A 56,813-nucleotide genomic window follows, 5' to 3' on the forward strand; every position below is an offset into this window, starting at 1 on the left:
TGCAGGAAGGCGCCCACCAGATCCTGCGCGTCCTCAAATTGCTGCAAGGCCAGATGAATCAGCAGTTTCAACTCCAGAACGGTGAGCTGGCCCCAGACCGTGTTCTCGTCAAACTCGATGCCGATCAAGGTGGCGATGTCGGTGTAATCCTCTTGCTCACCGTCGTCCAGACGCGCCAGCAGGGCTTCCAGGCTGGCATCATCCAGACGATGCAGATTCAGAATATCGGCACGGAACGACAGCGCTTTGTTGGTGTTATCCCAGACCAGATCTTCTATCGGATAAATTTCCGAATAACCCGGCACCAGAATACGGCAGGCTGTGGCGCCTAAATGCTCATACACGGCTACGTACGCCTCTTTGCCCATGTCTTCGAGAATGCCGAACAACGTCGCGGCTTCCTCGGTATTGGAGTTTTCACCCTGGCCGGAGAAATCCCACTCTACAAACGTGTAGTCCGCTTTGGCGCTGAAAAAGCGCCATGACACAATGCCGCTGGAATCAACGAAGTGTTCAACAAAGTTATTCGGCTCAGTGACGGCGTGGCTTTCAAAGGTGGGCCGAGGTAAATCGTTCAGCCCTTCAAAACTGCGCCCCTGCAGCAATTCCGTCAGGCTGCGTTCCAGCGCCACCTCAAAGCTTGGGTGCGCGCCGAACGAGGCAAACACACCGCCGGTACGCGGGTTCATCAAGGTGACGCACATCAGCGGATACACCCCGCCCAGCGACGCATCCTTCACCAGCACCGGAAAGCCCTGCTCTTCCAAACCCTGAATACCGGCCAGAATACGGGGGTATTTCGCCAGCACTTCATGCGGCACATCCGGCAAAGCAATTTCGCCTTCCAGAATTTCGCGTTTTACCGCCCGCTCGAAGATCTCCGACAGGCATTGCACCTGCGCTTCGGCCAGCGTATTACCGGCGCTCATGCCATTGCTGACGAATAGGTTTTCGACCAGGTTGGACGGGAAATACACCACCTCGCCATCCGATTGGCGCACAAACGGCAGCGAACAGATGCCGCGCTCCACATTGCCGGAATTGGTGTCATACAGATGCGAGGCAAATAACTCGTCATCGGGGTTATAAATGGGCAGGCAGTATTCATCGAGAATTTCAGCCGGCAACGCATCTTTGGGGCCGGGCTTGAACCAGCGCTCGTTCGGGTAATGGACAAACGGCGCGTTGGCGATGTCTTCGCCCCAAAAACTGCCGGCGTAGAAGTGGTTGTTATTGATTCGCTCGATATACTCGCCCAGCGCCGATGCCAACGCGCTTTCTTTGGTCGATCCCTTGCCATTGGTAAAACACATTGGCGAGTGCGCATCGCGGATATGCAGCGACCACACATTGGGAACGATATTGCGCCACGAAGCGATTTCAATCTTGATGCCCAAGTTCGCCAAAACGCCCGACATATTGGCGATGGTTTGCTCCAGCGGTAGATCCTTGCCCGGGATATAGGTGCTCGCTTCAGAGGCCGGATTCAGCATCAGCAATGCCTGGGCGTCGGCATCCAGATTTTCTACTTCTTCAATCACAAACTCGGGGCCGGCTTGCACCACTTTTTTCACGGTGCAGCGGTCGATTGAACGCAAAATCCCCTGGCGATCTTTGGCGGAGATATCTGCCGGCAGCTCGACCTGAATCTTGAAAATCTGCTGGTAGCGGTTTTCCGGATCAACAATGTTGTTCTGCGACAGGCGGATATTCTCGGTAGGAATATTGCGGGTATTGCAGTACAACTTCACGAAGTAAGCAGCGCATAAGGCTGATGAGGCCAGGAAGTAATCGAACGGACCAGGCGCGGAGCCATCGCCTTTATAGCGAATAGGCTGGTCGGAGATCACAGTGAAATCGTCGAACTTGGCTTCAAGACGAAGCTTGTCGAGAAAATTGACCTTAATTTCCATGAAAGAATTCCAGATAGTGCTCAAAATGATTTGGCCACTATTATCCGGGTTTTTTCAGCCGCCCCCTGTGCTTCTCCGTTCGCCGGTAACGATTTTGTATCCCCCAAACAGCGCCAGCCCTCCACCGAGCAAACCGAGAAGCAGCGCGTTTTTCCCGGCAACGTCCTCGATGACCAGCGTGCGGGTCACAAAGAGCAGCAACAAACCGGTCACCAAGAGCGAGGCCCCCTCAAGGTACCGCATACGACGCACTCGCAAGCGGGCGTACTCCATGATCTGATCTGCGTAATCAGGCGTGCAACCAGCCTGCAGCAACTGCTGGCGTATCTTTGATTCCGTTTGGCGCTTCTGGAACGCTTCGATAGCCTGCCGTTTCCATGCACTGGCCGCCGCCGGGGAGCGCGGCATATCGGGGTCGGCCAAGCCTGCCTTGGTCGTTTTTGCCGCACGCGGTGTGTCGACCGGCACGAGCGCCGGGCGCGCAAACTGGCTTGGCGCTTCGAGTGGTGTACCGTCAACAATGGCCGCCGTGATCGCCTCCTCGTCGAATCCATGCGTCCGCAAACGATCGCGTACAGCACTCATCATGGGGTCGAGGCAGGCATCGAAGTTCACCGGTGTGGCCCAGGCACCGAGCGGCGCGGCCAGCAGCGGGTGGGTAACGTCAGGATTGGCCAGCCCCCGCATCACCCGCAGCTTGAATAGCAGGACGATGGCAATCGGCAGGCCACGGAACGGGCCGTCGGGTGCTTCCTCGGTATGTTCGATGCAAGCAGCCTCGACCACGGGCGCCAGCGCGCGGACGTCCGGGTGGAGCCAGCAGTCGTCGGCGATCAGGACCTCCAGTGCCGGCAAGGGCTTGAAGGGGGTTAGCGCCGGAATCGGGATATCGAGTTGGCGCGAAAAGAGAATAAAGATCGCGCGCACTTCGGGACGGATAAAGCTGGAATAGAGGTTCGGATAGCGCAAAGCCGTGCACAGCAATCGCGCCGCTTGCAGCGCAGGCTGTTCGCAGCCGGCAACGAGGCCAAGGGCGGCCCATTGGATTTCATCGCGATCAACATTGCTGCCCCCCGAGCGGCACTTGCGCTGCCCGGCAAGAAGGCCGGTGTGCAATTTGATCATCTGCGCGGTATGGCGCATTGCGAACGCCAAACGGGCGAGCCTGATGTCGAGTGGGCCGCCGCGGGCGCGCTGGCGCTCTACGTCTCGTGTCGTGTGCTCGGCAAGACTAGCCAGGGTGGAGCCCAATCCCCATTCCCACTCTCGTGGCGCCGGTTCCGTGTCGGGCGTGAAGTCACCGTGATAGGAGTCCCGCCGGGAGCCGTCTGCGTTGACCACAGACATCCACGGGGACACCTCCTTGTCGCTGACCCCGTTCGATGCGTAGTTTTGGATGGCATCCTGCGCCTTCTTCCGCCAGCCGCCCTCGTCTTCCTCCCCGGAGTCCGCGAGCGCCGTCCAAGCCTGTTGCCATGCCTCACGCGCCCGCGCCTTGGCGATATCGGACCACATCTCCAACAAGGGCTGCGGCCACCAGCGACATGGCAGCACCATCACCGAACCGGGACGGTGGTCGAGAATCAACAGCGGAAAACACGGCAGCAGCAAGGTTTCGGAGGGAAGGTGTCGGCGCACGAAATAGGTCGATGACACGAGCAGCTCGCCGTGCCCGTCTCCTGCAGGCACGGGTAGGGCGCGTGCGCGGGTGAACTCGTCTGCCAGATGCTCGGCAATACGCAGGCGCTCGGGTTGCGGCGGGACAGCAGCGCGTAGCGCTTCGACTTCACCACGCGATGCAAACAGTTGACGTGCGATGGGTGCCAGATCGGTCGGGGTGAGCACACCCGCGGGATCGTACAGAACATCGCCGGGCAGACCATCCTCGAAGCCTGTTGCGAACAGCCTGTTATTGGCCTGCACGACTTGCCCCCACACCACGCGCCCCTCGCGCAACAGCACCGGCATATCGTGGAACAGTTCGGCGAGCGGATCATCCTCTGCCCATGCTGGCATCGCGACGTCGGCGTAATCCGTCTGGTCGGCTGGCAGGGACGCGATGCCAGCACCAACGTCAATGGCGTCGAAGCGGGTGCCGGCAAATGGATCGGGCTCGACTGGATAAGCAGCGGCCTCCTGCTCGGCAAAACGGGTGGCGAGGTTGTCCGGGTCGTTCTCATCGAGGTGACGGGTGACCCACAGGCCGGGCGGGTTGACGGATTCGATCCCGGCGAAGAAGGCCGCTTCGAGCACCGGCAGATAACCTTCGGGCAGCGATGATTCCAGCACACGCGGCGCAAAGAGTACGAATCCACCCGGTTTATCCGCATGACGGTAGGGCAAGGCAATCGTCGCGCGCACGTCGGGAGCATGCCAGCGTGCTTCGATGACCATTGCATCGGTACGGAAACGGGGCAAGTTGATGTGCCCGTCATAGACAAATGCAGTGCCGACGACGTTGGCGCCGGGGCTATCGAGACGCTGATTGCCCGTTGTAAAGGCCTCGTCGGGTGCCATGAAGAGGAAGCTGGTGATCTGTCGCTGGCTATCGGCGTATTCCTCGGCGAGCTGCGGCGCAAGCGGGGCGCCATCCTCCAGTGCCGTACGGCATGCCCAAGCTGCTTGCGCACCGGCCAGCAAGCCCAGACGATGCAGCGTTTCGCCAATGCCGCCCGGCTGATCGGAGGTGAAGCCTGTTGCAGCAAAACCGGCAGGCGGCGTGTACAACACCGGAACGGAAACGGCGCGACGCAGGTAATCCTCGGCATAGGCGGCAACGCTGCATGACAAGTCGCCAGTGAACAGGATGTCGTGAATGGGCTCGAGGGGAAGAAAGATATTGGTCGGCTCGCCATCCCGAAGAAAGGCGCAGCTAATCGATGACTGGAATCGTTGCTGTTCAAGTAGGCCGACCGGTAAGCCTTCGATCGCTTCCTCAGGGCCGTACCATTCGATTTTTTGCAAGGTGAAGCGTGCGATGAGCGTGCCGATGTAATAGCCGAGCAGGAGCAGGAAGTTATGGTTGGCAGGAATGCCAACGAAAGTGTCGAACTGCGGCTTCAGTTGGGTGTGCATCTGCCGCAGCAGGCGGTCGATGCGATTGAGGCTGTCTGGCGTGTAATCGAGCTTGGCTTGGTCGAGTGCTTTGCGGAAAGCGATTTCGTTCGGCAACACGCCGGCATGGTAAGCGTGCAGCAGCGCCTGCGCACTTTGCGTCAATAGCATTCGAAGGGTTCTCCCGGCTCACGATGATCGAGCGCCGGCAGGGCCACCAGGCTCGGTGGCATGATGCTATCAGCATCTTTTTCATGCATGAAAGATGTTTCAACCAACATCAATCTGACTTTGCGACTTCGCCCGATGCGCAAAATAAAAGCCTCGCAGATGCGAGGCTTTTGCTTGATGTAGGTATACCGAACTGAGTCCCGCCAATGATGCTGAGCCAGGGCATCGATTCAGAGAAAAGAACAACGGGAGATAGCGCAAGACCAGAATCTTGTGCGACCTCCCGTATTTTTATGGCGCCATATGATCATGTATGGCTATCAAACCAATCACGCGCAATTATTCAACTTTATATGTATATGTAATAGACGTTTTTATGTTGGACGCAAATTGTAGTGTAACTTCCTGATCACCTGTTTGATTGGTTGGAAGGTCAACATATAGATGATCCTCACCAATCAAGGCATCTGGATGATTGATCTCAATGCCACGCTGATCATATAAAACGTCACCTTCTGTTTGAGCCTGCACAAAGATCACTGGCAGCTTTACCTGTAGTACTGAATCTGCAGCCACAACACCCAAATCAACTTTACCCAGCGCTTGATTAATTGCATTCACAACTACGCTCGGGGAAATCCTATTCAATACGGTAAGGTCTTCAAATGCGTTTGTCTGAATTGGAAGGCCTTGAAGTGCGGTTAGCTGAACCAAGGATTCCGGCAGTTTTCCAGTTAGTCCAAGATTATTATGCAGGGCGAGATGCTCTAATTTTGTCAATCTCCCAATGGACTCTGGCACTTCGCCGCTCAGACCTGGAATCGACTCGCTATCAGGAGTCTGGCTATCAAGATGAAGCCGGGTCAACTGCGTCAAATTACCGATCCACGACGGAATCGACTTTATACGATTGGAAGTCAATACCAATATACTCAAATTCGTCAAAGTCCCCAATTCTTCGGGAAGCGCTTCAATCAAATGAGATTCCAACATTAGCTTCTCTAGATTTCTGAAATACCCCACGCCCCCAAGACTTACAGCCTTCTCATCTGTAGGTGTAAACACCAAAAATTCTTTTACTTGATCAAGCTCATCTTGAACGACCTCATCTTCAACGGTGACTTCTCTATCCAGAACGTCGGATATTTTGGCAGCCGCCAATTGCGCAAATACGGAATCTGGAAATATATCTTTTACAGGCGTCGGGTTTTCAATCAGCAGAAATTCAACAGGCTTCATTTCAATCTCTCCGTTTTACAAGCGTTATCTGACAAGTAAAAAGATGTAATGAATTTGATAAAAGCGCTCGAACATAATGAAATATCAAATCCATCGTGCTGCATGACTTAGGGCCATTTGGCCCTGCCAATACTTCCAAATTTCAACATCGTCAATTGGCAAACGTACAATGCCAGAAACACCAACACCTTTCAATCATAAAAATATTACAGAAAGACAATTGTTATAAATATACATATAATCTTTCAGTATATTGATGAACATTGGATGCACCTCGGCGGTCATCCACACTGCTTTCTGGCCGAAAGCAGACCCCGGCAATGCCGAACTGAGCATCACCAATCGTGCTGAGCCAGGGCATTGAAGGAATTCACAGAGAAAGAAACGAAAGACCGGCAGTAGACGGGGTAGGTAAAGGGGGGCCAGCACCGGCAAAGGCGCTGGCTTTTTTTGGTTTAGAGATGGAGCAGCTATTGCGGACCAACCAACACCTACGCCAGCACCGCGCCCTTATCCAGCAACAAGGCCCGCAGCACCGAACGATGGCAATGCGCTTCGTCTTCGCAGTAGCAGCCGACTGAGAAATTGGTCTGGTGGGATAGCACCGCCAGCAGCTCGATGGTGCGGGCGTTCTCCGGCGTCGCCATTTCGGCGCGGTATTTCCTGGTGAAGGCAGCCCAGTCGGCGGAGGTCGCGGCGGCTTGGCCGAGCTTGAGGGTTTCGGCGCAGGGGGCCAGATTGGGATACCAGACGTCGTACCAGTTCTGGGTGGCGAATTCCGCCTTGGGTATGCCTCTGGGTGGTCGGCGCACGGTGCCGATGCGGGTGCCTTCATCGGCGCTTCTGGCGCTTCCCAGTCGGACAATTCGAATGGCCATTCACTCTCCCTCTCGGCATTCAACGTTTGCGGTATCTGGCGTGGCATCCAGATTCATGCACACCGATCTAATTGGTCTCCGGCCGTAACTGTTCCTCCGCGAGCGGATCGCAGACCTGCGCGAGCATCACCCTATCCCGGCCGGCATGTTTGGCGCAGTACAACGCGCCGTCCGCCCGCTTCAGCCAGGCAGCGGCGTCGTTATCGTTCAACTGCAGTTCAGCCACGCCAATGCTCACGCTGAAGCAAATCGGCCCATCGGCCCCTTCCACGCCGTTCGCGGCGATGTGTTCGCGCATGCGTTCGGCCAGCTGGCACGCGCCGGGGGCATCGGTGCCGGGCAGGATCACCACGAACTCTTCGCCGCCGTAGCGCCCGACCACATCGATGATGCGCACCACGCTACGCAACACGTTGGCGAGCTGGGTGATGACGGCATCGCCGACGGCGTGACCGTAGCTATCGTTGATGTGTTTGAAGTGGTCGATGTCGAGCATCATCACGCAGGCGTTTTCGTCCAGGCGGCTGGCGCGTTGCCATGCTTCTTGCAGCAGCCGATCGGTCGCTGCGCGGTTGTATAGGCCGGTGAGGCCATCGGTGCGGCTGAGCACTTCCAGTTCGAGATTGGCTTGTTCCAGCCGCGACACCAGCAGGGTGTTTTCATCGAGCCAGTGGGTGAAGAGCTGGTAACCGAAGAAGCCGACAAAGGCGACGATCAGTGCGAATACCCAAAAGAAGGTCCAGGTGGTGGACATCATGATGCCCACCGCCGCGGGCAGCATGCTCACCTCCCCTGCCAGCAAGGCGCTGCTGACCTTGCCGGAGCCCAGCTGGATGGTGAGAAATCCGTAGCCGAGCACACCGCTCACCACCGCCAGCATCAGCCGCAACACCAGCCGGCGCGAATCGGTGACATCGGCGAGTTGCAGTTCCGGCCGTTGCAACCGCCAGCGCTCGATCGCCGGCCAGAACAGGAACAGCAGCGGCGCGACCACCAAGACATCCTGCACGAAGCCGCCGAGCCACCAGCCTTGCCAGATCGGCAATTGGCCGAGGGAATCGATGCGGTTGGTGTAGCTCCAGATCAAGGCGCTGGCGGAGCTGAATACGCTGGCGACGAAGCACAGCTGCACATAAAACAGGCCGGCGCTGAGGGAGCGCAAATCGCGGGAGATATTCAGGGCGCGGTAGCCCAGCGTGAGCACGGCAAAGCCGAGCGGGTTGGCGCAGGCAAACAGCAAGGCCCAGCCGATGGGCATGCCCGCGTAGACCGAGAGCGAAAACGCGGCCAGATAGGCCGGTATTGCGCCCCACCACCAACCGAAACACAGCGCCCAGAACTGGCAGATGACCAACGGTGGATAGAGCGAGATGAAGACCTGCACGCCGCCGAAATCGATCGGCAGGCCAGACCAGTTGAGGATGACCGTGGCCAGCCCGAACACGATGCTCGCAATGATGGAGCCTAGCCAGCTGCCAAAGATCAGGCAGCGTTCACGCGGGGTGCCGAATAGCCATACGCGGCGCATGGCAACGGCGCCGAGCCGATTCAGTTGATCGGCCGGGCAGTCCTTGGCGGGCGGGCTAGGGGTACGGGCCATTTGATGGTTGCAGTCATTCATCGGGCGGAAAACCTATCCAGCGATATGGCTTACCAGCAGCGGTCAACCACCCCATCATAGTGCGCACTGACAATCACTGCCCATCCCCCGACAGCCATTTCCTGACGGCCTTGCATTGCGTGCCACTGTCCGTCTGGCAGGCATTCATCTGATTGCCACGATGCGGCCCTAGCATGGCCCGCGTCAGTCTGCCCTTGGGAGCGATTACGCATGAATTCAAATAACGAAGAATTGGTCCGGCGGATTCATCGTGATCTGGCGGATCACTACGACGAAGAATTAGAGCTTGAGATGGAAGACAGCGCCCTGGAGGCGTTGTTTGGCGAGGAGCCCACCGCCGATGTGGACGATGAAAAAACCCGCCGTCGCCGTTATTTCCGCGAGCTGTTTCGCCTGCAGGGCGAGCTGGTCAAGTTGCAAAGCTGGGTGGTGCAGACCGGCCACAAGGTGGTGATCATCTTTGAAGGCCGCGATGCAGCGGGCAAGGGCGGCGTGATCAAGCGCATTACCCAGCGGCTGAATCCGCGTGTATGCCGTGTGGCCGCGCTGCCGGCCCCGAATGATCGCGAGCGGACGCAATGGTACTTCCAGCGTTACGTCTCCCACCTGCCAGCCGCGGGCGAGATCGTGCTGTTCGACCGCAGCTGGTACAACCGCGCCGGCGTCGAGCGGGTGATGGGGTTCTGTAGCGACGGTCAATACGAAGAGTTTTTCCGCACCGTGCCGGAATTCGAAAAGATGCTGGTGCGTTCCGGCATCCAGGTGATCAAGTACTGGTTCTCGATTTCGGATGAAGAACAGCATCTGCGCTTTCTGGGCCGCATCCACGATCCGCTCAAGCAGTGGAAGCTGAGCCCGATGGATCTGGAATCCCGCCGGCGGTGGGAGGAATACACCAAGGCCAAGGAGATCATGCTGGAGCGCACGCACATCACCGAAGCACCGTGGTGGGTGGTGCAGGCCGATGACAAGAAAAAAGCGCGGCTGAACTGCATTCACCACTTGCTGAACCAGATGCCCTACGAAGAATCCGAAACGCCGACCATCGTGCTGCCGGAGCGGATTCGACACGACGATTACGTGCGCCAGCCGGTGCCGAACGACATTCTTGTCCCCGAGGTGTATTGAGGCGCATCAGGCCACACACCACGTTCGCAGCATTGTCTGCAAAGCCGGTGGCCCACAGTGGCTACCGGCTTTTTTCTTTGGCGCCTGTTCAAAGGCTCGCAAACTTCCAGCTTGAAGCGCTTCAGAGTTTTACTTCCCCCTTCTCGAAGGGGGATGGAGGGGGATTTCGACGCCAGTGCAAATTGAGATGTCGCAGAAATCCCCCTAGCCCCCTTCCGCGAAGGGGGGACAACAGCGTTTGCTGCAATTTGCAAAGATCGTAAATAAGCGCTTAGCAACAAGCCGCTAGGGAACCTGTAACACAGCAGATTGATGATGACGGCATCAATCCGCTGGAGTTGTTATCCATGACTTCTACCTCGCAAGCGGCCGTGTTGCCGGCCGATTCGTTGTCTATCGAACCAGCGGCCAAGCCGCATTTTGATCAAAAGCCCGGCATGCTGACCGGGCTGATTTTTGCGGGTCTATTGGGCACCGGGCTGCTGTTCACGGCGTATAGCCTGGTCAGCGATATGAACGATGCCGGCGCGCCGATGACCACGTGGCTGCCGTTCCTGCTGCTGGGTGTGGCCTTGTTGATCGCGCTGGGCTTCGAGTTCGTCAACGGTTTTCACGATACGGCCAACGCGGTCGCCACCGTGATCTATACCCACTCGCTGCCGCCCAATGTGGCGGTGGTGATGTCGGGTTGTTTCAACTTCCTTGGGGTGTTGCTGTCCAGTGGGGCGGTGGCGTTCGGGATCATCTCCTTGCTGCCGGTCGAGCTGATTCTGCAAGTCGGCTCAGGGTCGGGCTTTGCGATGGTGTTTGCGCTGCTGATTGCGGCCATCCTGTGGAACTTGGGCACGTGGTGGCTGGGTCTGCCGGCTTCGTCGTCGCATACGCTGATCGGTTCGGTAATTGGTGTCGGTGTTGCCAACGCACTGATGCATGGCCGGGATGGCACCAGCGGCGTGGATTGGGCTCAGGCGATCAAGATCGGTTATTCCTTGCTGCTGTCGCCGCTGGTGGGCTTCGGTTTTGCCGCGCTGCTCTTGCTGCTGCTGCGTGCGCTGGTGAAGAACAAGAAGCTCTACGCCGAGCCGAAGGGCAAGGCCCCGCCGCCGTGGTGGATTCGCGGCCTGCTGATCCTGACCTGCAGCGGCGTGTCGTTCGCGCACGGCTCCAACGATGGTCAGAAGGGCATGGGCCTGATCATGCTGATCCTGGTCGGCACGCTACCGATGGCGTATGCACTCAATCGCGCCATGCCGGTCGACAAGACCGCGCAGTTTGTCGCGGTGGCCCAAGTCACCCGCCAGGCACTGGAAAAAGCCGCCCCGGCCCCAGCACCGGCCGATTCGCGCAAAACACTGTCTGATTACGTGCGTACCAAGGAAGCCACGCCGGCCTTGCTGCCGGCGCTGGCAGCGGTGACGGACAGCATCGCCCAACAAGTAAAGACCAATGGTTCGCTGGCCCACATGCCGGCCGCGGCGGTTGGCAATGTCCGCAATGATATGTACCTCGCGTCCGAAGCAATCCGCCTGATCGATAAGGGCAACGTGGGCAAGTTGGATGCGGATACCAAGGTCAACCTGAAGGAATTCAAGAAGCAGATCGACGATGCGACCAAGTTCATCCCGCTGTGGGTGAAGGTGGCGGTCGCCATCGCGCTGGGCCTGGGCACCATGGTGGGCTGGAAGCGCATCGTGGTGACGGTGGGCGAGAAGATCGGCAAGACCCATCTGACCTATGCGCAGGGTGCCTCGGCCGAGGTGGTGGCGATGCTGACCATCGGCGCGGCGGATATGTTTGGCCTGCCGGTATCGACCACGCATGTGCTGTCGTCCGGCGTGGCCGGGACGATGGCGGCGAGCAAGTCCGGGCTGCAGTTCGCCACCATTCAACGCATGCTCATGGCGTGGGTGCTGACCTTGCCGGCGGCGGTGTTGCTGTCTGGTTCGCTGTATTGGTTGTTCTCGCAGCTGGTCTGATCGCGGGTCTGATCGACGCCTCTGCTGGGTTCATCTGATTGCCAATACGTCGTCTGGTCGGGTTAGCCCGGCGGAGACAACAAGGGCCAACCTGAACGGTTGGCCCTTGTTGTTTTTGAAGCGGCTGGCTTAGCAGAAGCCACTCAGCAGGCACCACCAAATAATCTGCGGTAATCAGCAGGCAGCAAAAAGCCCTGTTTGCACAGGGCTTTGATCAGGGAGTTAGCCATCCCGCAAACCAAGTACGCTAACGCCATGACATGTATTCAGTGGTGGACCGAAGGAGGATCGAACTCCCGACCTCCGCATTGCGAACGCGGCGCTCTCCCAGCTGAGCTATCGGCCCATCCCAACAAATTTAGCGGGGTGGGTTGCGGGCGTCAATGCAGGCGGCATAGAAAACAAAAAGCCCGGCAATGCCGGGCTTTTTGTTGGGTGCAGAAGCTTCAAATCAGACCGCAAATCAAGCCAGCTTGCCGTGGCAAACCTTGAACTTCTTGCCCGAGCCGCATGGGCAAGGATCGTTACGGCCAACGCCGGAGAACTTGATCTGAGCACCGCCAGCCTGATTGCTGATGGCAGACAGGGCTTCCTTGATCTTCTCTTCGTCGCCGGTCGCGAGCAGCGCTTGCAGGTCGTCATGATGGAATTGCATCGCGTCTTCCGACACCGCTTGTGGCGCAACAGCGTCGACATCGGCTTGGCTGCGTACTTGAATCGTCATCACGATCTGCACCACATCGCGCTTGATCGCGGTGAGCAGGCTTTCGAACAGCTCGAAGGCTTCGCGCTTGAATTCCTGCTTCGGGTTCTTCTGTGCGTAACCGCGCAGATGGATACCTTGGCGCAAATGATCGAGCGCGGACAGATGTTCACGCCAGTGTTGATCCAGATGCTGCAGCAACACGGAGCGTTCGAACTGGCGGAACATTTCCGGGCTGGCTTCGGCCACCTTGGCGTCGTAAAGGGATTGCGCAGCCTGCTGGATACGCGTCTTGATACCTTCTTCCGACAGGGTGGTATCGGCCTTGAGCCATTCTGCCACCGGCGCTTCGATGCCATATTCGGCCAGTGCTTTTTCCAGGCCGGGCAGATCCCACTGTTCTTCCATGGCGTGCGGCGGCACGTATTGGTCGAACAGGTCGTTGAAGAAGCTATCGCGCATCGCAGCGATGGTTTCGGACACATCTTCAGATTCGAGCAATTCGTTGCGCTGGCCGTAGATCGCCTTGCGCTGCTCGTTGGAGACATCATCGTATTCCAGCAGCTGTTTACGCATATCGAAGTTGCGGCCTTCGACCTTGCGCTGGGCGGATTCGATGGCACGGCTGACGATACCGGCTTCGATCGGCTCGCCTTCCGGCATCTTGAGCTTGTCCATCACGAAAGCGACGCGCTCACCTGCGAAGATACGCAACAACGGGTCTTCCAGGCTCAGGAAGAAGCGGCTGGAACCCGGGTCACCCTGACGACCGGAACGGCCGCGCAGCTGGTTATCGATCCGGCGTGATTCGTGGCGCTCGGTGCCGACAATGTGCAGGCCGCCCGCAGCAATGACTTGCTCGTGCACTTTCGACCATTCGGTCTTGAGGGCGGCAATCTTGCTTTGCTTGGTGGCAGCATCGAGTTCTTCATCGGCTTCGATGGCTTTGATTTCGCGTTCAACGTTACCGCCGAGCACGATGTCAGTACCACGACCGGCCATGTTGGTGGCGATGGTGATCTGGGCCGGGCTGCCAGCTTGGGCAACGATGTCCGCTTCGCGGGCGTGTTGCTTGGCGTTGAGGACGTTGTGCTCGATGCCATCCTGCTTGAGCATGCCGGACAGCACTTCGGATTGTTCGATCGAGGTGGTGCCGACCAGCACCGGCTGGCCGCGTTGGATGCAATCTTTGATGTCGGTGATGATGGCGTTGTATTTCTCGCCTTCGGTCTTGAAGACCTGATCCTGGCGATCCTGGCGGACCATCGGGCGATTGGTCGGGATGATGACCGTCTCAAGACCGTAGATTTGCTGGAATTCGTAGGCTTCGGTATCGGCCGTACCGGTCATGCCGGAGAGCTTGCCGTACATGCGGAAGTAGTTCTGCAGCGTGATAGTGGCGAGCGTCTGGTTTTCCTGCATGATCTCGACGCCTTCCTTGGCCTCGATCGCCTGGTGCAGGCCTTCGGACCAACGACGGCCGGCCATGAGGCGGCCGGTGAATTCGTCGACGATGACGACTTCGCCATCGAGCACCACGTAATGCTGGTCGCGCAGGAACAGCGAGAACGCACGCAGTGCGGCATACAGGTGATGCATCAGGCTGATGTTGGTGGCGTTGTAGAGGCTGTCGCCTTCCGGCAGCAGGCCCATTTCGCCCAGGATTGCTTCGACTTTTTCGTGGCCGGATTCGGACAGCAGCACGCTGTTCGCTTTCTCGTCGACCCAGTAATCGCCTTCGCCTTCTTCGGTTTCTTGCCGAATGAGCTTGGGCGGCACGGTGTTCATGGCCATGTAGAGATCGGTGCTGTCATCGGCCGGGCCGGAGATGATCAGCGGGGTACGTGCTTCGTCGATAAGGATCGAGTCGACTTCATCGACGATGGCGAACGACAGGCCGCGCTGTACGCATTCACCCTTCGAGAACACCATGTTGTCGCGCAGGTAGTCGAAGCCGAATTCGTTGTTGGTGCCGTAGGTGATGTCGCAAGCGTAGGCTTGTTGCTTGTCGTCATGCGACATCTGGCCAAGGTTCACACCGCAGGACATGCCCAGGAAATTGAACAGCTGCCCCATTACGCTGGCATCACGCTGTGCCAGGTAATCGTTGACGGTAATCACGTGCACACCCTTGCCGGTGATCGCGTTCAGGTAGGCTGGCAGCGTAGCGACCAGCGTCTTGCCTTCGCCGGTGCGCATTTCGGCAATCTTGCCCTGATGCAGGGTCAGGCCACCGATCAGCTGCACATCGAAGTGGCGCATACCCAGGCTGCGCTTGGCACCTTCGCGACAGACGGCGAAGGCTTCCGGCAGGAGCGCATCGAGCGCTTCGCCGCCCTGATAACGCTGCTTGAATTCATCGGTCTTGGCGCGCAGTTGCTCATCCGAAAGGGCCTGGATTTGCGGTTCCAGCGCATTGATTTTGGTGACAACGGCGCCGTATTGCTTCAACAGGCGATCATTGCGGCTACCGAAAACTTTCTTGAGCAGATTGGCGATCATGAGTGCGTTACCAAGGTTTCCCGCGCGCTTGGCGGAGTCTGTTTGTTATTGGGTGCGTGCATTGTTACAGCAATGGGTTACAGCAAAACTGATTACAACAACGGCGGAAGGTCTCCCTGTCCGCCGCCTGACTATTTCATGCATCGGCTGCAACCTGATATGGGGACGCAGCCGGGAAATTCCATCACAACCATTCAACTTCAATCATTCGACTGGGCATTTGCCAGCACAGGCATATTCGCCGTGGTAATGAAACGTAGCGGATTCTGCGCCACGCCCTTATAGCGAATCTCGAAATGCAGGTGAGGCCCGGTTGAGCGACCAGTACTGCCAAGTAAAGCCACTGGCTGACCGACCTTGATCACGTCGCCTTCGCTCACCAGCAACTTGCTGGAATGTGCGTAGCGGCTCGTCAGGCCATTCCCATGGTCGATCTCGACCATATTACCATACTGGGGGTGGAAGGCCGCATAGACCACTGTGCCGGCCGCTGCGGCGTGCACCGGCGTGCCAACCTCGCCGGAAAAGTCGATTCCTTCGTGGAAAGTCTGGTGCCCGGTGAACGGGTCGATACGCCAGCCGAAGCTTGATGACTGCAATCCGCTGGTCAACGGTGCGTGAGTCGGGAGCTGCAAAGAATCCGGCCGGAACAACGCAGTTTCAGAGAGGGTGAATTGATCGTAATAAGCACTGGCTTGTTGATCAGCAACCGAAAGCGCGGAAGAAAGTTCATCGACCGAGAGGGAACGACCGGGATGGAACAAGCCACCCTGTGGCGCAGGCTTGGTGGACAGGAACGGTTTAACATCGATACCGGTTTTTGCACCGACTTGCTGAGCCAGTCCGTCGATCCGTGCAAGTTTGGCCTGGAGTTGCCCCAGTTTGATAGCCAACGCATCGATATCGATCTGGCGCGGTGATTTGGCGAAGTGCCACAACGGCTGTACCGGCGTAGCCCCCATCAAACTACCGAGCCCCATGCCGATGGCCAGCAATACCCCGGTGAGCAGCAGTGCGATCGACACCAGGGACTTCGGCCCAAGTGAGATGGCATTGGTTAGCCGGTTGGAAACGACAATAATGTTCAATCTATCTTTTTCCTTATCGACGCCAGCATGAGCAACCGCCCATCCCGCCCCCCTGCGTACCCTGCCTTTATTGGCAAGGATCGGGAGTTGTTGCGTCTTGTTGCTCGCGTTAATGAGCTCAACCGGTTGCAGGCAGCGGTGCGTGCCGCACTACCGGTGGAACTTGCGCCCGCCTGCCAAAGCGTGAGTTGGGCAGGCAGCGAACTGTTGATCGGTGTGACTTCATCAGCCGCAGCGGCGCGCATACGACTGTCAGCACCCCGGATGTTGGAGAAACTGGTGGAGGCTGGCTGGCAAATTACCGGAATTACGCCGAGGGTGCAAGTCGCCCTGCAAGTCGAAAAGTCTCGTAAGACCAAGGACTTGCATCTCTCCGACGCCGCGTTTTCTGCGTTGGGGGAACTGGCGGAAACCGTCGACGATGCCGGTCTGGAGCAGGCTTTGCGCAACCTGCTGGCGAGTCATGCCGAGCGGATATTGAAGCGGGAGTGATGCGAAAAAAAGAGGCAAAAAAAAACGGGCACCGCAATGGCACCCGTTATCAGGGAGGAGATGAGCAAAAAATGCGCGTTACATCGCACACGGTGTAGGACGTGGGGACGGATCGAGAGTTCCCAAGTTTTACGTGAAAATTCACTGCGCATATCTGCTCACCAAACGCATCGCTAACCAGCCCGTCCAACCGCTCGCCATCTATATAATCTGGCCTTTCTTTGCCAGGACGTCGGACATGGATCTGCTGCTGTTGGTTAAATCGCTCATCATGGGCGTGGTCGAGGGCGTGACCGAGTTCCTGCCCATTTCCAGCACCGGGCATCTGATTCTCACCGGCGATCTGCTGCACTTTCTCGATAAAGACAAACGCGACGTCTACGAAATCTTCATCCAGCTCGGTGCGATGCTGGCCGTGGTGTGGGAATACCGCGTCAAGATCGGTGCAACGCTGACCGGGGCCGTTCGGCCTGGTGCGGCACGCAATCTGTTCTTCGCCATCGTAATTGGCTTCATTCCTGCGGCGGTGATTGGCCTCTTATTTAATAAGATGATCAAAGCGCATCTGTTCGCTCCGGTTCCGGTGGCGACAGCGTTCATTGTCGGCGGACTGATCATCCTCTGGGCGGAAAAGCGCCAGCACACAGTACGGGTGCAAGTAGTCGATGATTTGAGTTTGAAAGATGCGTTGCTGGTTGGCTTTGCGCAGTGTCTGGCGCTGATTCCCGGCACCAGCCGTTCCGGCGCAACCATTATCGGCGGGCTGTTCCTTGGCCTCTCTCGCAAGGCTGCGACCGAGTTCTCGTTCTTCCTCGGCATTCCGACGCTTGGAGCCGCATCCCTCTATAGCTTGTGGAAACTGCGGCATGTGCTGAGCGCCAGCGACGCCGGGATTTTCGCCGTGGGCTTCGTGGCGGCCTTTATCAGCGCGTTCTTCGTGGTACGCGGTTTGCTACGCTTTATTGCCAACCACACCTTCATCGCCTTCGCTTGGTATCGCATCGCGTTTGGCTTGGTGATTCTGGCAACGGCCCATACCGGTATCGTCGACTGGAGCCTCTGAATACGCATCCAAAATGCGGCCCAAACAAAAACGCCCCGGAACTCGGGGCGCTTTTGTTTCCGGGAGACTTAGCGGGTCATACAAACAAGATCAACAAACGATCAACCAGCAGTGCCGCGAACAGGTAAGTCAGATAGCGGATCGAGAACAGAAACAGCGCACGGGATGCCTCGTCGCTGTAATTGCGATTCAGCTTCCAGGCGCGGCTGATAAAGCCGCCATTCAGCCACAGCGCCCCGGCGAGATAGACCCAGCCGGAGCAGCCGATCACGAACGGAATCAAGGTCACCGCGGCCAGCACAAAGGTATAGAGCAGGATCGACAGCCGGGTGAACTCGTTGCCATGCGTATTGGGCAGCATCGGCAGGCCCGCCTTGGCGTAATCCAGCTTGCGGTACAACGCCAGCGCCCAGAAGTGCGGCGGCGTCCAGGTGTAGATGATCAGGAACAGCACGGTCGCTTCAGCGGTGACATGCCCGCTGGCGGCTGCCCAGCCCAGAATCGGCGGCATCGCGCCGGCCGCACCGCCGATCACGATATTTTGCGGCGTAGCAGGCTTGAGCCAGCGCGTGTACACCACGGCGTAGCCAAAGCAGGTCGCCAGGGTGAGCCACATCGCGAGCGGGTTGGCGAACTCCAGTAGCAGCCAGGTTCCCGACAGCGTCAGCAGCCCGGCATAGGCCGCTGCGCCCGGCACACCCACCGCGCCACGCACCAGCGGACGGGATTGGGTCCGGCGCATGTTCGCGTCGCGATCCCGTTCGAACAGGCAATTCATCGCTGCCGCGCCCATGGCGATCAAGCCAATGCCGACCAGCGCGAGTCCGAGCTGCGGCAAATCCGCCCAACGAGGTTGTGCCATGGCCGCGCCGACTGCCGCGCAAAAAACGATCAACGAGACAACGCGCGGCTTGCCGAGCGCCCAGAGATCAGCGAGCGAACGAGTATTGAGCGTGAGACTGAGCATCGGTGTTCTCCGAGCGGGTTGAGGCAAGCAAAGCGGTGAGAAGGACAACCAGCAGGCCAGCGCCGCCGTTGTGGGCGACGGCAGCAGGCAGCGGAAGACTATAAACAGCGTTGACGATGCCCAGCGTGAGCTGGACGACCAAGGCCAGACCAAGCAACTTGGCCCAGCGCGGTTGAATGCGGCGCAGACGCCACGCCAGACCACCCACGACTGCCAGCACCACCAGTGCACCGAGCCGATGCAGCCAGTGAATCGCGGCCAGATGATCGATGGTCAGCGGCGCACCAGAAGCGGTGAGGCCCAGTTGCCGGTCTGGGTGCAGTGCATCCAGCAAACCGGGCGGTGGCGCGAAACTGCCACGGCAAGCCGGGAAGCCGTCACAGGCCAATCCGGCGTAATTACTACTCACCCAACCGCCCAGCACGATCTGCGCAATCACAACCACCAACGCCAGCCAAACCCAGCTACGGCCGGAAAGCGCCTGTTGCGACAAACTGGCCCGGCTGGCGATCAGCGTGATCGTCGCCAGCAGCGTCAATCCGCCGATCAAATGCGAAGTGACCACAATGGGCATCAGCTTGAGCGTCACCGTCCACATGCCGAGCAATGCCTGGAACACGATCACCGCGACCGGCGCGAGCAGCATCGGCACGTTTACGTTCAACTCGCGGCGATGGCGGGCGGTCAGGATCAATGCCGCCAGCAGCAGCAGCGACAACCCGCCAACGCAATAACGATGCACCATCTCTTTCCAACCCTTGGCTGGATCGACTTCCCCGCCAAAGTGTTTTTCGGCGTGGGCGATTTCGTGCTGTTGTTCCGGCGGCGTAATGCGGCCATAGCAACCCGGCCAATCCGGACAACCAAGGCCGGCGTCAGACAGGCGCACATAAGCGCCCAGCATCGCCAGACAGAAAGTCCACACCACGGTGAACCAGAGCAGGATTCGGAGGAACTTCATAACACTTCAACCCAGCCCTTGATTGTTCTTGAGGATTTTGCCGATCTCTTGCAGCACCTTGCGCCGATTGGCATCACTGCTCAATTGATCCGGCGCGTAATGCGTCACGGCGTTGCCACGCGGATCGACGAGATACAGCCCCGGCTCGGCCAGATGCGGATTGCCGGGGACCGCTGTCAACGCAGCGTCATTGCATGCACCGCTGGTGGCGCGCTCGATCCGTTCGGTGTCCTGCCCTTGCGCCAACCGGAGCTGCCGGCTAGCCACCAGCAGATCGTTCCAGGCCGCTCCGCAATCATGGCCCACTGCGACCAAGCGCCAGCGCGAGCTGGCCGGTGCAGCCGGTTGCGCCAGCATGCGGCCAAAACTGCGCCCACCTTCCGGTTGTCCCCAATGGAATACAGCCTGAGCGGCGATGATGGGGAAGGCCGAGAGCGCGATCAGTGCAAGCAGCACGATGCGCCCACGTTTACGATTTTTGAGTTTTTGGGATTCATCCACGACGTTGCTCCTTGCGCAGACGGTACATCAGCAGCACGCCACAGATGCTCATGCCCCACCAGGTCAGCATGTAGCCCACGTGGCGAGCCGGGTTGAAATCGGGTTCCGGCCAGTTACGTGTCAATCCGTCCGCGCTGTCGTCGCTCTGGCGGGCGTAGGCGATGGGCTTGGCGAGCCCGGTCAATGCTGCGGCGCGTTCGGCCGTCAGGTTCTGCATGCGCCGATGTTCAACTGGCGTGGGGCCAAGTTCCAGAAAACGTGGCCAAGGTTGGGTTTCAACTTGCGGCAGTGCATTGGGCGCTGACGGCGTATGGCCTTCCGCCAACCAGCCTCGGTTGACCAGCACGATTTCGCCGCTGGCTAGCTGCAAGGGCGTGACCACTTCCAGCCCCGCCACCCCATCGCGATAACGCGGGGCAAGGTAGAACGTCTGCTGATCCAGCCACCCACCAATCGGCTGGCGACGTTGCCAATCCGGGATGCTGCCACCACGCCACGGCTGCGGCGCTTTCTGGTGTTCGGCGTGGTACGCATCGACCAGACGTTGTTTCTGCAAAGCGCGGCAGAGCTGCCAAGCCCCGAGCCCGATGGTCACCACAATCAGCAGCAGCAACAGAATGGGCTGGCGTGATTTGCCGCGCGAGCCGGCATGCGGGCCGGTAGCCGCTGTGCTAGCGTATGACGATTCAATGACGTCAGAAGAGGGGGAATCGGACATGAAACTACTCATTGTGGCCTTGCTGCTCGTGGTGCTTGCGGTGCTGGGTAGCGCCTTGTTGCAACTTATTCGTGGCCCGTCAGGCTCGCCCAAACTGGTGCGTTCGCTGACTTGGCGGATCGGCCTGTCGATTCTGATTTTCGTCTTGCTGCTGGTGGCGCGTGGTTTTGGCTGGCTACAGCCGCACGGCATCTAGTCCATCACACAGGGCGCGGCGGCATTCAGCTCGCTGCGCCCTGCGCGTAACGTCAGTTACAGCCAGTACACGAACACGAACAGGATCAGCCAGACCACGTCGACGAAGTGCCAATACCACGCGGCCGCTTCGAAACCGAAGTGATGTTCCTTGGTGAAATGCCCCTTGAGCGCGCGGCCCAGCATGGTCGACAGCATGATGGTGCCGACCAGCACGTGCATGCCGTGGAAGCCGGTCAGCATGAAAAAGGTCGCGCCATAAGCGCCAGAGCCCAGGTTCAGCCCCATCTCAGTCCAGGCGTGGTGATACTCGATCGCCTGGAAAGTCAGGAACAAACAGCCCAGCAGCACGGTAATCGCCAAGCCCAGCTTGAGCTGACCACGGCGGCCTTCGACCAGACCCCAATGTGCCCAGGTCAGCGTCGCGCCAGACGTCAGCAGGATGGCGGTATTGATTGCCGGCAAGCCGAACGCTTCCATCGCGGTATAGGCATCGACCTTCGGGCCCGTGGCGGCAGGCCAGACAGCCTGGAAGCTCGACCACAGCAGATCATGCGTATCGGAAAAGTAACCGATTTCCGGCACCGAGATCACCCGGGTGTAGAACAACGCGCCAAAGAAGGCGGCGAAGAACATCACCTCGGAAAAAATGAACCAACTCATGCCCCAACGCAGCGAGTGATCCACTTGCAAGCCGTAATCGCCGGCCTGTGCTTCCTTGATCACATCGCCGAACCAACCGACGATCATCCACAACAGGATGGCGAAGCCGGCAATCAGCAACCACTTGCCGGCACCGACACTGTTCATGGCAAATGCCGCGCCCATCGCCATGCAGAACAAGGCAATGGAACCGACGATGGGCCAGCGCGACGGCGCTGGTACGAAGTAATGGGCGTCATGCACCCCGTTTTCGACATTCATCTTTAGCCTCCCTGGCTGGCGACGAGCGAACGAACCAAAAGTAGCACCAGCATTGCAAGCACCAGTGCGCAGATCACCCCGGCCACAATGACCTGGCCGGGTTTTAACTTGTCGGATTCAGCGCCTTTACGGCCCCGAACCCCGAAAAAAGCAGAAAGCACAGCACGGATGGCGGCCATCATGACGCGCTCTCCAGGCGGTGGAACGTATACGACAACGTGGCCGCGCCCAGCTCCGGCGGTAGTTCCTTGGACACCGCCAGCACCACCGTCACCTCGCGCCGCTCGTTGGCGGCCAGCTTGAGCGAATCGAAACAGAAGCACTCCAGCTTGGTGAGGTAACTCGCCGAACGCATGGGCGCAAAGCTCGGCACCGCACGCACGATCAAGGGCGCATTGCTGGTGTTTTCGACGGTGAACTTCGCCTTCACCAACTTGCCCGGCCGTGCTGCGACGATGGGCTCCAGCGCCTTGACCTGCAGCGGCACACCGCCATCGACATTGACATCGAATTCCAGCCGCACCGCCGCCGCATTGACGTCTGCCAACTCCGGCCGCGCCCGATCGAGCCCGATCAAGTTGCAGAAGCGGTCATACAACGGCGACATCAGATAGCCGAAACCGAACATCAGCGCCGCAGTCAGGCCCAGCTTGATCGCCAGGCGGCGATTCGCCTTGCTGCGGGCGATGGCGAGATTACGACGCCTTGTATGATCGGAGGCCAGCGCATCCATTGAATCAACCCACCGCGCTGCCGACCCAAACCTGCTGAGCGATCACCGCGACGAAGAACGCCAAAGCGATGGCCGCCAGCAAGAGGCCGGTACGTGCATTCTTGCTCATGAGTGCTCCAGACCTTGCAGACGCAGCCCTGCCACCACCGTCGCTTCATCCGGCGGGGTTTCCCAGGTGTGATGCGGCGCCGGGGATGCGACTTCCCATTCCAGCGTGTGTCCACCATCCCACGGCCGGGCCGGCGCGGGGCCAACGCCACCGCGAATGGTGCGGATCACGTTGATCAGGAACAGGATTTGCGCCGTGCCGAACAGGAAGGCACCGACCGAAGCCATCGAATTGAAGGTGGTGAACTGCAGCGGGTAATCCGGAATCCGGCGCGGCATGCCGGCCAGGCCCAGGAAGTGCATCGGGAAGAAGGTGATGTTGAAGGCGATCATCGACCACCAGAAGTGCACCTTGCCCCAGAACTCGCTGTACATGTATCCGGTCCACTTGGGCAGCCAGTAGTAGGCCGCGCCAAACAGGCTGAACAGTGCACCGGCCACCAGCACATAGTGGAAGTGGCCCACCACGTAATAGGTCGCGTGCAAGGCGATATCGACCGGCGCGAGTGCCAGCACCAGGCCAGAGAACCCACCGATGGTGAACAGGCACAGGAAGCCGATGGCGAATAACATCGGCGTTTCGAATGTCATCTCGCCTTGCCACATGGTGGCAATCCAGTTGAACACCTTCACGCCTGTCGGCACGGCAATCAGCATGGTCATGAACATGAAGAACAGCTGCGCCGTCGCCGGGAAGCCGACCGCGAACATGTGGTGGCCCCAAACCATGAACGACAGGATGCCGATCGCACACACGGCATACACCATCGATACGTAGCCAAACAGCGGCTTGCGGGCGAAGGTCGGCAGGATCTGGCTGACTACGCCGAACGCCGGCAGCGCCATGATGTAGACCTCGGGGTGGCCGAAGATCCAGAAGATGTGCTGGAACAGGATCGGATCACCACCGCCGGCCGCCTTGAAGAAATGCGTGCCGAAATGGCGGTCGGTCAGCAGCATGGTGACCGCACCAGCCAGCACCGGGGCGACGGCAATCAGCAGATACGCCGTCACCAGCATGGTCCACGCGAACATCGGCATCTTCAGCAAGGTCATGCCGGGAGCACGCATGTTGAGGATGGTGGTCACGATGTTGATCGAGCCCATGATCGACGAGATACCGAGCAAGTGGATGGCGAAGATCGCGAAATCCATGCCCATGCCGGCCTGAATCGACAGCGGCGGATACAGCGTCCAGCCACCGGCGGCAGCGCCGCCCGGCACGAACAGCGAGATGAGCAACAGCGCGGCCGCGGGCGGCAACAGCCAGAAGCTCCAGTTGTTCATCCGCGCAAACGCCATGTCCGGCGCGCCGATCATCAGCGGCAACATCCAGTTCGCCAAGCCGGTAAAGGCCGGCATGATCGCGCCGAACACCATGATCACGCCGTGCAGCGTGGTCAGCTGGTTGAAGAATTCCGGCTGCCAGAACTGCAGGCCGGGCTGGAACAATTCGGCGCGGATACCCAGGGCCATCACCCCGCCCACGAGGAACATGGCGAAGGAGAACCACAGGTAGAGCGTGCCGATGTCCTTGTGGTTGGTGGCGTACACCCAACGACGCCAGCCCTCTTGCGCACCGTGGTGCGCATCGTCATGGGCATGATCGTGGGTATGGCCGTGGACTTGTTCACCCACTGATTCGCCAGGGTGAAGCGCTTTAGTCGCTGCGTTCATGGTGTTATCTGTCTCCCTTATTTGCGCGCGGCTTTCACTGTTTTGGGCAGCACGAAGTCACCATCGTGGTTACCAAAACTGTTGCGTTCGTAGCTGATCACGGCGGCGATCTCGGTATCGGTCAGCCCGGCCCATGACGGCATGGCGTTCTTGCCGGTCAGCACGATATGGATGTGCGCCTCGGCCGGGCCGGTCGCGATCTTGGAGCCCGCCAGTGCCGGGAATGGACCGCCACCCTTGCCGTCCGCCTTGTGGCAAGCGACGCAGTTGGATTCGTACACCTTCTGGCCACGGGCGATCAGCTCATCCTTGGTCCAGTTCTTGTTCGGATCATCGGCGGCTGCCTTGGCTGCGGCCTGACGCTTGCTCACCCAGTCCTTGTATTCGTTCTGGCTGACCACCTTGACCACGATGGGCATGTAGCCGTGATCGCGGCCGCACAGTTCCGAACACTGGCCACGGAATACGCCCTCTTTCTCGGCCTTGAACCAGGTATCGCGAATGAAGCCGGGGATGGCGTCCTGCCGTACGCCGAACGCCGGGATGACCCAGGAGTGGATCACGTCGTTGCTGGTGGTCAGGATGCGCACCTTGGTGTTGACGGGCACGACCACCGGCTCGTCTACATCCAGCAGGTATTTCTCATCCTTGGGCTCGCCGGGCGAGTTGTAGTTTTCGATCTGGCTGCGCGGGGTTTTCAGCTTGCTCTTGAAGCTGAAGCCGCTGTCGAGGTAGTCGTACCCCCAGAACCACTGGTAGCCCGTCGCCTTGATGGTCAGCGTGGCATCGTGGGTGTCCTTTTGCGCCAGCACCACCTTGGCCGCCGGCCAGGCCATGCCGATCAGGATCAGTGCCGGGATCAATGTCCACAAAATCTCGACGATGGTGTTTTCGTGGAACGGCTTCGCCTGATGCCCGAGCGAGCGGCGATGCTTGAAGATCGCGTAGAACATCACGCCAAACACGGTCACGAAAATGACCGCGATGATCAACATGATCCAGTTGTGAATGTCTGCGATATCCCGTGCGATGACGGTTTGTGCAGGTTGAAAAGTAAAACGGCTGTCGCTCGCACAGGCGAACGAAGAAAAAAGAGCCAACGCGGCCCCACTACGCCAAACACGCATCCATGTACCTCCCTATGGTCACCGGCCGTCGGCTCGCAATCCCTTGCGGCCGGCGTCACAACAGGAGGTCACCGGAAGTTTCGGACATAGTCCGCCCCCGTGCGCCCCCTTTGCTTTCTTATTAAGCTAGCAAAAAAACAGGATTTCGCAATCTTGCACTGCACAAATTTGTCTTGACAAATACCGTTTGTCGGCAAATTTATGGTTTTTAGCCAACATGCGTCTACAACACCACCACGCGCTGCAAGTTGCGTCCGCTCAATATAAAAGGAGGTGAATCATGGACTTGCATATGGATAGTCTCGACCAGCATTTCACCCTGCCGGTAACCCGCAAAGTGAATGCCGGCCGACCGTTCACATGGCTCAAGCGCGCCTGGCAGGATTTGTTGTCCCACCCCGCACCCAGCCTTGCTTATGGCGTTCTTACTGCCGTGACAGGTTGGATCGTGCTGGCGATCGCTTCACATTTCACCTATTTGTTCACGTTTTCGATTACCGGCTATCTATTGCTTGCCCCGCTGTGCGCGGCTGGCATTTACGAGCTGACCAGTGAGCGTGAGGAAGGACGGCCCACGTCATTTGCGCAATCGATCCGCGATTTGATGAAAAACATCGGCCAGCTGGCGTTCTTCGGCGTCATCCTCGGCATGATCGCCATCGGCTGGGAACGGGTGTCAGCCATCCTGTTCGCGCTGTTCTACGGTGGCGACGCAGTCACGATGGATGGATTCCTGCAGGCACTGGTCGGCGAATACGCCGGCTTCACCATCGCCTGGCTGATCGGCGGCTTTTTGCTGTCGTGTGTTGTATTTGCGCTCACCGCGATATCGATCCCGATGTTGGCCGACCGCGAAGTGGACGTCGTCACCGCCATGATGACCAGCCTGCGCGCCGTGCTGGAGAACCTGCCGGCCATGCTGCTCTGGGCTGCCATCATCGTTGCGCTGACCGTGATCGGCTTTGCGACCTTCCTGATTGGCTTCGTCGTACTGTTCCCGTTGCTCGGCCATGCAACGTGGATTGCCTACAAGGATCTGGTGGAATAACCGACCGGGCAGAAGGCGGTTTGGCGGTTAATTGGCGCTCCTGCTTGACGGGAGTGCGGGGGCACGCTAATATCCCATTTCTCTGTCGCGGGATGGAGCAGTTGGCAGCTCGTCGGGCTCATAACCCGAAGGTCGCAGGTTCGAGTCCTGCTCCCGCAACCAATACGAAACCCCTGATTCAATTGAAAAAATTGATCAGGGGTTTTTTATTTCCTGAGCCTCTTCGCCCTACTCTCGCGGCGACGCTCGCCCCACCGGCTCAAGTTCTTTGGGCTACAAAATCTGCTACCCCCGCCGATCTTCACCCCACCGCTGGTCGCAAAGCCATTCCTTGCCAACTGGTTTGGCCTACCCAGCAGGCGATGCGTACGACATTGCCATGCGCTAACCTAGGTCGAGCCATCAACCATCCCAACACCAAAGCATCAAGCCGATGAAAACCGCCCTCGCATTGCTCATCATTGCCGCCTGTTCCAGTAGCGCTTACGCCACCTGCTTTAACGATTCGCCGGTTGCACTCGCAAAAGTGCTCCGGGAAAAACATCGAGAGTTCTATCAGGAGCCCTCTGCCGAGGCGCGCCAACTCATCCACCCCGCGTTTCTGAAAGCGATTGATCGCGAAGACCGTTGCATAAAGGCCAACGACATCTGCAGCCTGGATGCGGAGCCTTGGGACGACGCCCAAGACGGCGAAGCCACGCCGCCATTTGAATACAAAGTCATGCAGCTCACGCCGACCGAATCCACTGTGCAGTTCAACTTCAGATTCACCGTCGACAACAAACACTATTCGCATCGCCACACCACCCTGAAATTCAAACGGGACGGCGCAGACAATTGCTGGAAGGTGGATGACCTCATCACCTTTCATGGCCAGTCGCTGCACAAGATGTTTCTAAAATGAGCCACGCTGATTACACGGCAAGAGGAGCCGTACATTCATAAAACAAGCACGAGAGCCAGTACACACAATCTGGCGAATAAAAATCGATGGAGTGAAGACCACCATGCAAGCCATTTTTCGCGCTGTTTTGCTCAGCGCCACGGTTCTATCCGCCTATGCTTCGGCCGCCACGACGGGAACGGCGACCGAAGAGACCAGCGCCAAGGTGGTCAGCCTTGGGCGCATCGACGCCCAACTCAACGGCTGGCGCTCGACCTGGCCCGGGGTCATGCTCAGTACCCGCTTTGACGGCACCGCCATTGGCATCACGCTCGATGACGCCAGCAATTACTACACCGCCGAAATCGACCACAAAGAAGCCAAGGTCATCCCGCCGCAAAGCGGCCAGCGCACGGTCTGGATCAAGGGTTTGAGCGCTGGGCCGCACCAGCTGGACCTCATCAAGCGTACCGAATCACCGGGCCAGGCTGGCAAGGTAGTTGGCTTTGTTCTGGACGGTGGCCGTTGGCTCCCCGCACCGCCCCCCTCCAGCCGGCAAATCGAATTCATCGGTGACTCGTGGACAGCCGCCTTGGGGAATCTGAAAAACCAGCGCGAATGCAGTCAGGACGTTATCGCGGCCAATTCCGATGTCGGCCAGGGTTTTGCGATCAAAGTGGCGAAACACTACGGCGCGGATTGGCAGGTGAATGCGATGTCCGGCATGGGCATGGTGCGGAACTGGGAAGGTAATCAGCCCAGAGAGGATTTTCGTACCTATTACCCACGAACGCTGCAAAACGAGGCCAGCAGCACCTATCGCGACGCCAAATGGCATCCGCAGTTGATTGTGATCGGTTTGGGAATCAACGATTTTTCGACCAATGTGAAAGCCGGTGAAACATGGACGGCAGAATCATTAGCAGCGCAATACAAGAACGCCTATCTCAAGTTTCTTGCTGATTTGCGCTCGCACAATAAGGACGCCCAAATCATCACCACTGCTACCCGGCTCTGGCCCAACGACGCACTGCGGCCGCTGGTGCAAGAGGTGGTCGCCCAAGCCCGGCAGGCCGGCGATGACCGTATCGCCTATGTCGAATACAGCGATATTCAGCTTACCGCCTGCCACTGGCACCCCAGTCAGGCCGACCACGACATCATGGCAAATCAGTTGATTGGCAAGATCGATCAGCTACGGCCGGATTGGCACTGACTCGATCAGCCAACTCGGTAGTGCTATTCGAACACGCAATAGCCAGCAATCAACCAGCGGCTGCCCACCTTTCTGAAATGGAAGGTGGTTTCCCATTTGTACGGGGAGACGATGACCGCTTGCGCTGTCGATGCCGCAAACGAGGCAGATTTGATTTTCATGCCCTGGATGAATTTGCGCTTGTACTCGTATTCCTGCGCGCAAAAGAAGATATCCATATCTTCGACGTCCATCTGCGGGCCACGCCCGTCGCGGGCCATTTCATCAAATTCCGCCTGCTTCAGGGTTTTGAATTGCGCATCGTAGCGACGGTAATAGCGCGCCACCGCATCCGGAAAATCAGCCGCGAAATAGCCGGACTGCATGAATCGCGCCGTGAACGGCGTCAACGTGGTCATATCCAGATAAAACCGCGTGCTACCGGCAATGTCCTTGATACGCGGTTCGAGTTTGACGGTCTGATCGCCATTCTGCAGGGCCCAGCCATAGAAGCCACGCACCGTTTCCAGCAGCTGTTGCTCCTGGGTGCCAGCCGCGGCCGGGCGAATGGCAAACATCAGTGCAGCGACAAAGTACAACACAGGTATCCGCTTGGCCGTCATCCCGAAACCTGCCGAGCGAGAGGTCGATAAGTTCGTCGCAGCCCTAGCCATGAACAAACGCTCCTTGGTATCGCCATTTCAAGAATGGCCGGCCGAAACGGATTACGCGAAGTCAATCCGTCCGAACTGCGCGCCGGCATCCTGCGGCGTGATGGCCTTGAGGTCATCCAGCCGCACTTCCACTTGGCCGTGCACGGTATCGAGCAACAGGTATTCAACCCGATCACGGCCGAATACATCAAGCGCCCGGCCTTCGGTTTCCGGCCCGGCGATGCGCTCCACGCGCAGGGTGTAATGGCGCATGCAGGCGATTTCGAGGTAATCGTGCAGCGTGCACGAAATCGGTTGATAGGATTGGTTCATCTCGTCCCCCGGCCTCAGGTCAGTGCGTCATCGGGTTTAAACAAACAATGAAAAGATCGCTTCCGGCGGCCGGCCCAAGGCTGCGCGGTCGTCATCGACGACCACGATCGGGCGTTCGATCAGTACCGGATGTTCAGCCATCGCCGCGATCAACTGCGTGCGCGTCAACGCTGGGTTATCCAGGCCAAGTACCGCATATTCGGCCTCTTTGCGCCGCATCAGCTCGCGCGGTTCGAGTTTGAGCAAGCCGAGCAGCCTCTCAAGCGTCGCCGCATCCGGCGGGGTTTTCAGGTATTCAACGACATCAGGCTGGATACCGCGCGCCTGTAGCAGCGCCAGGGTATCGCGGGATTTGGTGCAACGCGGGTTGTGATAGATCGTGACGTGCACGGCCGGAACCTTCTTGGATGTGGTCTGGGATAAGGGCGAGAAACGGCGCCAGTTTAACGCCGTGCCCGATCACCCCCCATAGGCACAATCCCTCTGTGCCCGCGCATGTGGCTGTCATCCTGCGCGGTAATAATGGCCGGTCGGCGGCGTAGATAGCAGCGGTTTCACCTGCAGAAACAACTCCGGCGGGACTTCAGCAAGCGACGCCTTGTGCGCCTCGACGCTGTCCCAGACCTCGACCACCGCGAAGCGCCCTGGCTCGTCCACGCTTCGCAGCAATTCGCACGAGATGCAGCCAGCCGCCTGCCGGATCGATGGCACGATGGTCGTACCGAACACGGCCGCCAGCGCATCGCCTTTGCCTTCAATGGCATGGAATTCATTGATGCGGGTAATCGCCATGATCGTCTCCCCGGTCAGGCATGCAGCAACTTGAAGGCATGCGTCCACTCGTTCTGGGTAAAGCCGTGGATGCACCACAGCATGCACAGCGGCTCGATGGCACGAGCTGACTCGACCGCGCCCATATCAGCCACATCCCAGCCAAACTCATCCAGCGCGCCAGAGACCACCGCCTTGGCTTCGGCATCGTTGCCGCAAATGAACATGGTCGGCCGGCCATAGGCATATTGCGGATTCACCATGCGCGCATTGCCGACCGAATTGAATGCCTTGACGAAGCGCACCAGCGGAAACTCACGCTGCAGCCGTTCCATCTGCGAATCGTTCAGCTCGGTATAGAACTGCAGCACGCCGTTCACGGGCGGGGCATCGGCAATCGGGTTGGTGGCATCGATCACCACCTTGCCGTTGATACCGTCGCCGGCCAGCCGTACCGCCTCGGCCGCCGCGCTGCCTTTGACCGCCAGCACCACCAAATCACCGAAGTTGGCTGCATCGGCAAAGCTGCCGGTGGCCGCCATCGAATGCTCTGCACGCCAGTCAGCCAGCTTGGCGGCCTCACGCGAGCCGATCATGACCTTGTGGCCATGCTGCAGAAAGCCGGCCGCCAACGTTTTCGCTACATCGCCAGAACCCATTACACCGACTTTCATTGCTATCTCCAATTCTTGATAAGGGTTTGATTACAAGAGGTTTGCACGCAGTGCTTGGATTGCATTGGATAGTGACGTTATAGCGGTGCGGCTGTTCACGCGCTGGCAGACATGCGCCGCTGCCGTACTCCCTTCAAGATGCGATCATGCAGCGCGCAACAAGCTGTCATGAAATGAGGTTGTACATCGACTACACAAGACGACTACACCGGGACTAACGGGCTTGGGCTCTCCCATTGCGAGGCATTCATGCGCATCCTCTACGCCGGCTTTCTGCTGCTGATGTTCACCCGACCGGCATGGGCAGAAGGTGGCTGGCAAGCCTATGAACGGGGCGACTACCCACGCGCCGCCGCGCTCTACAGACTGGAAGCCGGCTATGGCGACCGGCTGGCGGCATTCAACTACGCCATGATGGTGCTGCGCGGCCAAGGTGTGCCGGCCGACAAAGCCGCAGCCCTGCCGTGGTTACGCCAGGCGGCCGATGCCGGACTCGCCCAGGCGCAATTCGCCCTCGGCCTGTTGTATGAAAACGGCGATGGCGTGGCGCGCAATCAAGCCATCGCCACCCGCTGGTTCGAACACGCCGCCCGGCAAAACCACGTGCAGGCGCAAGTCAGCCTCGCCACGCAATATTTCCTCGGCCGGGGTGCGCCCCATGACCTGATCCTCGCCGCCCGCTGGTATCGCGAAGCCGCCCAGAATGGTGACATGGGCGCGCAATACATCATTGCGACCCTGTATGAACACGGCGATGGCGCACCAAAGAACCTGAAGCTGGCGCGTTATTGGTATGCCGCAGCGGCGTTGCAGGGCGACCCGGCGGCAGCGATTCGTGGGCAGGTGTTGGGGAGGGTGTTGGATGCCAAGCGCTGACGACCGGACGGCATGACGGCCGGTCTTGATCCTGCGCATGTCGTCGGCATCTTCGTGCGTAACCATACGCTTTCCCCATAGCCCGGACGGCTGTGCCGGCCGGGGTAACGTCGTGACCATTGCCCACAGTACAAATTGATCCATAGCGGCCCCGGCCGGAATTTGATCCATAGCGGCCCCGGCCGGCGAAGCCGTCCGGGCTACGGGGACGTCGTCGGGCGATGCAATCGCGAGCAAGCTCGCTCCTACAATATTCTCCATACCGAACCCGCTTGGTTCCGCCTTCTCATTCAAATTACACCGGAGTTCGACCATGCCCCTGTTCCGCCAAGCCATCCTCGCCGCTGCAATGCTGGCCACCACGCTATCCCTCACCGCCCGCGCCGAAGAAATCGGTTCGGTCGACACCGCCTTCCAGCTGATCGGGCCGAATCACAAGGTCGTCGTCGAAGCCTTTGACGACCCGGCCGTGCAAGGCATCGCCTGTTATGTATCTCGCGCCAAGGCGGGCGGTATTTCCGGCGCGGTCGGCATCGCCAAAGACCCGTCGCGTTTCTCGGTGGCATGCCGGCAGGTGGGGCCGATCCGCTTCAATGGCCCGATCAAACGGCAGGAAGAAGTGTTTCGCGAAGGGGCTTCGTTCATCTTCAAACACGTGCGGGTGGTGCGCATCGTCGACCCGAAGCGCAATGCGCTCACCTACCTGACCTACTCGGACAAATTGATCGACGGCAGCCCGGATAACGCGATCACCGCCGTACCGGTGCTGGATCAGACGATTCCGCTCAAGTAGGGAGCACGCGGGTAGCGCGGGTTAGTCCTCGCGTGCGAAGCTTGCTTCGCTCAGCTATAGGGCGTAACCCGCGAATTCAGCGCGCAATGCCCTCGATACCCCGCGCGGGTCAAATGACCCGCCCTACATTTCATTCGCCCCCAGCCGTCCATACCTTCCACCCAAAACACCGCCGGTCGGCTTGTCCCATTCCTGTCCGCGCCGGTCAGCCCTTTCCGCCCCGTATTCCGCTCGCCATCGACTAAGGTCAGAGACAGCCCCGGCAGCGCGCTCATTCGCCGCGCCCGGGGCAAGGCAGGAGAACGCAAATGCTAGGCATGGTCTTCACCGAATTCGTCGAGATGGTGGAATCCACCTACTCGCCTGAACTGGCCGACGAGATGCTCGTGGCAGCCAACCTGCCGCATGGTGGCGCATACACGGCAGTTGGCTATTACCCGCACGATGAAATCATCCGATTGGTGGTCACGCTATCCCAGCTGACCGGCACACCGGTCGAAACCCTGGTGCAGGCCTTTGGCCGTCATCTGCTGCGGGTGTTCGTGCGGGCCTATCCCTCTTTCTTTACGAGCAAGAAGGACATCTTCGAGCTACTGGCCAGCGTGGATGCCGAAATCCATCGCGAAGTGCGCAAGCTCTACCCGGATGCGCAATTGCCACGCTTCGAAGTGCTGCAGCGCGATGCCCGCTCGATGACGCTGACCTACCGTTCGCCCCGTTCGATGGAGGCCCTGGCCATGGGCCTGATGGAAGGCGTGGCCGAGCATTTCGGCACCCCGGTCACCATCAGCCAGGAAAAAGCCCCGCCGCCGGATACAGCCACCGTGTTCAAACTTGAATTGGCCTGAGTGCGCGCCCTGCGCCAACCGATCAGCCCCCATGTCAGTCAGCCTGCCGCTCCCTACAACGGACCCACCCGCATCGCTAGCGGTGCTGGAACGGCGTCTGGAACGCGAACGGGCGGCGCGCAAGGCGGCCGAGCAACTCCTCAACGAAAAAAGCCTGGCGCTGTATGAAGCGATGCAGCGGTCAGCCCATTCCCAGAATCTGCTGGAACTGGCGCTTTGGGCCAGCGGCGAATCCATCTGGGAGTGGTCGGCCGACAACGACGAATACATCATGCGAGCCTTCCCGAGCGCGGATAACCCGCCGGTGATCAGCCGCGGCCTGTTGCCGGACTTCATGGCGCGGGTGCATCCGGATGACATCAACCAGGCCCTGCTTAGCTGGGCCGTGCACGCCTCCGGCGCGAGCGAATTGCTCGATATGGCGGTGCGCTATCGCCATTACGAAGGCTGGCGCTGGGTGCGCATTCGCGGCAAAGCGGTCGCCACTGATCCGGATGGCTGGGCGCTGCGCATTGTCGGCACCGCCAAGGACATCACCACCTATCGCGAAACGGAACACTCCTTCCGCCTGATGGCATCGGCCTTCGCCAGCTCGCGCGATGCCATGATGGTGTTGACCGAGGCCTGGCAGATCATCGAAGCCAATGCGGCCTTTCATACGCTGTTGGCGGGGGGGAGCGATGCCGTGGTCGGCTCGCACCTGTCGAACTACGTCGACCTCACCAACGACGCGCTGCATCAGTTCGGCCGGCTGGGCCATGCCCAGTGCGAAAGCACGTTCCGCGACCCCAACGACAACCGCATTCCGGTGGAAGTCACGCTCAGCCGCTTTGCTGCCGAAGACGGCCGCTCGTCCTACCTGATTGCCACGATGCGCAACATCACCGACCGCAGGCGCGCGGCCAACGAACTGGAGCGGGTCGCCCGTTTCGACACCCTCACCCAGCTCCCCAACCGGGCCACGCTGCAGGCGCGGCTGGCGCAAGAGATGGCGCGGCTCTCCACCATCCGCCCGCTGGCGATCCTGTTCATCGATCTGGACGGCTTCAAGGAAGTCAACGACTCACTCGGCCACGATGCCGGCGACGAGCTACTGCAGGTCATGACGCGCCGCCTGATGGCCACGCTGGAGCTGGAAGACATGCTGGCCCGCTGGGGCGGCGACGAGTTCGTCGTCATGCTCAACCCCGGCATCGACGTGGACCGGCCGCTGCGGGTAGCGCGGCAGATCCTCACCACGCTGAGCCAGCGCATGGACATCCGTCGCCACACCATCAGCATCTCCGGCAGCATCGGCATCGCGCTGGCCCCGGCCCACGGCAGCGATGTGGAAACGCTACTGAGCCATGCCGATGCCGCGATGTACGCCGCCAAGCACGCCGGCAAGAACTGCTGCGTCGTGTATCACGAGGCGCTGGCGGCCGATGCCCTGCAGCGCGTCACACTGCTGGCGCAACTGCGTTCCAGCATCGAACACGATGCCCTCGACTTCATGCTGCAGCCCAAGTTCGACGCCCACCGCCGCATCGTGGGCGCGGAATTGCTGGCGCGCTGGCACACCCCGCAGCATGGCCATATCTCACCCGGCTTGTTCATTCCGCTCGCGGAGCAAAGCGGCCTGGCGGTCGCACTGGGGCGCCTGGCCATCCGCCGGGCCGCAACCTACGCGGCGGAACTGGCCCGCCAGGGCTACCCCATGCAAGTGGCGGTCAACGTCTCGCCGCTGCAGATCATGGACGACCAGCTGGATCAGGTGCTGCATGAGGCCTGCGCCCAACATGGCATCTACCCGGAGCAGCTTGAGCTGGAAGTCACCGAATCCATCTTCCTGCAGGATTCGGATGCCCCGGTGCGACGGCTTAGCGCCCTGCGCGCCGATGGTTTTCCCATCGCGATGGATGACTTTGGCACCGGCTATTCGTCACTCAGCTACCTGAGCCGCCTACCGTTCGACACCATCAAGATCGACCGCAGCTTTCTGACCGACGTCCACGAGGACATCAAATCGCAACGCGTACTGACCGGCGTGGTGAACCTGTGCAAGTCGCTCGGCATGCACACCGTCGCCGAAGGCATCGAGACCGCAGAACAGTTTCATTTGCTGGATACGCTCGGCGTCGAGCAATACCAGGGTTTTCTGTTCGCCCGGCCGATGCCGCTGGACGATGTACTGACCTTACTGCGGCAATCCAGACACTGAGGACCGCCCAACCCCAACAGAAAGAGACAGGAACAGCATCCAATGCGCATCAGGCAAAAATTGCTACTGATGATCGCCGCGCCGATCGCCGGTTTGCTGGTGTTCGCCGGCCAGCTGGCCATGCGGGATTGGCATGCCTACACCGCGATGCGCACCACGGATACCGACCTCGATGCCGCGCTGGCCGTAGCGCGGGTGGTGCATGGCTTGCAGATCGAGCGAGGTTCCAGCGTCGGCTTTCTCTCCGGCCCGCGGGTATCGCACGCGGTCATGTTTGCTGCCCGTGAGCGGGTCGACGAGGCCATCGCCCAACTGCCGGGCAGCGAAGCCATGTCGCTGAGCGCGGCATGGCGATATGAAAGCTGGAAAGAATCGCTGATCGAACTGCACGGCCGGCGGCGTGCCGTCGAGACCCATCGACTGCTCCCGTCGCAAGCGCTCACGGCCTACACCGCGCTGATCGGCAACGCCATGCTGCTCACCCCGACCATCGCCGCAACGCTGGACGAGGCCGAACTCAAAAGCGGGGTCGCCGCCTTGTCCGCCTTGCAATGCGCCAAGGAAAGCATGGGGCAGCAACGAGCCCGCCTCAACGGTGCCTTGGTCGCCAACCAGCTCGAGCCAGCATTGCTGCAGGACATCGCCGTCCTGATGGGTGAGGAAAACAGCTGTGGCCGGCAATTCGCGCTGGCGGGCGGTACATCCGCCACCGCAGCGTGGGCACAGCTGACGGCCAGCCCGTCCTTCACCAAGGTCGCACGGCTGCGCAACACCTTGCTCCGAACCGGCGCGGCCGCTGGCGTGGATGACAGCATCACGCCCGATGCCTGGTTTACCGCCGCCACGGCCAAGATCGACGCCACCAAAACCGTGGAAGACGCACTGATCGCCCAGCTGACGGCCCGCTCCGCCACCTTGCGTCAGAGCGCGCGCAACAGCCTGATCACCGTCACGGCGGGTTCGCTGCTATTGCTGACCGCCACGGTGCTACTGGGTTGGCGCTTGAAAAACGCCATCCTGCAGCCGCTGGGCGAATTGCAAACCGCCCTGCGGGAGTTGGCGGAACGGCGCGACCTGACCCATACCGTCCGCAGCACCGGCAATGACGAATTCGCCGAGATGGGCCAGGCATTCAACCAGTTGGCGGATCACCTGTTTGCGCTGCTCGCCGGGCTGAAGATCAACACCCATTCGGTGGAAGTCGCCGCCACCCGGCTGGCCCACGCGGCGGCGCAAATGGTCAGGGCCAGTGAAGTGCAATCGCAATCGAGCGCCAGCGCCGCCAAGGCGATCGAAGTGATGTCGAGCCGGCTTTTCACCTTGATGGATCAGATGCAGCCGGCCAGCGATGCGACGGTGGAAACATGGCAGACATACTCGGCCCAGCTCGGGCAACTGGTGCAAGCCATCCGCGAAATCGCCGACCAGACCAATCTGCTCGCGCTCAGCGCCGCCAACGAAGCCGCTGATGCCGGCCAGCAAGGGCGCGATTTCACCAAGGTGGCCGAAGAAGTGCGGGCGCTGGCGGAACGCACGGCCGCCGCCAGCCGCACCTTGATTGATCAGACAGCGGAGCAGGCCAGCGACGGGACCGAGCCGCCGGATCAAGCGCCCGGGAAACCGTAGCCCGGACAGCTTGCTGGCCGGGGAGCTGCGATATCGGGCAGCGACCCCGGCCGGCGAGCCGTCCGGGTTACGGAGTCACAATGCAGCTCCCCTCTCCCATCCCGTGCAAGGCTTTGCCTTGTTCAGGGACCGTGGGAGAGGGAACTCGGCTTCGTAGGATGGATTGAGCTTGCGATACCCATCGTTCACGTTCAGCCAAACCGCATGGGTATCGCTTACGCTCAACCCATCCTGCAAAACCTACGCCACCTCACCCAGCTCCGCCTCCCCCCGCCCCACGCCATACCAGTTCACCTTGCGCGTGATCACCATCACCACGGCCAGCAAACCGAACAGCACCAGGCTCCCCAACAACAGCGCCATGTCTTCCGACTGCAGGATGCCGAACAGCACGCCATACAAGACCGCCAGCAAGGCCGAAAAGCCCAGGCCGCGTCGCCAGCCGGCCAGCACATGGCTCACGTAGTAACCCAGCAGCGCAATCGAAGCCCCTGCCGCAATCCAGTACGCCGCAGCAAATGCCATATGTTCGGACAGCGACAGCGTAAGCAGGAAGAACAAGGCCAGCGCCAGCCCGACCAGCCCGTATTGCACCGGATGCACCGCCAGCTTCTTGAGCACTTCCATCAAGAAGAACGCGCCGAAGGTCAGCAGCAGGAACAACTCAGCGTATTTCACCGTCCGCTCGACCAGCAGGTAGCGATCCACCGGGTCGATCAAACGCAAGCCAAAGCTGCCCACGCCGAGTTGCGCGCAATCCTTGCCGGCGGCAACGCAACGCGCCAGCACCTCGTCGGTCAGGCCAGTCGCCCAGTCATTGGCCTGCCATTCGGCCGTAAAGCCATTGGCAGCCGTGCTGCGCTCGCTCGGCGCGAAGGGGCCGACAAAGCTCGGATGCGCCCAATCGCCCGACAGCGCCAGACGGTTCGCCTTGCCGACCGGAGTCACGTTCAGCGTTTCAGTGCCGGACAAGGTCAGCGCCAGCGAGAAATCGAGCGCCTGTGCCACCGCGCCCGGTGTGCCCTGCAAATCGGCATGCACGCCCGCCCCTAACCAAGGCTGTTTGCTGCCCGGCAAAAAGCTCAGCGCCCCGCCGCCCGCCGTCCCCGCAATGGCACCCAGCCCGCGCGCATCACTCACGCTGACGGCCAGATAAGGCTGACCCCAGCGATATTCATAGCGCTTGCCACCCTGCTCACCGCGCACCTCCACGCTGTTCCGCGCCGGCACGGCAAAGCGCCCGGCGAGCTTGAGGCCGGACTTGTACACCGGCACCTGGAAAATGCCGCGCTTGAGCATGGTCACCGCCACATCGCCGGTCACATCGAGCTTGTCCGGCTGGATCAGCAAGGTCTGCGCCACCTCGTTGCCCGATTGCCATTCCTTCACCTGTTTGTTGTCTTGGGTGCGCTCGGTAAGCGTCCACTCGGTCTGCGTGTACGGCATGACGAGGAACGGCCCGACCAGCGTCTGCGCATGCGCACTGTGTTCGGCGATCTCCGCCACCACCGATTGCGCGCGTTGTTGCCGCTCGTTCACCAGGGAGCGCACCAGTGACAGCACCACCATCAACACCAGTACCAGCAGGCCGATGGCCAGCAATTTGATTCCAACGGTTTTTTTCATGTTCATCTCTCCGTGATGGGTTGCCCCGATACGGCGACGATGCACTGTGAATCTGGAGGGATGATGGAGATGAAGTGGAGGGGATGTGGAGGAGAGGGGGTGCGTGTTTTCAAATACAAATGGTTATGCGCCTTTGGCGCGGTTAAAGGCATTACAGCGGGAGTTCGTCCCGCGGGCCGACTCACTTTCTTTGTCTCGCCAAAGAAAGTAAGCCAAGAAAGGCGACCCTGCAAAAGCGTCTGTCGCAAGCGCCAGATTCCCCCGCCAGCCAGCCCGTCACGGGCGGGAATCGAAAACTCGGGCCAAGGCCCTCAGACACTCGATCCCCGAAACCCCCGTGCCGATCTGGCTGGCGGGGCGCTTTTGAAAGGGGGGGCAGACCATCCACACCCCAACCCTCTCCTTGAAGGAGAGGGTGACGTTATTTGATGCTGCAATGGTTCCAACTAGGCTGAGCCACGATTGTCTCCCCTCGCCCACTTGTGGGAGAGGGGCCGGGGGTGAGGGCTGGCGCGGCAACAAACGCTCGCCGCGCGTAGGATGGGTTAGGCCCAAAAGCCGTAACCCATCGGGCCACGTAACACAGAACGCCACACGGGCATCACGCCGCACCTGCCATCCAGCAACTGATCTCCCCCAACACCCACGCCCCGTCATCCAGCGACAAATCATGCCCCGCCGTCGGATGCACCACACACGGCGCCTGCCATGCCTGCGCGAGCGTCGTCGAACAACGCGGGTCGACCAGTTGATCCTGCCCGCCGCACAACAGCAGCATTGGCACAGCCGGTTTTTGGCGTGGTGCGCGGTAGGTGGCGGCGGCGCGGATTTGCCGGATCGCATTACGCCAGCCAACGGGATATTGCTGCCGGTAGGGCAACCAGTCCTCCAGCACGGCGGTGGGGCTGGTCTGGGTGGTAATGCGCAAAATCGCCTGTTCCTGCGCCAAGGCATTGCGGGCCGGCATTGCCAGCAGCGTCGCGTAATTGCGCGGGCGCAGCCGGTGATAAAACGGGCTGAATGGCCGCAGGCTGGTGTTCACCAGCACGCAGGCGGCGATCTCAGCCGGCCACGCATCGGCCCATGCCACCGCCACCATCGCGCCAAGGGAGATCGCCAGCACGTGGAACGGCCCGGTTTCGCCCTGCTGCTGCAAGGTATCGCGCACATGCGCCACCATGTCCTCGATGCGAACCAGACTCTCTTGCGCGTGCAGCGCCCCGTTGCCGGGCCAATCCACCGTGACGATGCGGGCTTCCGGCCAGTGGGCACGGGCCGTCTCCAGAAAACCGCCCCAGTGGCGGGATTCGCGGATCAAACCGCGCAGCAGCACCCAAGTGGTCATTTGCGTATGCCCGAGTACCAAAGGGATTCGGCCAGCCGCAGGTGATCGATGCGCTCGATTTCATCCGGCAGCCAACGGGCGTTGTCATGCACCGCCCGCACCAGAAACTCCAGCAGCAGCAGATGCCCGCGCAGCACCCGTTGCCGGCGATGCGGCACCACCGGGTTGAACATGCCCAGCAAGGACAGCAACTGGCGCGGGTTTTTCTTGATCCATAGCCACGAGCCCAACTCCAGCGTTAGCGGCAGGAACACCCGGCCGGATACGCCCGTCCCCGGCTGGCGCGACAGCTGATAGAGGTAATCCCACACATCGCCATGCGTCAGGTACTGCCGTGCCTGCGGTTCGATCACGTAGGGGTGGTGCGGGTAGGTCTGGTCGAACAGCGATTTGAGCGCATGGATTTCCGGCAAATGCTGGATGGGCGTGCGGGTATAGGCATAGGGAAACCACACCCGGTCGCACAGGCCAAAGCCCGAGTGGCAATCGAGCGCGATGCTGAACGGGCTACAGAACAGCTCCTCTTGCACTACCTTGCACAACGCGAGGTTTTCCCTCGCCATGCCGGCATCCGGTTTACCGCGATACCACGGCAGTTTCGGGCTGATGCGGTGGCCGCCCAGCAGGAACGGCGTTTTCTCCAGTGCATCGATCGGCGCGTTGCGCATCAAATCCACGCCCTCGGCGTTGGAGCGCGTGCCCAGCGCCATGCCGGCCGGATTGACCAGCGGCATGAACACCAGCCGTATGGTTTCGAATTTGCGCTGCAGGCTGCTATCCCAGCGCAGGCGCACCAGCAGGCTGCGCAAGAAAGCGAGCAAGACCTGACTGCCGATCCGCTCCAGGCCATGCACGCCAGCGAAAAACCCCAGCACCGGCGCATCCGGCTTCTCGCTGCCCAAACTGGCGCTATAGAGCGGCAAACGCGCACTCCCGACCGCCACTTCGCCATGCTGTTTCACGCGCAGGAGCGGGCCAGACTGCAAGATGATGTCTTCGAATTCGGCCAGTTCCGGCAGCATGGTGATCGGGTCGGCAAAAGGGGCGGAGATTCAGTTTGGCCCATTTTTTTTACTGCTGTCGCCCGATTGTCAGGCGGTTGTGTAACTACGTTTGAAACGACATCGATCAGGCCAGAATCAACGTCGCGACCACGCCGCCCGCCGGGTCATTGGCCAGCGTCGCGCTGCCGCCGTGCAGCTCGGCAATGGTGCGGGTGAGCGCCAAGCCCAAGCCAGTCCCTTTGCGCTCACGGCCCGGGCCGGGCAAGGAATAGAAGCGTTCGAACAGGCGCGGCAAGGCGTAGTCGGGGATGGCGGGGCCGTCGTTGTGGACGGTGATTTGCCAGCCGCTTGCCACCGGCGTGGCGGCGATGCGGATCACGCCGTCGCTTGGGGTGAAATCGAGGGCGTTCTGCAGCAGGTTGCGGAGTGCTTGCTCCAGCAAAAAACGTTCGCCGGTCACGACGGCATCGCTTGGCACATCCACCTCGCTCAGCCGGCCTTGCCGTTGTGGTTCGAGCGCCGCCAGCACGGTGGTGGCGACGTCGGCCAGCGGCACGCTTTCCGGGTCGGTCAAGCCATGACGTGCTTCCAGCCGGGCCAAATCCAGCAGCCGGTCGACGATGGCCTGCATGCGGGCGGTTTCGTTCTGGATATGGCCGAGAAAGCGCTTGTGCGCCGCCTCGTCCAGCGGTTCCGCCAGCAGCTCGGCCGAGCCGCGAATCCCCGCCAGCGGCGACTTCAACTCGTGCGTGAGCGCGTGCACGTAATGCTCGACATAGGCTTTGCCCTCCAGCCGGTCGCGCATTTCGCCCAAGGCATCGGCCAGATGCGCCAGTTCACGGTTGGCCGGGAACGCCGGCACCGGTACGGGCTTGCCGTCGCGCACCGCCCGCGTGAAGTCCGTCAGCCGGGCAATACCGCGTGATAGCCACCACGAGAACAGCGCCCCCGCCAGCAGACTGACCGCCACCAGCATCAACCCGGCCCGCCACAGCTTGGCGCGGGCGCGATCGATATAGGGCTGCATGGCGGTATTGGGCTTAGCGACCGTCAGCACGCCGACGATGCGACCCTGATCGATGATCGGGGCGGCGACATACATCACCGTCGAGCCGGGATCAGCCGGATCGGCCATGCTGGACCGCGCGCCGTACTTGCCGTGCAAGGTCAGGTAGACATCACGCCAGCCGCTGTAATCCTGCCCGACCGCACTCCCTGCCGAATCTAGCCGCACGATGCCGCGTGCATCGGTCACGTACACGCGCAGGTCGAGCTTGCCCTTGTCCAAGCCCCACACCGCCGCCTTGGGCGAGCGTGCCAGATACGCCGCCACGGCCCCTGCAAAACGGCCTTGATCGAGCCGGCCGGAGACGAAATCCGGGCGGATCAGCTCGGCCAGCAGGTTGGATGAATCGATCAGCACTTCCTCGGCCGATTGGCGCACCGCCGGCTTGATCTCGTCCCGAATCAGGGTCAGCACGTACCAACCGGTCAGGCCGACAAAGAGGAAGTAGCCGAGAAAGATGCGCAGGCTGAATCGCATGTCAGAGCAAATCCGCGCTCAAGGCATAGCCGAAGCCACGATGCGTCTCGATCGGGTCTTGTGCCGGCGTGATCTCGCGCAACTTGGCGCGCAGGCTCTTGATGTGGCTATCGATGGTGCGCTCGAAGCTGTCTTCGGCCGCTTCGCCCAACGCATCGAGCAACTGGGCGCGGCTGAAAATGCGGCCCGGTTGCGCCAATAGCAGGATCAGCACGCGGTATTCGGACGGCGTGAGCACCAGCCATGCGCCGTGATAACGCACGCGCCGGCCAGCGGCATCGTGCTCGAAATGGTTGGTTGGCGCGGGTGCGGTCGTCGCGGCTGGCTTGACCCGCTTGAGGATGGTCTTCACCCGCGCCGCCACTTCACGCGGGCTGAATGGCTTCACCACGTAATCATCCGCCCCCAGCTCCAGCCCGACGATGCGATCCACCTCGTCGGCACGGGCGGTCAGCATCAATACCGGCAGCTCGGACGTGCGGCGCAGGCGCTTGAGCACGTCCAGCCCGTTGGCATCGGGCAGGCCGACGTCGAGGATCAGCAGATCGACGCCGCCGGCTGCGAGCGCGACCTCCGCCTCCGAGGCGAGGCTATGCCAGTGCACGGTAAAGCCTTCACGACTGAGGGCGAAGATCAGCGTATCGGCAATGGCGGCTTCATCTTCGAGCAGCAGGATGCGCGGGGTGGCAGTCATGACATTGGAGGGGAATTGGTGAGACGCTGCATTCTATGCCGGGTGAGGTGGTTGGGTAATGCGTGGCATCGCAGTTCAACAAAGGTTGGCGCTGCTGAAAGGGAGTAAAGGCGCGCAGTGCAACCAGGGGGGTTATGAACAGCAGCCACTGTTTTGTGCAATGAACGACGCACTAAGGTGATCTGTCCCCTCGCCCACTTGTGGGAGAGGGTTAGGGTGAGGGTCGTGAAAAGAGCGCGACCCGTGGGAGTGCCCTCTCCCCCGGCCCCTCTCCCGTAAACGGGCGAGGGGAGACAACCAAGCAGCGCAGCTCAGCTTGAAACACTGCCGCATCAATCCAAGTCACCCTCTCCTTCAAGGAGAGGGCCGGGGTGAGGATGGTCTGCCCCCTTTCAAAAGCGCCCCGCCAGCCAGTCCGGCACGGGGGTTTCGGGGATCGAGTGTTTGAGGGCCTTGGCCCGAGTTTTCGATTCCCGCCCGTGACGGGCTGGCTGGCGGGGGTATCTGGCGCTTGCGACAGACGCTTTTGCAGGGTCGCCTTTGGAGTGGAGGGGGCTTTGGCGAGACAAAGTCCCTTCCCCGTCCGCGCGGCGGAACGCGCTGCAATGCTTTTAGCTGCGCCAACGGCGCATAACCGCATAACTAAAACTCAAACCAGCATTGTGTCGCACAGACTCATCCCCTACGCTCGCGACTTCACTCGCCCACCGCCCCCAAACACCGTGTCCGAACTCCGCCTGCCCGCCCTCGCCCTGCTCACCACTCTGGTTGCCGGCTGCGCCAGCCAGCCCCCGCAATCGCCCGCCCCCATGGTGGCGCCACCGCCTGCGACCACGCCCGTACCTATCGTCACGCCAACGCCTGTGCCGCCGATCGTGGAAGTCCTGCCCACGCCGACACCAGCCCCGGTGCCAATCCCCACGCCCAAACCGGGTCTGACCGAAGCCCAGGGCCGGGCGCTGTTGAACCAACTGCTACCGCCCAAGATCAGCGACCGCAAGGGCTGGACGGATGACATTCTCGATGCCTTCACCGCGCTCAAGATCCCCTACACACCGGAGTATTTCTGCGCCGCCAACGCGGTGATCGAGCAAGAATCGAGCTGGCAAAGCGACCCGACCGTGCCCGGCTTGCCCAAGATCGTGTGGGAGAAGATCGGCGAGAAAGCGGCTGGCTACCACGTGCCGCTGCTGGTGGTGCAAACCGCCCTGCTCAAACCATCGCCCAACGGGCAGAGCTACAAGTACCGCATTGATCACGTGAAAAGCGAGCGCGATATGAACGGGATCTTCGAGGACATGCAGCGCGATGCCGCCCACCTCGGCCTACCGTTCAACATGCCGAACCCGATCCGTACCGTCGGGCCGATGCAGGTCAGCGTCGAGTTCGCCGAAGCGCACGTCCGTGCGTGGCCGTATCCCTACAAGATGGCCACCAGCGTGCGCGATACCGCCTTCACGCGGCGGGGCGGGCTGTATTTCGGCATCGCCATCCTGCTGCAATACCCCGCGCCATATACCGACATGATTTACCGCTTCGCCGACTTCAACGCCGGCCGCTATTCCAGCCGCAATGTGGCATTTCAGCTGGCGTTGGAAAAAGTATCCGGCCAGAAGATCGATCTGGATGGCGACTTGCTGGTCTACACAAATGGGGTGCCGAACAGCAAACCCAGCGATGTCGAGCAGGCGCTGTTCAGCATCGCCGGCAAGCTGGGGCTCTCCCATGAGGCGATCCGCCGCGACTTGTTGACCGAGAAAACCGCCGCCTTCGCCCAGACGCCGCTCTACACCAAGCTGTTTGAGCTGGCCGAAGCCCACGGCCAGAAACTGCCCCGCGCCGCCATGCCGCAAATCCGGCTGGTCAGCCCGAAGATCACCCGCAAGCTGACCACGGAATGGTTCGCCAAGCGGGTGGATGGACGGTATCAGACTTGTTTGGGACGGGTGCGGTAACGGACGAGGCTACGTCCTCCCCTCGCCCATTTATGGGAGAGGGGCTGGGGAAGAGGGTCTGTACAACATGCAGCGACCTTTGCAAGCACGCTCTCCCACTAATAGCTGAGCAAGGCGAGCCTTGCACGCGAGGGAGAGGGGATAGGGCAACCGGCAGACCGTCCGCCCCGATCGCCAATGTCATTCCCCCGGCAGATTGTTACACCCGTGCTAAGTTGATACAGCGTGAACCGGCCGCCCAGTACGGCCGGTAGCGTCAGGGTCTGTCACCGCAGTGTCACAGCGGAGAAGCGGCCCTTAGCCGGGGTGAACCTCCATGGCGCTTGCAATCGTTCTGATCGCGCTGCTGATTGGCGTGGTTCTCTTTCATGCCGCCAGTCCTTGGTGGCTTACCCCGCTTGCGTCCAATTGGGGGCTGATCGACGACACGCTCTCGATCACCCTGCTGATCACCGGCGCGGTGTTCATCGCCGTCAATGTCTTCATCATCTATTGCCTGCTCCATTTCCGCCGCCGCGAAGGCCACGAGGCCGAATACCAGCCGCCGAACAAGAAACTGGAGCTGATCCTGATCGGCCTGACCGCGCTGGGTATCGCCGCCATGCTGGCGCCGGGGCTGTTCGTGTATGCCGACCTGATCAACCCGCCCGACGATGCCTTGGTGGTCGAAGCCGTTGGCGAGCAGTGGAAGTGGAGTTTCCGCCTGCCCGGCAAGGACGGCCGGCTCGGCACCTCCGACGTGCGCTTCGTCAGCCCGGCCAATCCGTTCGGCCTGAACCCGGCTGATCCGCACGGGCAGGACAACCTCCTCGTCAGCGCCCCCGAATTGCATCTGCCCGTGAACAAGCCGGTGAAGATGCTGCTGCGCTCCAAGGACGTCTTGCACGATTTCTACGTGCAGCCGTTCCGGGCGCGGATGAATCTGGTGCCGGGCATGGTGACTTACTTCTGGTTCACCCCCACCCAGACCGGCCGCTACGAAATCCTCTGTGCGCAGTTGTGCGGTGTGGGGCATTTCAATATGCGCGGCTATGTGGTGGTGGATAGCGAGGCGGACTGGCGGGCGTGGCTGGGCAAGCAGACCACGTTTGCACAATCGCAGCTGCAGCCCGCCACACCGACGCAGGCCTTGTCTGGCGATGCATTGGTCGCTCAGGGCAAGGCGCTGGCGCAAAGCAAGGGCTGCGTGGCCTGCCATAGCGCCACTGGCAGTGCGGGCGTGGGGCCGGCGTGGCTGGGTTTGTATGGCAAGCAGGAGCATCTGACTGGCGGAAAAATCGCGCAGGTGGATGACGCGTATCTCAAGGAAGCCATCACCACGCCCAACTCCAAACAGGTCGAGGGTTTCCAGCCGATCATGCCGAAGATTGAATTGAACGATCAGGAAGTGAATGCGCTGGTGGCGTATATCAAATCGCTTTCCGGGAAGGGTGGGGAGCAGGCAGCGCAGAAATAAAAAACGTAGGGCGGGTTAGCGCAGCGTAACCCGCCTTACCGGGCTTATGCGAAATCAAACGCGCGCGCCAAAGGCGCTGTCGTTGTCCCCTCGCCCTCGCGTGCAAGGCTTTTGCCTTGTTCAGCGATTAGCGGGAGAGGGTTAGGGAGAGGGCCCTTTTTTGCAACGTCGGCCCTCTCCCCCGACCCCTCTCCCATTGTCGCTGAACAAGGCAAAAGCCTTGCACGCGAGGGCGAGGGGAGCAAAACCAAGGAGTCCCTGATGGCTTATGCCGAACACCACGCCCCACAAAGCTTCTGGACCAAATACGTCTGGAGCCAGGACCACAAAGTAATCGCGGTGCAATACACGATCACGGCGATTCTGGTCGGGCTGGTGGCGCTGGTGCTGTCCGACCTGATGCGCATGCAGATCGGCTTTCCCGGCCGCCTGGCCTTCATCGATGCCAATCACTATTACCAGTTCGTCACCATGCACGGGATGATCATGGTGATCTACCTGCTCACGGCGCTCTTCCTCGGTGGCTTCGGCAATTACCTGATCCCGCTGATGGTCGGCGCGCGGGATATGGTGTTCCCGTTCCTGAACATGCTCAGCTACTGGGTCTATCTGCTGGCGGTGCTGATCCTGATGGCGAGTTTCTTCGTACCCGGCGGGCCGACCGGCGCGGGCTGGACACTCTATCCGCCGCAGGCGATCCTGCCCGGCACACCGGGGAGCGATGGCGGCATCGTGCTGATGCTGATCTCGCTGGTGACCTTCATCGTCGCCGCCACGATGGGCGGCCTGAATTACGTGACCACGGTGCTGCAAGCGCGCACGCAGGGCATGACGCTGATGCGGTTACCGCTCACCGTCTGGGGCATTTTCGTGGCCAGCATCATGGCGTTGCTGGCGTTCCCGGCGCTATTCGTCAGCGGTGTGATGATGCTGTTCGACAAGCTGCTCGGCACCAGCTTCTTCATGCCGGCGATGGTGTCGATGGGGCAGACGCTGGCCTACAAGGGCGGCAGCCCGATCCTGTTCCAGCACCTGTTCTGGTTCTTCGGCCACCCGGAGGTGTACATCGTGGCGCTGCCGGCGTTTGGCATCGTCTCTGACCTGCTCAGCGTGCATGCGCGCAAGAACATCTTCGGCTACCGGATGATGGTGTGGGCGATCGTGATCATCGGCGCGCTCAGCTTCGTGGTGTGGGCGCACCACATGTACGTGAGCGGCATGAATCCGTACTTCGGCTTCTTCTTCGCCACCACCACGCTGATCATCGCCGTACCGACCGCCATCAAGGTCTACAACTGGCTGCTGACGCTGTGGCGCGGCAACCTGCACCTGACCACGCCGATGCTGTTCGCGCTGGGCTTCATCAGTACCTTTGCGATTGGCGGGCTGACCGGCTTGTTCCTCGGCAACGTCAGCACGGATATTCCGCTCTCCAACACCTATTTCGTGGTGGCGCACTTTCATATGGTGATGGGGGTGTCGCCGATCCTGGCGATCTTCGGCGGCATCTATCACTGGTACCCGAAAGTGACCGGCCGGCTGCTGAATGAAACGCTGGGCAAACTGCATTTCTGGGTGACCTTCCTCGGTACGTACGCCATCTATTTCCCGATGCATTACCTGGGCATCCTCGGCATGCCGCGCCGCTATTACGCCTATCCGAATTACGAATTCATCCCGCCGTCCGCCCAGTATCTGAATGCGTTCATTACCGTGGCGGCGCTGATCGTCGGCGTGTGCCAGCTGGTGTTCATCTACAACCTGATCCGCAGCGTCTTCAACGGCCAACCGGCCGGGCCGAACCCGTGGGGCGCGGCATCGCTGGAATGGCAAACCCCGCATACCCCGCCGCAACACGGCAACTGGGGACCGGCGCTGCCGCAGGTGCACCGCTGGCCGTATGACTACAGCGTGCCGGAGGCCGATGCGGACTTCCTGCCGCAGACCTCTACCTCGCCCCTGACCATCGACGAGGCGACGCATGGGCACGGAGACAAACCATGACCTCCGCCGTCTATCCCACCCCGCCCAATGCCGCCCGGGTCGGCTTGTGGATCCTGATCGGCGTGCTCACCGTGCTGTTCCTGCAGTTCATCCAAGCCTACGCGGTACGGCTGGGCAGCCCGGACTGGATCGGCCTGCCCGAGCCGTGGCTGCTGCGCTGGAACACGCTGGCGCTGCTGTTGAGCAGCGTGGCGCTGCAATGGGCACTGGTTTCGACCCGCCACGAACAACGCCGCCGCACGCAGGTGGCCTTATTCGCTGGCGGCGGACTGGCAATCGTGTTCCTGCTCGGCCAGTGGTGGGCATGGCAGCTGCTCCATGCGCAGGGCTATCTGGTGGCGGGTAATCCAGCCAACAGTTTTTTCTATCTGATCACCGGCTTGCATGGCCTGCATGTGGGCGGCGGGCTGGTGGCGTGGGTGTGGGTGCTGGTGCGCGTTTGGCGCAGTGAGCAGGTCGCGCCCTTGGCCATCAACGTGCAGCTGTGCGCGCGGTATTGGCACTTTCTGCTGCTGGTGTGGCTGGTGCTGTATGGCGTGCTGTTCTTGATTCCGCCAGCGACGTTGCAGGCGATTTGTGGGGGTGGGGGGTGAACATCCACGTCAATTCGTCCTGCCACCAATGCCATTCCCCCCTTCCCCGAAGGGGGGCTAGGGGGGATTTCTGCGGCACCTCAATTTGTGGTGATGTCGAAATCCCCTGGCTGAGCGAATCCGTGGATTCGCACACCAAATCCCCCTTTGCCGTACGAATCTTTGATTCGCACAGGCATAAAAGGGGGAGGTGCGAAGCGGCAATACGCTGACTGCGAGGTACCCAATCATGGCCCACCTGACCCATTCCCCCTCCGAGCCCACCGGCCTGCGCAGCCTTGTCGCCGACTGGTCCGCCGACCGCGAAGCCTTCAAGGTGCCGTGCGGCAAGGCGATGATGTGGATTTTCCTGTTGTCCGACACCTTCATCTTCGGCTGCTTCCTCACCGGCTACATGACCGAACGCATGGCATCCCCGGTGCCGTGGCCCAATGCCAGCGAGGTATTCGCGCTGACCATCGGCAACGCCAAGATTCCGCTGATCCTGATCGCCATCATGACCTTCGTGCTGATCAGCAGCAGCGGCACGATGGCGATGGCGGTGAACTGCGCCTACCGCAAAGACCGCGCCAAGACCGCGGCGCTGATGTTCGCCACGGCGGCATTCGGCGTGATGTTCGTCAGCATGCAGGCGTTCGAGTGGACCAAACTGATCGTGCACGAAGGCATCCGCCCTTGGGGCAACCCGCTGGGCGCAGCGCAATTCGGCGCGTGCTTTTTCATGATCACCGGCTTTCACGGCCTGCATGTCAGCGCCGGGGTGATCTACCTGCTCACCGTCGCCACCAAGGTGCTCAAGGGGCGCTATGAGGAGAGCGGCAATTACCAGATCGTCGAGATCGCCGGGTTGTATTGGCACTTTGTGGATCTGGTGTGGGTGTTCATTTTTGCGTTCTTTTATTTGTGGTGAGAAACCGAAAGTCTTGAACCACAGAGGGCACAGAGAGCACAGAGGCTCACAGAGAAAGGCGCCGCCTTATGTAGGAGCGAGCTTGCTCGCGATTGCGCTGTTCCGTTCACCATTGCCATCGCGAGCAAGCTCGCTCCTACAGGTGTCCTTCTCAATCAAGGTTTGTTTTTCTCTGTGGGCCTCTGTGCTCTCTGTGCCCTCTGTGGTGAACGGTTTTTTGTCTTCGCTTCTCGATTTTTCGGGAGAAAAACCATGCAACACGAATCGGGACAACAACATCCCGTCGGCCTGTACCTGAAAATCTGGGCGCTGCTGTTCGTGCTCAGCACCTTCTCGTACCTGGTCGACTACTTCCATTTCCACGGTTACTTGCGCTGGTTTCTGATCGTGACCTTCATGCTGCTCAAGGCCGGGCTGATCGTTAGCGTGTTCATGCATCTGGCGTGGGAGCGACTGGCGCTGGTCTACGCGATCCTGCTGCCGCCGCTGGCCCTGTTGGTACTGGTAGCGCTGATGGCGGGGGAGGCGGATTACACGGCCAGCACGCGCAATGTGTACTTTGCGCCAGCGCAGCCAGCAGCAGAGAAAGCGCCGCAGCGTTAACTCCCTCACCATCACGAGCAAGCTTCCTCCCCTCTCACACTTGTGGGAGAGGGGCTGGGGGTGAGGGTGCTTGCCAAGTTCCACACTCTTTTCACCACCCTCTCCCTAACCCTCTCCCACTTTCCCTGAACAAGGCTAAAGGCCTTGCACGGGATGGGAGAGGGGACAAAAGCGCAATGCTGGCAATCAAATCGCCAGCAAATCCTCAACATTGACCACACGCGCAATCGTTGCGAGTAGCCGCATCGATGACTGATGGTCTTCCTCGGTCGCCGCCGCGCAGGCGGGCTCAAGCACCAGCACCTCGTAGTCCCGATCATGCGCATCACGTGCGGCGGACTGCACTGCCCACGGAGTGCTGACGCCGGCAATGATCAGGCGCTCGATCCGGTGGGCACGCAGAACGGCCTCCAGCCCGGTCGCATAAAACGGGCTCACCCGATGCTTGATGACGATGGCGTCCTGCGGCTGCACGTCCAACTCCGGGTGGAAATCGGTGCCGGGGCCGGAGAGATCGAGCGCGCCGAATTCCTTGGCGCGACCAAACATCGGTGAACCCTTGGGCTGCTCAGCATAGGACGAGGAAAAACCAACCTTGACGTGAATGACCAGCCAATCGTTGGCACGCGCCAGCGCGATGGCACGGTTGGCGTGGGCAATGATGTTGCGGTCGGCGGCATGCTGCGCCGAACGGGCGATCTTGCCGCCTTCGCACATGATGTCGACGATGTAATCCAGGCTCAGGAATGCGGTTTTCATCGGGGGGCCTTTGTCTGGTGAGGAATAAGCAAACTACACGCTGATGCCAGACAAGGAAACGGCCCCGGCATACCGGAGCCGTGCAGGACTTCCTCAGGGCACCTGACCAGAAAACGGCCTGGTCCGGTTTACACCAGCAACGCCGCCTTCGCCACCGGCTGGCGCGAGCTGATCGCAATGCGGTTCCATGCATTCATCAACGCACTGGTGAACGTGAGCGCGGCGATTTCTTCGTCGGTGAAATGCGGCCGCAGCGCATCGAACAACTCGTCTGGCGCATGCGATTCGGCGATCAGGGTGAGCGACTCGACCCACGCCAGCGCCGCACGCTCACGCTCGGTGAAAAACGTTGTTTCACGCCAGGCCGGCAGGCTGACGATACGCTGCAAGTCTTCACCGCCCTTGAGCAGATTGCGGGCGTGCATATCGAGGCAATACGCGCAGCCGTTGATTTGCGAGATGCGCAGGAACAGCAGCTCGATCAGTGGCTTGCCCAAGGGCGAGCGATCGACAGCGGCGCTGAGTTCGATCATCGCCTTGTAGGCTTCGGGGGCGAGGGTGGCGTAGGGCAGGCGGGATTGGGACATGGTTTGCTCCGTTGGGATGAATGACCGGCCAAATTGCCGGTTCCAACCACTAGACGAAGCAGCGCATGCATTTGTGACAACGCTGGTGCAAAAACCTACAAAACGTAGCCCGGACGCATTTGCGGCCGGGGGCTTCGGTGAACGATGCCACCCCGGCCGGCAAGCCGTCCGGGCTACGTGTGGCAACTTGTAGGAGCGAGCTTGCTCGCGATGGCGGTATCGGATGAAACAATGCAATCGCGAGCAAGCTCGCTCCTACAAGGGTTTGACCCCGCTAACGGAGCTTGAAGCAGAAACGTAGCCCGGACGCCATTGTCGGCGGGGCCGCTTATGAACAGACTCCGGCTGGGCTACGGGGCAATCTTGCCCAACCCACTCAACTTATCCGGATTCCGCACCGTATAAATCCCAACAATCTGCACGCCATCGGTGACGAAGGTCATGACCGAATCGAGCTGACCATCCGTATAACGCAACAAGCCCAGCTCGCCATTGAGCTCGGTCGTCTCGAAACGCACGCGCCCGGCGAAATTGCCGGCCAGCACCTGATACAACCTCGCCAGCCGCTCGGCACCGTGCAATACGCGCAGCGCAGCGATGACTTTGCCCCCGCCATCGGAGGTATGCGTCGCCTCGGTGGCGAACAAGGCTTGCAGCTTGGCCGGATCACCGCTCGTTGCCGCATCGGCAAAGGCTTGCAGCAACCGCAGGTGGTCTTCCGGCGCGACCTCGAAGCGGGGAGTGTCTTGCTTCACCCGCTTGCTGGCGCGGCTGACAAGTTGCCGGCAGGCGGCCTCGCTTTTGGCGAGTGTGACGGCGATGTCGGCGTAGTCTGCATCGAACACTTCACGTAGCAGGAAAGCAGCGCGCTCTTCCGGGCCCAGCCGCTCAAGCACATTCAGAAAAGCCAGCGACACATCGCTGGCGAATTCCAGCTGCCATTCCGGCGACGGCAGCTCGGCGGTGAGCAACGGTTCCGCCAACCACGGCCCGATGTAGTGTTCCCGCTCGCGCTTGACCACCCGTAGCCGGTCGATGGCGAGCCGGGTGACGATGGTCACCAGCCAGGCCTCGGGCGCATCGATGCCAGCAGCATCCTCATCGTGCCAGCGCAGGTAGGCTTCCTGCACGATGTCTTCGGCATCGGCGCGCGTGCCGAGCATGCGGTAGGCCAAACCGAACAGGCGTGGGCGGGCGGCGTTGAAATGGTGCAGCGGCGCGTTCACGACAATCCTCTCGATAAATTGAAAAACCGAAACATAACTAGACGTTCCAGCCATCGACTTTGTGACAGCCGGCAAAGACAATTGCAACTTTTACGCCGGACCAGATCACTCTTATGTTCAAACGCCTTCTGCTCTGGGCCCTCGGCTTGGCCATGCTCCTCGCCATCGCGGCCATCATCGGCCTGCATTTCGCTGGCGGCGCGCTGCAGGCCAAGGTGGTCGAAGCGCTCGGGCCGGACAGCGAAATCGGCGAGATCAAGCTGGGCTGGTCGGCCATCGAAGTCACCAACCTGCGCATCAAAGGCCCGAAAGGCTGGCCGACCGACGATGCATTGCGTGCCGAGCGAATCATCATCGAGCCGGATGTACGCGCCCTGCTGTCGGCCAATATCCACATCCACAAGATCACCGTTCAAGGTGCTTATCTCTCGATCTGGCGCACGGCAAACGGCAAGGTGCGATTGCTGCCCAGCCTGCTGGAGCGGGCCAAGACAGCGGCTAGCGGCGATAACGCTTCCTCGCCCAGCACTGCGCTGCAGGTGGTGATCGACCGGATCGCGCTGGAACACGGCGCGGTCGATTCCTACGATTCCAGCATTCGCCGGCCAGCGCACAAACTGCAACTGACCGACGCCAACATCAAACTCGACGACCTGCATCTGCCTGCGCTCAATAACAAGAGCGAGCTGGATGCCACCGCCACCATCAAAGGCACCCGCCGCGATGGTTCAGCCAAGATCGGTGGCTGGATGATCTTTGCCGATCAGGATAGCGACCTGACCACCACGCTACGTGGCGTCGACCTGATCTCGCTGCAGCCCTATCTGATCAAGGCATCCGAAACCGGCGTGAAGCACGGCACGATGGATCTCGACCTGAAATCCGCCATCGCCAAGCGCCACCTGCACGCCCCCGGCACCATCACGCTCACCGATCTGGAGCTGACCGCTGGCGGCGGCGCGTGGAGCACTTTCATGGGCATGCCGCGCGACGTGGTCATCAATGGCATGAAAGACCAGAGCGGCAAGATCGCCCTCAAGTTCACCCTCGACGGTAATCTGGACGACCCGCATTTCTCGCTCAACGAGAACATGACCAAGCGTATTGGCGCCGGTTTGGCCGAAGGGCTGGGCGTGAGCGTGAAAGGTCTGGCAGAGGGCGTCGGCAAAACCATCGGCAAACTGTTCGGGCAGTAGGCACGTAGCCCGGACGGCTTGCCGGCCGGGGTGACACTGCCTCCGGCTCAGTCATCACCCTGCAATGCGCCCTCCCTACGATGCGGCCTTTACCCAATAACAGGTGCCCCGCATCATGCGCAACACACTCGCCGCCCTCGCCCTCTTCGCCTCGTTCGGTTTCGTGCAGGCCCACGCTGCCGACGCCAAGCCTTTCGTCACCGCCCAGGATGTCGACCTGACCCGCTTCCTGCCCGCGCCGCCCGCGAACGAATCCTTGCAAACCCGGCTGGAACTGAACGAAGTGCTGGCACTGCAAGTGAGCCGCACCCCGGCGCAAGAAGCCGCCGCCAAGGCCGATGCCACCGAAAACGTCTGGCGTTTTGCCAACGTGCTCGGCCCGAAATTCACCGCCGACAAGCTGCCCAAGTTCGCCGCTTTCTTCGAACGCGTAGTAGAGAGCGAAGGTGCAGTGGTCGATCCGGCCAAGGACGCATGGAAGCGCCCGCGCCCGCATCTTCTGTCCAAAGAAGTGAAGCCGATCGTGAAGCTCTCCAGCTCCGGCTCCTGGCCGTCTGGCCACGCCACCGTCGGCTACCTGATGGCCACGGTGTTGGCTGACATGGTCCCGGAAAAGCGCAACGAGATCTTCGCCCGCGCTGCCGAATACGCCGAAAACCGCGTGATCGCCGGCATCCACTACCGCTCGGACATCATCATGGGCCGCACCGCCGGTGCCTTGATCGCCGAAAACATGTTCATGCACGACGATTTCAAGGCCGAATACGCCCCGGCCAAGGCGGAACTGCGCGCGGCGCTGGGTTTGTGATTTCGAGCTAGCCAAAAGCGCGGAGGCATTGGAGGCCGCGCGATTTTTGTCCCCTCGCCCACTTGTGGGAGAGGGTTAGGGAGAGGGTCGTGAAAAGGACACAGCACTTGGCAAGCCCCCTCACCCCCAACCCCTCTCCCACAAGTGGGCGAGGGGAGAAAACCGCGTATCGTAAATTGTGAACAAGCGCATACGGCAAGCGAGCACAACAATGCCAGCAGGGTTTTGTTAGCGGCTCCTTGCCGTCCGGGTAAACTGGGCGGCTTTTTTCATTTTCCGCCGAGCTGCTCATGGCCCTCAAAGCCACCATCTACAAAGCCGATCTCAATATCGCCGATATGGATCGCGGCTATTACGGCCAGCATTCGCTGACCATCGCCCGCCATCCTTCGGAAACCGACGAGCGCATGATGCTGCGCGTGCTCGCCTTCGCCCGCCACGCCAGCGACACGCTCGAATTCGGCCGCGGCATCAGCGATGAAGAGGATGCCGCGGTCTGGCAAAAGAACCTCGTCGACGAAATCGAACTGTGGATCGAACTCGGCCTGCCCGACGAAAAACGCCTGCGCAAAGCCTGCAACCGCGCCGCTGAAGTCTGGCTCTACGCCTACGGCGGCCGCACCGTGGATATCTGGTGGGATGGCATCAAGGGCCAAACCACGCGCTTCGATCACCTGCACGTGCTCAACGTCGCCCCGGAAACGCTGACGGCATTGGGTGAAATGGCGGAACGAAGCATGCAATTGCAGGCGACGATTCAGGACGGGCAATTGTGGTTGTCGAATGACAAGACGAATTTGTTGGTGGAGTTGACGACGTTGAAGTAGGTTTAAAAATCGACACACCTTATTCTTAAGGTCATTCT

General features: G+C 60.5%; 52 protein-coding genes and 2 tRNA genes (1 of these 54 only partly in view). 23 read left to right on the forward strand and 31 right to left on the reverse strand.

Going from position 1 to position 56,813, the window contains the following annotated elements; translation table 11 throughout:
• From BR41_RS06845 to BR41_RS06865, 5 genes are all read right to left on the reverse strand, one after another.
• Window positions 1-1,913, reverse strand: partial view of an OsmC domain/YcaO domain-containing protein gene (locus BR41_RS06845; protein ID WP_035054516.1) — the 5' portion only. The gene continues 292 nt to the left of window position 1, outside the view; 1,913 of the gene's 2,205 nt are visible here — the first part of the coding sequence; the start codon lies at window positions 1,911-1,913; its stop codon lies off the left edge, out of view.
• Window positions 1,914-1,967: 54 nt separating this feature from the next.
• Window positions 1,968-5,138, reverse strand: coding sequence for a hypothetical protein (locus tag BR41_RS06850; RefSeq protein WP_156970591.1), 3,171 nt, complete (start codon window positions 5,136-5,138; stop codon window positions 1,968-1,970).
• A gap of 339 nt (window positions 5,139-5,477) precedes the next feature.
• Complete coding sequence (locus BR41_RS06855; protein ID WP_035054520.1) at window positions 5,478-6,377, reverse strand: leucine-rich repeat domain-containing protein; 900 nt, start codon at window positions 6,375-6,377, stop codon at window positions 5,478-5,480.
• 491 nt (window positions 6,378-6,868) lie between these two features.
• Window positions 6,869-7,255, reverse strand: a complete 387-nt coding sequence (locus BR41_RS06860) for a DUF488 domain-containing protein (protein WP_035054522.1) — start codon at window positions 7,253-7,255, stop codon at window positions 6,869-6,871.
• Between the two features lie 67 nt (window positions 7,256-7,322).
• Window positions 7,323-8,855: a sensor domain-containing diguanylate cyclase gene (locus tag BR41_RS06865; RefSeq protein ID WP_051710392.1), complete on the reverse strand. Its 1,533-nt coding sequence runs from the start codon at window positions 8,853-8,855 to the stop codon at window positions 7,323-7,325.
• Window positions 8,856-9,086: 231 nt separating this feature from the next.
• Between BR41_RS06865 and ppk2 the strand changes: the two genes are divergently transcribed.
• Both ppk2 and BR41_RS06875 read left to right on the forward strand, forming a co-directional pair.
• Entirely contained in the window at window positions 9,087-10,004 is a 918-nt protein-coding gene (gene ppk2 / locus BR41_RS06870) for a polyphosphate kinase 2 (protein ID WP_035054524.1), read from the forward strand.
• A 347-nt stretch (window positions 10,005-10,351) separates the two neighbouring features.
• Entirely contained in the window at window positions 10,352-11,980 is a 1,629-nt protein-coding gene (locus BR41_RS06875; protein ID WP_051710395.1) for an inorganic phosphate transporter, read from the forward strand.
• 270 nt (window positions 11,981-12,250) lie between these two features.
• On the opposite strand, the gene BR41_RS06880 is transcribed toward BR41_RS06875, so the two are convergent.
• The 3 genes from BR41_RS06880 to BR41_RS06890 all read right to left on the reverse strand — a co-directional run bounded on the left by BR41_RS06880 (window position 12,251) and on the right by BR41_RS06890 (window position 16,210).
• Window positions 12,251-12,326, reverse strand: a tRNA-Ala gene (locus tag BR41_RS06880).
• 117 nt (window positions 12,327-12,443) lie between these two features.
• Window positions 12,444-15,185: a preprotein translocase subunit SecA gene (secA, locus tag BR41_RS06885; RefSeq protein ID WP_035054526.1), complete on the reverse strand. Its 2,742-nt coding sequence runs from the start codon at window positions 15,183-15,185 to the stop codon at window positions 12,444-12,446.
• 200 nt (window positions 15,186-15,385) lie between these two features.
• Window positions 15,386-16,210 (reverse strand): M23 family metallopeptidase, encoded by an 825-nt coding sequence (locus BR41_RS06890; protein WP_169741262.1) that lies wholly within the window; start codon window positions 16,208-16,210, stop codon window positions 15,386-15,388.
• A 90-nt stretch (window positions 16,211-16,300) separates the two neighbouring features.
• Between BR41_RS06890 and BR41_RS06895 the strand changes: the two genes are divergently transcribed.
• Window positions 16,301-16,765 (forward strand): DciA family protein, encoded by a 465-nt coding sequence (locus tag BR41_RS06895; RefSeq protein ID WP_084186898.1) that lies wholly within the window; start codon window positions 16,301-16,303, stop codon window positions 16,763-16,765.
• A 238-nt stretch (window positions 16,766-17,003) separates the two neighbouring features.
• Entirely contained in the window at window positions 17,004-17,828 is an 825-nt protein-coding gene (locus BR41_RS06900) for an undecaprenyl-diphosphate phosphatase (protein WP_035054532.1), read from the forward strand.
• A gap of 76 nt (window positions 17,829-17,904) precedes the next feature.
• Here BR41_RS06900 and cyoE read toward each other — a convergent pair whose 3' ends face one another.
• Genes cyoE through BR41_RS06920 form a run of 4 tightly spaced genes read right to left on the reverse strand, consistent with a single transcriptional unit; the run spans window position 17,905 to window position 20,975 of the window.
• Window positions 17,905-18,795: a heme o synthase gene (gene cyoE, locus BR41_RS06905; RefSeq protein ID WP_035054534.1), complete on the reverse strand. Its 891-nt coding sequence runs from the start codon at window positions 18,793-18,795 to the stop codon at window positions 17,905-17,907.
• Complete coding sequence (locus BR41_RS06910; protein ID WP_035054536.1) at window positions 18,758-19,756, reverse strand: COX15/CtaA family protein; 999 nt, start codon at window positions 19,754-19,756, stop codon at window positions 18,758-18,760. The genes cyoE and BR41_RS06910 overlap by 38 nt, the downstream gene beginning before the upstream one ends.
• Window positions 19,757-19,762: 6 nt before the next feature.
• The gene (locus tag BR41_RS06915; protein WP_035054538.1) at window positions 19,763-20,257 is read right to left on the reverse strand and encodes a hypothetical protein; all 495 of its coding nucleotides are present in this window, start codon (window positions 20,255-20,257) and stop codon (window positions 19,763-19,765) included.
• The gene (locus tag BR41_RS06920; protein WP_035054545.1) at window positions 20,250-20,975 is read right to left on the reverse strand and encodes an SURF1 family protein; all 726 of its coding nucleotides are present in this window, start codon (window positions 20,973-20,975) and stop codon (window positions 20,250-20,252) included. The genes BR41_RS06915 and BR41_RS06920 overlap by 8 nt, the downstream gene beginning before the upstream one ends.
• On the opposite strand from BR41_RS06920, the gene BR41_RS06925 reads away from it, so the two are divergent.
• Window positions 20,974-21,171: a twin transmembrane helix small protein gene (locus tag BR41_RS06925; RefSeq protein WP_035054547.1), complete on the forward strand. Its 198-nt coding sequence runs from the start codon at window positions 20,974-20,976 to the stop codon at window positions 21,169-21,171. The genes BR41_RS06920 and BR41_RS06925 overlap by 2 nt on opposite strands.
• 56 nt (window positions 21,172-21,227) lie before the next feature.
• On the opposite strand, the gene BR41_RS06930 is transcribed toward BR41_RS06925, so the two are convergent.
• The 6 genes from BR41_RS06930 to coxB are packed head-to-tail and all read right to left on the reverse strand — an operon-like array spanning window position 21,228 to window position 25,739.
• A complete protein-coding gene (locus tag BR41_RS06930; RefSeq protein ID WP_035054549.1) occupies window positions 21,228-22,094 on the reverse strand; it encodes a cytochrome c oxidase subunit 3 in 867 nt (288 codons plus the stop codon).
• A 2-nt stretch (window positions 22,095-22,096) separates the two neighbouring features.
• A complete protein-coding gene (locus BR41_RS06935) occupies window positions 22,097-22,276 on the reverse strand; it encodes a DUF2970 domain-containing protein (protein ID WP_035054551.1) in 180 nt (59 codons plus the stop codon).
• On the reverse strand, window positions 22,273-22,827 hold the full coding sequence (locus BR41_RS06940) for a cytochrome c oxidase assembly protein (protein WP_035054553.1): 555 nt from the start codon (window positions 22,825-22,827) through the stop codon (window positions 22,273-22,275). The genes BR41_RS06935 and BR41_RS06940 overlap by 4 nt, the downstream gene beginning before the upstream one ends.
• Window positions 22,828-22,831: 4 nt before the next feature.
• Entirely contained in the window at window positions 22,832-22,936 is a 105-nt protein-coding gene (locus BR41_RS24830; protein ID WP_211251688.1) for a cytochrome oxidase small assembly protein, read from the reverse strand.
• The gene (gene ctaD / locus BR41_RS06945; protein ID WP_051710397.1) at window positions 22,933-24,612 is read right to left on the reverse strand and encodes a cytochrome c oxidase subunit I; all 1,680 of its coding nucleotides are present in this window, start codon (window positions 24,610-24,612) and stop codon (window positions 22,933-22,935) included. Before ctaD (BR41_RS06945) ends, BR41_RS24830 begins: the two co-directional genes overlap by 4 nt.
• Before the next feature lie 17 nt (window positions 24,613-24,629).
• Window positions 24,630-25,739 (reverse strand): cytochrome c oxidase subunit II, encoded by a 1,110-nt coding sequence (gene coxB / locus BR41_RS06950; protein ID WP_084186900.1) that lies wholly within the window; start codon window positions 25,737-25,739, stop codon window positions 24,630-24,632.
• A gap of 280 nt (window positions 25,740-26,019) precedes the next feature.
• Between coxB and BR41_RS06955 the strand changes: the two genes are divergently transcribed.
• The 4 genes from BR41_RS06955 to BR41_RS06970 all read left to right on the forward strand — a co-directional run bounded on the left by BR41_RS06955 (window position 26,020) and on the right by BR41_RS06970 (window position 28,886).
• On the forward strand, window positions 26,020-26,787 hold the full coding sequence (locus BR41_RS06955) for a DUF2189 domain-containing protein (RefSeq protein WP_035054559.1): 768 nt from the start codon (window positions 26,020-26,022) through the stop codon (window positions 26,785-26,787).
• A gap of 86 nt (window positions 26,788-26,873) precedes the next feature.
• Window positions 26,874-26,949: transfer RNA gene (locus BR41_RS06960), tRNA-Met, on the forward strand.
• Between the two features lie 271 nt (window positions 26,950-27,220).
• Window positions 27,221-27,691 (forward strand): hypothetical protein, encoded by a 471-nt coding sequence (locus BR41_RS06965; RefSeq protein WP_035054561.1) that lies wholly within the window; start codon window positions 27,221-27,223, stop codon window positions 27,689-27,691.
• Between the two features lie 103 nt (window positions 27,692-27,794).
• Window positions 27,795-28,886 carry an SGNH/GDSL hydrolase family protein gene (locus BR41_RS06970; RefSeq protein ID WP_051710399.1) on the forward strand — a complete coding sequence of 364 codons (1,092 nt, stop codon included), beginning with the start codon at window positions 27,795-27,797 and terminating at the stop codon, window positions 28,884-28,886.
• Window positions 28,887-28,909: 23 nt separating this feature from the next.
• Here the strand turns inward: BR41_RS06970 and BR41_RS06975 are convergent, their stop codons facing one another.
• From BR41_RS06975 to BR41_RS06995, 5 genes are all read right to left on the reverse strand, one after another.
• Window positions 28,910-29,539 carry a hypothetical protein gene (locus BR41_RS06975; protein ID WP_169741263.1) on the reverse strand — a complete coding sequence of 210 codons (630 nt, stop codon included), beginning with the start codon at window positions 29,537-29,539 and terminating at the stop codon, window positions 28,910-28,912.
• A gap of 51 nt (window positions 29,540-29,590) precedes the next feature.
• On the reverse strand, window positions 29,591-29,851 hold the full coding sequence (locus BR41_RS06980) for a Rho-binding antiterminator (protein ID WP_035054564.1): 261 nt from the start codon (window positions 29,849-29,851) through the stop codon (window positions 29,591-29,593).
• Between the two features lie 36 nt (window positions 29,852-29,887).
• Window positions 29,888-30,241, reverse strand: a complete 354-nt coding sequence (arsC, locus tag BR41_RS06985; RefSeq protein ID WP_035054566.1) for an arsenate reductase (glutaredoxin) — start codon at window positions 30,239-30,241, stop codon at window positions 29,888-29,890.
• Between the two features lie 114 nt (window positions 30,242-30,355).
• Window positions 30,356-30,643, reverse strand: coding sequence for a putative quinol monooxygenase (locus BR41_RS06990; protein WP_035054567.1), 288 nt, complete (start codon window positions 30,641-30,643; stop codon window positions 30,356-30,358).
• Window positions 30,644-30,657: 14 nt separating this feature from the next.
• The gene (locus tag BR41_RS06995; RefSeq protein WP_035054570.1) at window positions 30,658-31,296 is read right to left on the reverse strand and encodes an NADPH-dependent F420 reductase; all 639 of its coding nucleotides are present in this window, start codon (window positions 31,294-31,296) and stop codon (window positions 30,658-30,660) included.
• A 249-nt stretch (window positions 31,297-31,545) separates the two neighbouring features.
• Between BR41_RS06995 and BR41_RS07000 the strand changes: the two genes are divergently transcribed.
• The 5 genes from BR41_RS07000 to BR41_RS07020 all read left to right on the forward strand — a co-directional run bounded on the left by BR41_RS07000 (window position 31,546) and on the right by BR41_RS07020 (window position 37,639).
• Window positions 31,546-32,172 carry a tetratricopeptide repeat protein gene (locus BR41_RS07000; RefSeq protein WP_051710402.1) on the forward strand — a complete coding sequence of 209 codons (627 nt, stop codon included), beginning with the start codon at window positions 31,546-31,548 and terminating at the stop codon, window positions 32,170-32,172.
• A 313-nt stretch (window positions 32,173-32,485) separates the two neighbouring features.
• On the forward strand, window positions 32,486-32,965 hold the full coding sequence (locus tag BR41_RS07005) for a CreA family protein (RefSeq protein ID WP_035054571.1): 480 nt from the start codon (window positions 32,486-32,488) through the stop codon (window positions 32,963-32,965).
• Window positions 32,966-33,273: 308 nt separating this feature from the next.
• Window positions 33,274-33,813 (forward strand): heme NO-binding domain-containing protein, encoded by a 540-nt coding sequence (locus BR41_RS07010; protein ID WP_035054573.1) that lies wholly within the window; start codon window positions 33,274-33,276, stop codon window positions 33,811-33,813.
• A 31-nt stretch (window positions 33,814-33,844) separates the two neighbouring features.
• Window positions 33,845-36,013 carry a putative bifunctional diguanylate cyclase/phosphodiesterase gene (locus tag BR41_RS07015; RefSeq protein ID WP_084186901.1) on the forward strand — a complete coding sequence of 723 codons (2,169 nt, stop codon included), beginning with the start codon at window positions 33,845-33,847 and terminating at the stop codon, window positions 36,011-36,013.
• A 42-nt stretch (window positions 36,014-36,055) separates the two neighbouring features.
• Window positions 36,056-37,639 (forward strand): methyl-accepting chemotaxis protein, encoded by a 1,584-nt coding sequence (locus tag BR41_RS07020; RefSeq protein WP_035054575.1) that lies wholly within the window; start codon window positions 36,056-36,058, stop codon window positions 37,637-37,639.
• A gap of 240 nt (window positions 37,640-37,879) precedes the next feature.
• Here BR41_RS07020 and creD read toward each other — a convergent pair whose 3' ends face one another.
• From creD to creB, 5 genes are all read right to left on the reverse strand, one after another.
• The gene (creD, locus tag BR41_RS07025) at window positions 37,880-39,265 is read right to left on the reverse strand and encodes a cell envelope integrity protein CreD (protein WP_035054577.1); all 1,386 of its coding nucleotides are present in this window, start codon (window positions 39,263-39,265) and stop codon (window positions 37,880-37,882) included.
• A gap of 601 nt (window positions 39,266-39,866) precedes the next feature.
• Window positions 39,867-40,610 (reverse strand): alpha/beta fold hydrolase, encoded by a 744-nt coding sequence (locus BR41_RS07030; RefSeq protein WP_035054580.1) that lies wholly within the window; start codon window positions 40,608-40,610, stop codon window positions 39,867-39,869.
• Window positions 40,607-41,632 carry a M14 family zinc carboxypeptidase gene (locus tag BR41_RS07035; RefSeq protein WP_035054582.1) on the reverse strand — a complete coding sequence of 342 codons (1,026 nt, stop codon included), beginning with the start codon at window positions 41,630-41,632 and terminating at the stop codon, window positions 40,607-40,609. Before BR41_RS07035 ends, BR41_RS07030 begins: the two co-directional genes overlap by 4 nt.
• Before the next feature lie 106 nt (window positions 41,633-41,738).
• A complete protein-coding gene (gene creC, locus BR41_RS07040) occupies window positions 41,739-43,157 on the reverse strand; it encodes a two-component system sensor histidine kinase CreC (protein WP_035054584.1) in 1,419 nt (472 codons plus the stop codon).
• 1 nt (window position 43,158) lies between these two features.
• On the reverse strand, window positions 43,159-43,851 hold the full coding sequence (gene creB, locus BR41_RS07045; protein ID WP_035054586.1) for a two-component system response regulator CreB: 693 nt from the start codon (window positions 43,849-43,851) through the stop codon (window positions 43,159-43,161).
• 722 nt (window positions 43,852-44,573) lie between these two features.
• On the opposite strand from creB, the gene BR41_RS07050 reads away from it, so the two are divergent.
• The 6 genes from BR41_RS07050 to BR41_RS07075 all read left to right on the forward strand — a co-directional run bounded on the left by BR41_RS07050 (window position 44,574) and on the right by BR41_RS07075 (window position 51,372).
• A complete protein-coding gene (locus BR41_RS07050) occupies window positions 44,574-45,806 on the forward strand; it encodes a DUF1615 domain-containing protein (RefSeq protein WP_281173999.1) in 1,233 nt (410 codons plus the stop codon).
• Between the two features lie 316 nt (window positions 45,807-46,122).
• Complete coding sequence (locus BR41_RS07055; protein WP_035054588.1) at window positions 46,123-47,262, forward strand: cytochrome c oxidase subunit II; 1,140 nt, start codon at window positions 46,123-46,125, stop codon at window positions 47,260-47,262.
• A 261-nt stretch (window positions 47,263-47,523) separates the two neighbouring features.
• Complete coding sequence (gene ctaD, locus BR41_RS07060; RefSeq protein ID WP_035054590.1) at window positions 47,524-49,266, forward strand: cytochrome c oxidase subunit I; 1,743 nt, start codon at window positions 47,524-47,526, stop codon at window positions 49,264-49,266.
• A complete protein-coding gene (locus tag BR41_RS07065; protein WP_035054594.1) occupies window positions 49,263-49,859 on the forward strand; it encodes a cytochrome c oxidase subunit 3 in 597 nt (198 codons plus the stop codon). The genes ctaD (BR41_RS07060) and BR41_RS07065 overlap by 4 nt, the downstream gene beginning before the upstream one ends.
• Before the next feature lie 229 nt (window positions 49,860-50,088).
• Complete coding sequence (locus BR41_RS07070; RefSeq protein ID WP_035054596.1) at window positions 50,089-50,769, forward strand: heme-copper oxidase subunit III family protein; 681 nt, start codon at window positions 50,089-50,091, stop codon at window positions 50,767-50,769.
• Window positions 50,770-51,021: 252 nt separating this feature from the next.
• A complete protein-coding gene (locus BR41_RS07075; RefSeq protein WP_051710405.1) occupies window positions 51,022-51,372 on the forward strand; it encodes a cytochrome C oxidase subunit IV family protein in 351 nt (116 codons plus the stop codon).
• A gap of 186 nt (window positions 51,373-51,558) precedes the next feature.
• Here BR41_RS07075 and BR41_RS07080 read toward each other — a convergent pair whose 3' ends face one another.
• The 3 genes from BR41_RS07080 to sigJ all read right to left on the reverse strand — a co-directional run bounded on the left by BR41_RS07080 (window position 51,559) and on the right by sigJ (window position 53,944).
• Window positions 51,559-52,131, reverse strand: coding sequence for a cysteine hydrolase family protein (locus BR41_RS07080; protein WP_035054598.1), 573 nt, complete (start codon window positions 52,129-52,131; stop codon window positions 51,559-51,561).
• A 128-nt stretch (window positions 52,132-52,259) separates the two neighbouring features.
• Window positions 52,260-52,718 (reverse strand): carboxymuconolactone decarboxylase family protein, encoded by a 459-nt coding sequence (locus BR41_RS07085; protein ID WP_035054600.1) that lies wholly within the window; start codon window positions 52,716-52,718, stop codon window positions 52,260-52,262.
• Window positions 52,719-53,068: 350 nt separating this feature from the next.
• Window positions 53,069-53,944, reverse strand: coding sequence for an RNA polymerase sigma factor SigJ (sigJ, locus tag BR41_RS07090; protein WP_245615823.1), 876 nt, complete (start codon window positions 53,942-53,944; stop codon window positions 53,069-53,071).
• A 113-nt stretch (window positions 53,945-54,057) separates the two neighbouring features.
• Between sigJ and BR41_RS07095 the strand changes: the two genes are divergently transcribed.
• From BR41_RS07095 to BR41_RS07105, 3 genes are all read left to right on the forward strand, one after another.
• Entirely contained in the window at window positions 54,058-55,140 is a 1,083-nt protein-coding gene (locus BR41_RS07095) for an AsmA family protein (protein WP_035054601.1), read from the forward strand.
• 115 nt (window positions 55,141-55,255) lie between these two features.
• Entirely contained in the window at window positions 55,256-55,948 is a 693-nt protein-coding gene (locus BR41_RS07100; protein WP_035054948.1) for an acid phosphatase, read from the forward strand.
• A 290-nt stretch (window positions 55,949-56,238) separates the two neighbouring features.
• A complete protein-coding gene (locus BR41_RS07105) occupies window positions 56,239-56,775 on the forward strand; it encodes a YaeQ family protein (protein WP_035054603.1) in 537 nt (178 codons plus the stop codon).
• Window positions 56,776-56,813: the final 38 nt, after the last annotated feature.

Source organism: Andreprevotia chitinilytica DSM 18519 (genome assembly GCF_000711875.1).
Taxonomy (GTDB): Bacteria; Pseudomonadota; Gammaproteobacteria; order Burkholderiales; family Chitinibacteraceae; genus Andreprevotia; species Andreprevotia chitinilytica.

What these genes read in the sequence shown, in the direction of transcription:
- BR41_RS06975 (WP_169741263.1), bottom strand. Translation starts at nt 29,539, where the DNA reads ATGGCTAGGGCTGCGACGAACTTATCGACCTCTCGCTCGGCAGGTTTC.
- BR41_RS07030 (WP_035054580.1), bottom strand. Translation starts at nt 40,610, where the DNA reads ATGACCACTTGGGTGCTGCTGCGCGGTTTGATCCGCGAATCCCGCCAC.
- creB (WP_035054586.1), bottom strand. Translation starts at nt 43,851, where the DNA reads ATGACTGCCACCCCGCGCATCCTGCTGCTCGAAGATGAAGCCGCCATT.
- BR41_RS07105 (WP_035054603.1), top strand. Translation starts at nt 56,239, where the DNA reads ATGGCCCTCAAAGCCACCATCTACAAAGCCGATCTCAATATCGCCGAT.
- BR41_RS06935 (WP_035054551.1), bottom strand. Translation starts at nt 22,276, where the DNA reads ATGATGGCCGCCATCCGTGCTGTGCTTTCTGCTTTTTTCGGGGTTCGG.
- ppk2 (WP_035054524.1), top strand. Translation starts at nt 9,087, where the DNA reads ATGAATTCAAATAACGAAGAATTGGTCCGGCGGATTCATCGTGATCTG.
- BR41_RS07070 (WP_035054596.1), top strand. Translation starts at nt 50,089, where the DNA reads ATGGCCCACCTGACCCATTCCCCCTCCGAGCCCACCGGCCTGCGCAGC.
- BR41_RS07015 (WP_084186901.1), top strand. Translation starts at nt 33,845, where the DNA reads ATGTCAGTCAGCCTGCCGCTCCCTACAACGGACCCACCCGCATCGCTA.
- BR41_RS07080 (WP_035054598.1), bottom strand. Translation starts at nt 52,131, where the DNA reads ATGAAAACCGCATTCCTGAGCCTGGATTACATCGTCGACATCATGTGC.
- BR41_RS06980 (WP_035054564.1), bottom strand. Translation starts at nt 29,851, where the DNA reads ATGAACCAATCCTATCAACCGATTTCGTGCACGCTGCACGATTACCTC.
- BR41_RS07095 (WP_035054601.1), top strand. Translation starts at nt 54,058, where the DNA reads ATGTTCAAACGCCTTCTGCTCTGGGCCCTCGGCTTGGCCATGCTCCTC.
- BR41_RS06940 (WP_035054553.1), bottom strand. Translation starts at nt 22,827, where the DNA reads ATGGATGCGCTGGCCTCCGATCATACAAGGCGTCGTAATCTCGCCATC.
- BR41_RS06970 (WP_051710399.1), top strand. Translation starts at nt 27,795, where the DNA reads ATGCAAGCCATTTTTCGCGCTGTTTTGCTCAGCGCCACGGTTCTATCC.
- coxB (WP_084186900.1), bottom strand. Translation starts at nt 25,739, where the DNA reads ATGCGTGTTTGGCGTAGTGGGGCCGCGTTGGCTCTTTTTTCTTCGTTC.
- BR41_RS06860 (WP_035054522.1), bottom strand. Translation starts at nt 7,255, where the DNA reads ATGGCCATTCGAATTGTCCGACTGGGAAGCGCCAGAAGCGCCGATGAA.
- BR41_RS07075 (WP_051710405.1), top strand. Translation starts at nt 51,022, where the DNA reads ATGCAACACGAATCGGGACAACAACATCCCGTCGGCCTGTACCTGAAA.
- BR41_RS07035 (WP_035054582.1), bottom strand. Translation starts at nt 41,632, where the DNA reads ATGCTGCCGGAACTGGCCGAATTCGAAGACATCATCTTGCAGTCTGGC.
- BR41_RS07010 (WP_035054573.1), top strand. Translation starts at nt 33,274, where the DNA reads ATGCTAGGCATGGTCTTCACCGAATTCGTCGAGATGGTGGAATCCACC.
- BR41_RS07020 (WP_035054575.1), top strand. Translation starts at nt 36,056, where the DNA reads ATGCGCATCAGGCAAAAATTGCTACTGATGATCGCCGCGCCGATCGCC.
- BR41_RS06900 (WP_035054532.1), top strand. Translation starts at nt 17,004, where the DNA reads ATGGATCTGCTGCTGTTGGTTAAATCGCTCATCATGGGCGTGGTCGAG.
- BR41_RS07000 (WP_051710402.1), top strand. Translation starts at nt 31,546, where the DNA reads ATGCGCATCCTCTACGCCGGCTTTCTGCTGCTGATGTTCACCCGACCG.
- secA (WP_035054526.1), bottom strand. Translation starts at nt 15,185, where the DNA reads ATGATCGCCAATCTGCTCAAGAAAGTTTTCGGTAGCCGCAATGATCGC.
- BR41_RS07005 (WP_035054571.1), top strand. Translation starts at nt 32,486, where the DNA reads ATGCCCCTGTTCCGCCAAGCCATCCTCGCCGCTGCAATGCTGGCCACC.
- creD (WP_035054577.1), bottom strand. Translation starts at nt 39,265, where the DNA reads ATGAAAAAAACCGTTGGAATCAAATTGCTGGCCATCGGCCTGCTGGTA.
- BR41_RS07085 (WP_035054600.1), bottom strand. Translation starts at nt 52,718, where the DNA reads ATGTCCCAATCCCGCCTGCCCTACGCCACCCTCGCCCCCGAAGCCTAC.
- BR41_RS06895 (WP_084186898.1), top strand. Translation starts at nt 16,301, where the DNA reads ATGAGCAACCGCCCATCCCGCCCCCCTGCGTACCCTGCCTTTATTGGC.
- BR41_RS24830 (WP_211251688.1), bottom strand. Translation starts at nt 22,936, where the DNA reads ATGAGCAAGAATGCACGTACCGGCCTCTTGCTGGCGGCCATCGCTTTG.
- ctaD (WP_035054590.1), top strand. Translation starts at nt 47,524, where the DNA reads ATGGCTTATGCCGAACACCACGCCCCACAAAGCTTCTGGACCAAATAC.
- BR41_RS06850 (WP_156970591.1), bottom strand. Translation starts at nt 5,138, where the DNA reads ATGCTATTGACGCAAAGTGCGCAGGCGCTGCTGCACGCTTACCATGCC.
- BR41_RS06920 (WP_035054545.1), bottom strand. Translation starts at nt 20,975, where the DNA reads ATGTCCGATTCCCCCTCTTCTGACGTCATTGAATCGTCATACGCTAGC.
- BR41_RS06995 (WP_035054570.1), bottom strand. Translation starts at nt 31,296, where the DNA reads ATGAAAGTCGGTGTAATGGGTTCTGGCGATGTAGCGAAAACGTTGGCG.
- BR41_RS06955 (WP_035054559.1), top strand. Translation starts at nt 26,020, where the DNA reads ATGGACTTGCATATGGATAGTCTCGACCAGCATTTCACCCTGCCGGTA.
- BR41_RS06925 (WP_035054547.1), top strand. Translation starts at nt 20,974, where the DNA reads ATGAAACTACTCATTGTGGCCTTGCTGCTCGTGGTGCTTGCGGTGCTG.
- BR41_RS06930 (WP_035054549.1), bottom strand. Translation starts at nt 22,094, where the DNA reads ATGAATGTCGAAAACGGGGTGCATGACGCCCATTACTTCGTACCAGCG.
- BR41_RS07065 (WP_035054594.1), top strand. Translation starts at nt 49,263, where the DNA reads ATGACCTCCGCCGTCTATCCCACCCCGCCCAATGCCGCCCGGGTCGGC.
- BR41_RS07055 (WP_035054588.1), top strand. Translation starts at nt 46,123, where the DNA reads ATGGCGCTTGCAATCGTTCTGATCGCGCTGCTGATTGGCGTGGTTCTC.
- ctaD (WP_051710397.1), bottom strand. Translation starts at nt 24,612, where the DNA reads ATGAACGCAGCGACTAAAGCGCTTCACCCTGGCGAATCAGTGGGTGAA.
- cyoE (WP_035054534.1), bottom strand. Translation starts at nt 18,795, where the DNA reads ATGCTCAGTCTCACGCTCAATACTCGTTCGCTCGCTGATCTCTGGGCG.
- BR41_RS07100 (WP_035054948.1), top strand. Translation starts at nt 55,256, where the DNA reads ATGCGCAACACACTCGCCGCCCTCGCCCTCTTCGCCTCGTTCGGTTTC.
- BR41_RS06965 (WP_035054561.1), top strand. Translation starts at nt 27,221, where the DNA reads ATGAAAACCGCCCTCGCATTGCTCATCATTGCCGCCTGTTCCAGTAGC.
- BR41_RS06855 (WP_035054520.1), bottom strand. Translation starts at nt 6,377, where the DNA reads ATGAAGCCTGTTGAATTTCTGCTGATTGAAAACCCGACGCCTGTAAAA.
- creC (WP_035054584.1), bottom strand. Translation starts at nt 43,157, where the DNA reads ATGCGATTCAGCCTGCGCATCTTTCTCGGCTACTTCCTCTTTGTCGGC.
- BR41_RS06875 (WP_051710395.1), top strand. Translation starts at nt 10,352, where the DNA reads ATGACTTCTACCTCGCAAGCGGCCGTGTTGCCGGCCGATTCGTTGTCT.
- BR41_RS06990 (WP_035054567.1), bottom strand. Translation starts at nt 30,643, where the DNA reads ATGGCGATTACCCGCATCAATGAATTCCATGCCATTGAAGGCAAAGGC.
- BR41_RS06910 (WP_035054536.1), bottom strand. Translation starts at nt 19,756, where the DNA reads ATGAAGTTCCTCCGAATCCTGCTCTGGTTCACCGTGGTGTGGACTTTC.
- BR41_RS06865 (WP_051710392.1), bottom strand. Translation starts at nt 8,855, where the DNA reads ATGGCCCGTACCCCTAGCCCGCCCGCCAAGGACTGCCCGGCCGATCAA.